Annotated in this window: 59 protein-coding genes (1 of these 59 running past the window's edge); 19 read left to right on the top strand and 40 right to left on the bottom strand. The window is 47.5% G+C overall.

All coding sequences use genetic code 11. The features are described 5' to 3' along the window. Positions 1-309 precede the first annotated feature (309 nt). Positions 310-1,293 (top strand): hypothetical protein, encoded by a 984-nt coding sequence (locus tag KNQ18_RS08945; RefSeq protein WP_149427068.1) that lies wholly within the window; start codon positions 310-312, stop codon positions 1,291-1,293. A 331-nt stretch (positions 1,294-1,624) separates the two neighbouring features. Here KNQ18_RS08945 and KNQ18_RS08950 read toward each other — a convergent pair whose 3' ends face one another. The 5 genes from KNQ18_RS08950 to trhA form a co-directional block, all read right to left on the bottom strand. Further along, positions 1,625-2,383, bottom strand: a complete 759-nt coding sequence (locus KNQ18_RS08950; protein WP_214769267.1) for a hypothetical protein — start codon at positions 2,381-2,383, stop codon at positions 1,625-1,627. 132 nt (positions 2,384-2,515) lie between these two features. Further along, complete coding sequence (locus tag KNQ18_RS08955; protein WP_214769264.1) at positions 2,516-2,776, bottom strand: hypothetical protein; 261 nt, start codon at positions 2,774-2,776, stop codon at positions 2,516-2,518. A 21-nt stretch (positions 2,777-2,797) separates the two neighbouring features. Continuing rightward, positions 2,798-3,496: a ribose-5-phosphate isomerase RpiA gene (gene rpiA / locus KNQ18_RS08960; RefSeq protein WP_214769260.1), complete on the bottom strand. Its 699-nt coding sequence runs from the start codon at positions 3,494-3,496 to the stop codon at positions 2,798-2,800. 42 nt (positions 3,497-3,538) lie between these two features. After that, positions 3,539-5,263 (bottom strand): M3 family oligoendopeptidase, encoded by a 1,725-nt coding sequence (locus tag KNQ18_RS08965; protein WP_214769258.1) that lies wholly within the window; start codon positions 5,261-5,263, stop codon positions 3,539-3,541. A 118-nt stretch (positions 5,264-5,381) separates the two neighbouring features. Next, positions 5,382-6,029 (bottom strand): PAQR family membrane homeostasis protein TrhA, encoded by a 648-nt coding sequence (gene trhA, locus KNQ18_RS08970; RefSeq protein WP_023467814.1) that lies wholly within the window; start codon positions 6,027-6,029, stop codon positions 5,382-5,384. 112 nt (positions 6,030-6,141) lie between these two features. Between trhA and KNQ18_RS08975 the strand changes: the two genes are divergently transcribed. Both KNQ18_RS08975 and KNQ18_RS08980 read left to right on the top strand, forming a co-directional pair. After that, complete coding sequence (locus KNQ18_RS08975) at positions 6,142-6,657, top strand: DUF1836 domain-containing protein (RefSeq protein ID WP_133208058.1); 516 nt, start codon at positions 6,142-6,144, stop codon at positions 6,655-6,657. A 54-nt stretch (positions 6,658-6,711) separates the two neighbouring features. After that, the gene (locus tag KNQ18_RS08980; protein ID WP_214769255.1) at positions 6,712-7,677 is read left to right on the top strand and encodes a DUF4003 family protein; all 966 of its coding nucleotides are present in this window, start codon (positions 6,712-6,714) and stop codon (positions 7,675-7,677) included. 76 nt (positions 7,678-7,753) lie between these two features. Here KNQ18_RS08980 and KNQ18_RS08985 read toward each other — a convergent pair whose 3' ends face one another. The 4 genes from KNQ18_RS08985 to KNQ18_RS09000 form a co-directional block, all read right to left on the bottom strand. Then, positions 7,754-8,020 (bottom strand): hypothetical protein, encoded by a 267-nt coding sequence (locus KNQ18_RS08985; RefSeq protein WP_050678313.1) that lies wholly within the window; start codon positions 8,018-8,020, stop codon positions 7,754-7,756. Positions 8,021-8,081: 61 nt separating this feature from the next. Continuing rightward, entirely contained in the window at positions 8,082-9,836 is a 1,755-nt protein-coding gene (locus tag KNQ18_RS08990) for an EAL domain-containing protein (protein WP_231681778.1), read from the bottom strand. 32 nt (positions 9,837-9,868) lie between these two features. After that, positions 9,869-11,503 (bottom strand): ATP-binding protein, encoded by a 1,635-nt coding sequence (locus KNQ18_RS08995; RefSeq protein WP_251133333.1) that lies wholly within the window; start codon positions 11,501-11,503, stop codon positions 9,869-9,871. A gap of 83 nt (positions 11,504-11,586) precedes the next feature. Beyond that, the gene (locus KNQ18_RS09000) at positions 11,587-12,018 is read right to left on the bottom strand and encodes a YaiI/YqxD family protein (RefSeq protein WP_050678315.1); all 432 of its coding nucleotides are present in this window, start codon (positions 12,016-12,018) and stop codon (positions 11,587-11,589) included. A 124-nt stretch (positions 12,019-12,142) separates the two neighbouring features. On the opposite strand from KNQ18_RS09000, the gene KNQ18_RS09005 reads away from it, so the two are divergent. Both KNQ18_RS09005 and KNQ18_RS09010 read left to right on the top strand, forming a co-directional pair. Next, positions 12,143-13,888 carry an ABC transporter ATP-binding protein gene (locus KNQ18_RS09005; RefSeq protein ID WP_215084596.1) on the top strand — a complete coding sequence of 582 codons (1,746 nt, stop codon included), beginning with the start codon at positions 12,143-12,145 and terminating at the stop codon, positions 13,886-13,888. Continuing rightward, complete coding sequence (locus tag KNQ18_RS09010; protein ID WP_214769249.1) at positions 13,885-14,766, top strand: NAD(P)-dependent oxidoreductase; 882 nt, start codon at positions 13,885-13,887, stop codon at positions 14,764-14,766. The genes KNQ18_RS09005 and KNQ18_RS09010 overlap by 4 nt, the downstream gene beginning before the upstream one ends. 51 nt (positions 14,767-14,817) lie before the next feature. Here the strand turns inward: KNQ18_RS09010 and KNQ18_RS09015 are convergent, their stop codons facing one another. The 10 genes from KNQ18_RS09015 to acnA all read right to left on the bottom strand — a co-directional run bounded on the left by KNQ18_RS09015 (position 14,818) and on the right by acnA (position 26,105). Beyond that, positions 14,818-15,453, bottom strand: coding sequence for a DUF975 family protein (locus tag KNQ18_RS09015; RefSeq protein ID WP_050678317.1), 636 nt, complete (start codon positions 15,451-15,453; stop codon positions 14,818-14,820). Between the two features lie 186 nt (positions 15,454-15,639). After that, positions 15,640-16,302: a copper homeostasis protein CutC gene (locus KNQ18_RS09020; RefSeq protein WP_050678318.1), complete on the bottom strand. Its 663-nt coding sequence runs from the start codon at positions 16,300-16,302 to the stop codon at positions 15,640-15,642. A gap of 25 nt (positions 16,303-16,327) precedes the next feature. Further along, positions 16,328-17,092, bottom strand: coding sequence for a DeoR/GlpR family DNA-binding transcription regulator (locus tag KNQ18_RS09025; RefSeq protein ID WP_047391234.1), 765 nt, complete (start codon positions 17,090-17,092; stop codon positions 16,328-16,330). 191 nt (positions 17,093-17,283) lie between these two features. After that, positions 17,284-17,898 carry a glycerol-3-phosphate 1-O-acyltransferase PlsY gene (gene plsY, locus KNQ18_RS09030; protein ID WP_029341281.1) on the bottom strand — a complete coding sequence of 205 codons (615 nt, stop codon included), beginning with the start codon at positions 17,896-17,898 and terminating at the stop codon, positions 17,284-17,286. A gap of 17 nt (positions 17,899-17,915) precedes the next feature. Next, entirely contained in the window at positions 17,916-18,947 is a 1,032-nt protein-coding gene (locus tag KNQ18_RS09035; RefSeq protein ID WP_149427060.1) for a M15 family metallopeptidase, read from the bottom strand. Between the two features lie 238 nt (positions 18,948-19,185). Then, a complete protein-coding gene (locus KNQ18_RS09040) occupies positions 19,186-19,623 on the bottom strand; it encodes an acyl-CoA thioesterase (protein WP_023467801.1) in 438 nt (145 codons plus the stop codon). A gap of 12 nt (positions 19,624-19,635) precedes the next feature. Further along, a complete protein-coding gene (locus KNQ18_RS09045; RefSeq protein ID WP_215084598.1) occupies positions 19,636-21,879 on the bottom strand; it encodes an AAA family ATPase in 2,244 nt (747 codons plus the stop codon). A gap of 76 nt (positions 21,880-21,955) precedes the next feature. Then, positions 21,956-22,663, bottom strand: coding sequence for a hypothetical protein (locus KNQ18_RS09050; protein WP_029341277.1), 708 nt, complete (start codon positions 22,661-22,663; stop codon positions 21,956-21,958). Positions 22,664-22,853: 190 nt separating this feature from the next. After that, positions 22,854-23,321 carry a DUF3939 domain-containing protein gene (locus KNQ18_RS09055; protein ID WP_133208052.1) on the bottom strand — a complete coding sequence of 156 codons (468 nt, stop codon included), beginning with the start codon at positions 23,319-23,321 and terminating at the stop codon, positions 22,854-22,856. A 57-nt stretch (positions 23,322-23,378) separates the two neighbouring features. Further along, positions 23,379-26,105, bottom strand: a complete 2,727-nt coding sequence (gene acnA, locus KNQ18_RS09060; RefSeq protein WP_023467797.1) for an aconitate hydratase AcnA — start codon at positions 26,103-26,105, stop codon at positions 23,379-23,381. Positions 26,106-26,362: 257 nt separating this feature from the next. Here acnA and KNQ18_RS09065 point away from each other — a divergent pair, with 257 nt between their 5' ends. Continuing rightward, positions 26,363-26,857 (top strand): hypothetical protein, encoded by a 495-nt coding sequence (locus tag KNQ18_RS09065; protein WP_050678322.1) that lies wholly within the window; start codon positions 26,363-26,365, stop codon positions 26,855-26,857. A 33-nt stretch (positions 26,858-26,890) separates the two neighbouring features. Here the strand turns inward: KNQ18_RS09065 and KNQ18_RS09070 are convergent, their stop codons facing one another. Genes KNQ18_RS09070 through KNQ18_RS09080 form a run of 3 tightly spaced genes read right to left on the bottom strand, consistent with a single transcriptional unit; the run spans position 26,891 to position 29,543 of the window. After that, complete coding sequence (locus KNQ18_RS09070; protein WP_149427059.1) at positions 26,891-27,472, bottom strand: hypothetical protein; 582 nt, start codon at positions 27,470-27,472, stop codon at positions 26,891-26,893. 33 nt (positions 27,473-27,505) lie between these two features. Continuing rightward, positions 27,506-28,690 (bottom strand): RtcB family protein, encoded by a 1,185-nt coding sequence (locus KNQ18_RS09075; protein WP_149427058.1) that lies wholly within the window; start codon positions 28,688-28,690, stop codon positions 27,506-27,508. 31 nt (positions 28,691-28,721) lie between these two features. After that, positions 28,722-29,543 (bottom strand): LysR family transcriptional regulator, encoded by an 822-nt coding sequence (locus tag KNQ18_RS09080; RefSeq protein WP_149427057.1) that lies wholly within the window; start codon positions 29,541-29,543, stop codon positions 28,722-28,724. Positions 29,544-29,650: 107 nt separating this feature from the next. Here KNQ18_RS09080 and KNQ18_RS09085 point away from each other — a divergent pair, with 107 nt between their 5' ends. Continuing rightward, positions 29,651-30,889: a purine/pyrimidine permease gene (locus KNQ18_RS09085; protein ID WP_149427056.1), complete on the top strand. Its 1,239-nt coding sequence runs from the start codon at positions 29,651-29,653 to the stop codon at positions 30,887-30,889. Positions 30,890-31,053: 164 nt separating this feature from the next. Here the strand turns inward: KNQ18_RS09085 and KNQ18_RS09090 are convergent, their stop codons facing one another. The 3 genes from KNQ18_RS09090 to KNQ18_RS09100 all read right to left on the bottom strand — a co-directional run bounded on the left by KNQ18_RS09090 (position 31,054) and on the right by KNQ18_RS09100 (position 34,428). Then, complete coding sequence (locus KNQ18_RS09090; protein ID WP_215084600.1) at positions 31,054-32,139, bottom strand: MBL fold metallo-hydrolase; 1,086 nt, start codon at positions 32,137-32,139, stop codon at positions 31,054-31,056. Positions 32,140-32,261: 122 nt separating this feature from the next. After that, complete coding sequence (locus tag KNQ18_RS09095; RefSeq protein WP_215084602.1) at positions 32,262-32,723, bottom strand: YflT domain-containing protein; 462 nt, start codon at positions 32,721-32,723, stop codon at positions 32,262-32,264. Between the two features lie 124 nt (positions 32,724-32,847). Then, positions 32,848-34,428 (bottom strand): peptide chain release factor 3, encoded by a 1,581-nt coding sequence (locus KNQ18_RS09100; RefSeq protein ID WP_215084603.1) that lies wholly within the window; start codon positions 34,426-34,428, stop codon positions 32,848-32,850. A gap of 402 nt (positions 34,429-34,830) precedes the next feature. Between KNQ18_RS09100 and KNQ18_RS09105 the strand changes: the two genes are divergently transcribed. Further along, positions 34,831-36,075, top strand: coding sequence for an MDR family MFS transporter (locus KNQ18_RS09105; RefSeq protein WP_214724580.1), 1,245 nt, complete (start codon positions 34,831-34,833; stop codon positions 36,073-36,075). Positions 36,076-36,134: 59 nt separating this feature from the next. Here KNQ18_RS09105 and KNQ18_RS09110 read toward each other — a convergent pair whose 3' ends face one another. Continuing rightward, positions 36,135-36,932: a hypothetical protein gene (locus tag KNQ18_RS09110; RefSeq protein WP_214724578.1), complete on the bottom strand. Its 798-nt coding sequence runs from the start codon at positions 36,930-36,932 to the stop codon at positions 36,135-36,137. A 140-nt stretch (positions 36,933-37,072) separates the two neighbouring features. On the opposite strand from KNQ18_RS09110, the gene KNQ18_RS09115 reads away from it, so the two are divergent. The 3 genes from KNQ18_RS09115 (at position 37,073) to KNQ18_RS09125 (ending at position 39,950) form a co-directional block, all read left to right on the top strand. After that, positions 37,073-37,513: an RrF2 family transcriptional regulator gene (locus KNQ18_RS09115; protein ID WP_023467786.1), complete on the top strand. Its 441-nt coding sequence runs from the start codon at positions 37,073-37,075 to the stop codon at positions 37,511-37,513. Between the two features lie 92 nt (positions 37,514-37,605). Next, a complete protein-coding gene (locus KNQ18_RS09120) occupies positions 37,606-38,619 on the top strand; it encodes a hypothetical protein (protein ID WP_023467785.1) in 1,014 nt (337 codons plus the stop codon). Between the two features lie 26 nt (positions 38,620-38,645). Continuing rightward, the gene (locus KNQ18_RS09125) at positions 38,646-39,950 is read left to right on the top strand and encodes a VOC family protein (RefSeq protein WP_215084605.1); all 1,305 of its coding nucleotides are present in this window, start codon (positions 38,646-38,648) and stop codon (positions 39,948-39,950) included. A gap of 43 nt (positions 39,951-39,993) precedes the next feature. On the opposite strand, the gene KNQ18_RS09130 is transcribed toward KNQ18_RS09125, so the two are convergent. Next, the gene (locus tag KNQ18_RS09130; protein WP_023467783.1) at positions 39,994-40,317 is read right to left on the bottom strand and encodes a hypothetical protein; all 324 of its coding nucleotides are present in this window, start codon (positions 40,315-40,317) and stop codon (positions 39,994-39,996) included. A 91-nt stretch (positions 40,318-40,408) separates the two neighbouring features. On the opposite strand from KNQ18_RS09130, the gene KNQ18_RS09135 reads away from it, so the two are divergent. Then, positions 40,409-40,834, top strand: coding sequence for a DUF2621 family protein (locus KNQ18_RS09135; RefSeq protein WP_029341260.1), 426 nt, complete (start codon positions 40,409-40,411; stop codon positions 40,832-40,834). A gap of 42 nt (positions 40,835-40,876) precedes the next feature. On the opposite strand, the gene KNQ18_RS09140 is transcribed toward KNQ18_RS09135, so the two are convergent. Both KNQ18_RS09140 and KNQ18_RS09145 read right to left on the bottom strand, forming a co-directional pair. Beyond that, positions 40,877-41,356, bottom strand: coding sequence for a CcdC family protein (locus KNQ18_RS09140; protein ID WP_215084607.1), 480 nt, complete (start codon positions 41,354-41,356; stop codon positions 40,877-40,879). A gap of 16 nt (positions 41,357-41,372) precedes the next feature. Further along, the gene (locus KNQ18_RS09145; RefSeq protein ID WP_023467780.1) at positions 41,373-42,071 is read right to left on the bottom strand and encodes a cytochrome c biogenesis CcdA family protein; all 699 of its coding nucleotides are present in this window, start codon (positions 42,069-42,071) and stop codon (positions 41,373-41,375) included. A gap of 222 nt (positions 42,072-42,293) precedes the next feature. On the opposite strand from KNQ18_RS09145, the gene KNQ18_RS09150 reads away from it, so the two are divergent. The 3 genes from KNQ18_RS09150 to KNQ18_RS09160 all read left to right on the top strand — a co-directional run bounded on the left by KNQ18_RS09150 (position 42,294) and on the right by KNQ18_RS09160 (position 44,182). Next, positions 42,294-42,488 carry an aspartyl-phosphate phosphatase Spo0E family protein gene (locus KNQ18_RS09150; protein ID WP_029341257.1) on the top strand — a complete coding sequence of 65 codons (195 nt, stop codon included), beginning with the start codon at positions 42,294-42,296 and terminating at the stop codon, positions 42,486-42,488. 196 nt (positions 42,489-42,684) lie between these two features. After that, positions 42,685-42,981, top strand: coding sequence for a hypothetical protein (locus tag KNQ18_RS09155; RefSeq protein ID WP_133208041.1), 297 nt, complete (start codon positions 42,685-42,687; stop codon positions 42,979-42,981). A 304-nt stretch (positions 42,982-43,285) separates the two neighbouring features. Then, positions 43,286-44,182 (top strand): SH3 domain-containing protein, encoded by an 897-nt coding sequence (locus KNQ18_RS09160; RefSeq protein WP_029341255.1) that lies wholly within the window; start codon positions 43,286-43,288, stop codon positions 44,180-44,182. A gap of 57 nt (positions 44,183-44,239) precedes the next feature. Here the strand turns inward: KNQ18_RS09160 and KNQ18_RS09165 are convergent, their stop codons facing one another. The 7 genes from KNQ18_RS09165 to yneA all read right to left on the bottom strand — a co-directional run bounded on the left by KNQ18_RS09165 (position 44,240) and on the right by yneA (position 51,806). After that, the gene (locus tag KNQ18_RS09165; RefSeq protein WP_058705250.1) at positions 44,240-46,003 is read right to left on the bottom strand and encodes an ABC transporter ATP-binding protein; all 1,764 of its coding nucleotides are present in this window, start codon (positions 46,001-46,003) and stop codon (positions 44,240-44,242) included. Further along, complete coding sequence (locus KNQ18_RS09170; protein ID WP_050678336.1) at positions 46,000-47,751, bottom strand: ABC transporter transmembrane domain-containing protein; 1,752 nt, start codon at positions 47,749-47,751, stop codon at positions 46,000-46,002. Before KNQ18_RS09170 ends, KNQ18_RS09165 begins: the two co-directional genes overlap by 4 nt. 120 nt (positions 47,752-47,871) lie before the next feature. Further along, on the bottom strand, positions 47,872-48,102 hold the full coding sequence (locus KNQ18_RS09175) for a YneF family protein (protein ID WP_012370001.1): 231 nt from the start codon (positions 48,100-48,102) through the stop codon (positions 47,872-47,874). 123 nt (positions 48,103-48,225) lie between these two features. Next, entirely contained in the window at positions 48,226-50,214 is a 1,989-nt protein-coding gene (gene tkt / locus KNQ18_RS09180; protein WP_058704276.1) for a transketolase, read from the bottom strand. Positions 50,215-50,469: 255 nt separating this feature from the next. Next, positions 50,470-50,706 carry a DUF896 domain-containing protein gene (locus KNQ18_RS09185; RefSeq protein WP_035398122.1) on the bottom strand — a complete coding sequence of 79 codons (237 nt, stop codon included), beginning with the start codon at positions 50,704-50,706 and terminating at the stop codon, positions 50,470-50,472. Between the two features lie 113 nt (positions 50,707-50,819). Beyond that, the gene (locus KNQ18_RS09190; protein ID WP_029341251.1) at positions 50,820-51,473 is read right to left on the bottom strand and encodes a YneB family resolvase-like protein; all 654 of its coding nucleotides are present in this window, start codon (positions 51,471-51,473) and stop codon (positions 50,820-50,822) included. Between the two features lie 45 nt (positions 51,474-51,518). Then, the gene (gene yneA / locus KNQ18_RS09195) at positions 51,519-51,806 is read right to left on the bottom strand and encodes a cell division suppressor protein YneA (RefSeq protein ID WP_023467771.1); all 288 of its coding nucleotides are present in this window, start codon (positions 51,804-51,806) and stop codon (positions 51,519-51,521) included. 211 nt (positions 51,807-52,017) lie between these two features. Between yneA and lexA the strand changes: the two genes are divergently transcribed. The 4 genes from lexA (at position 52,018) to glpK (ending at position 55,568) form a co-directional block, all read left to right on the top strand. After that, on the top strand, positions 52,018-52,632 hold the full coding sequence (lexA, locus tag KNQ18_RS09200; RefSeq protein ID WP_023467770.1) for a transcriptional repressor LexA: 615 nt from the start codon (positions 52,018-52,020) through the stop codon (positions 52,630-52,632). A 31-nt stretch (positions 52,633-52,663) separates the two neighbouring features. Beyond that, positions 52,664-53,134 carry a metal-binding protein gene (locus tag KNQ18_RS09205; protein WP_058704278.1) on the top strand — a complete coding sequence of 157 codons (471 nt, stop codon included), beginning with the start codon at positions 52,664-52,666 and terminating at the stop codon, positions 53,132-53,134. A gap of 186 nt (positions 53,135-53,320) precedes the next feature. Beyond that, entirely contained in the window at positions 53,321-54,022 is a 702-nt protein-coding gene (locus KNQ18_RS09210) for an MIP/aquaporin family protein (protein WP_149427048.1), read from the top strand. A 43-nt stretch (positions 54,023-54,065) separates the two neighbouring features. After that, the gene (gene glpK, locus KNQ18_RS09215; RefSeq protein ID WP_215084609.1) at positions 54,066-55,568 is read left to right on the top strand and encodes a glycerol kinase GlpK; all 1,503 of its coding nucleotides are present in this window, start codon (positions 54,066-54,068) and stop codon (positions 55,566-55,568) included. A 194-nt stretch (positions 55,569-55,762) separates the two neighbouring features. Here the strand turns inward: glpK and KNQ18_RS09220 are convergent, their stop codons facing one another. The 4 genes from KNQ18_RS09220 to dhaK all read right to left on the bottom strand — a co-directional run. Then, positions 55,763-56,227 (bottom strand): GNAT family N-acetyltransferase, encoded by a 465-nt coding sequence (locus KNQ18_RS09220; protein ID WP_215084611.1) that lies wholly within the window; start codon positions 56,225-56,227, stop codon positions 55,763-55,765. 132 nt (positions 56,228-56,359) lie between these two features. After that, complete coding sequence (gene dhaM, locus KNQ18_RS09225; RefSeq protein ID WP_023467765.1) at positions 56,360-56,728, bottom strand: dihydroxyacetone kinase phosphoryl donor subunit DhaM; 369 nt, start codon at positions 56,726-56,728, stop codon at positions 56,360-56,362. Then, complete coding sequence (dhaL, locus tag KNQ18_RS09230) at positions 56,721-57,323, bottom strand: dihydroxyacetone kinase subunit DhaL (protein ID WP_029341247.1); 603 nt, start codon at positions 57,321-57,323, stop codon at positions 56,721-56,723. The genes dhaM and dhaL overlap by 8 nt, the downstream gene beginning before the upstream one ends. Positions 57,324-57,347: 24 nt before the next feature. Next, positions 57,348-57,671, bottom strand: partial view of a dihydroxyacetone kinase subunit DhaK gene (gene dhaK, locus KNQ18_RS09235; RefSeq protein WP_023467763.1) — the 3' end only. The gene runs 645 nt beyond the window's last position; the window shows 324 of its 969 coding nt (coding positions 646-969); its start codon lies beyond the right edge, outside the window — the gene reads right to left on this strand; it ends in the stop codon at positions 57,348-57,350.

Raw genomic sequence — 57,671 nt, forward strand, 5'->3', positions numbered from 1 at the left:
ACGGAAATTTAAGTAATCAAGTCTTTTCATTATGAATCCAATATACTTTATCCCAAAATTAAAAAATATGAAAATTAGGATGTTTATCAAGATCGACTTATTTTTATCATAATCATTTTTAAAGGGATTTTGAATCATTAATACGTAAGAAATGGTTTACCATGAATAATACAAACTTTCTATCTTTTTTCTTAAAAAAACATACTTATCTTTTTTTACAAAAACAGGATATTATTTTCTGTTCTTTCATTTAAAATAATACATGTGAATTTACTATTTATTTATATTTAATTTAAGGAGAAGATGCATTTGAAAAAAATTATACTTTTGCTTTTGACCTTTTGTTCCCTTGCTATACATGTAGATGCTACATCACCTTACTATACAGTTCCAAAGCAACAAAGTATAACCTCTGGAATTTACCAAAATGGTAAATTAGTTTATGCAGCGAAAAATGAATCTCCTACTTATCCGTATACCATCACTAATGTTGTATCCGCTGGTAATAATCTTTTCTATACAGAAAGTGAAAAAAATCATTTTATCGACTCTGTTTGTATGTTAGCTTTTGAAAAATATGAACTTCGATTCCGCTCTAAAAACGGAGTCATTTCCACTGTAAAAGGGGCAAATATCAATGGACGAAGAGGACACATTGGAAGCGATGGAAAATACGTCTACTTTGTCTCGAATAAAAGCAACAGTAAAGGGGATTTGGTCCGTGTTTCTTCAACCGGAAAAGAACGAAAAATTCTCGTAACTGATGTTCAGGACTTTTGGATGTCCGATAAAGAAATCTTTTATGTCAAAAACAGATCTTTCTATAAAATGAACGTTAAAAGTTATCGCTCTACTATCTTGGAAATTGGTAAAGGAAAACTTCTCACGCCTTCAAACTGTGATAAATTAAACTATATCCATTATGATGAAGGAATCGCCTTTTTAAGCGCAGTCACTACTTATCGTCATCGATTTGATCTTTACGACTATGTAACAGGACAAACCAAAGCAATGGTTTACAAAACAAACGATCATGTGTTCAAAAATAAAAATATCACTACCATCACGATAGAGGCTATTGATTTCTTAAACGGTAACTATATAGTCTCAGAGAATAATTCATTGTTTTTACGAGATGTTAATGGAAAGACCTTAAAAAAGATAGTAACTCTGTCTAATAATCTCTATGATCCTTATCTTTTTTTCGAAGAGACTTACTTAAAATCAATTAATTTACAACTAGGTAAGCTCACTTATTTACAGGGTAAAAAGTTATATACTAAATCTTTTTAAATATTTCTACTGTATAAGGCTCCTGTACTTTTAAGATATATCTGAAGGCTTTTACTAAATCGATTTTAGTTCAAAGACAAATCACTATTCCATTCTTTTTAAGTTAAGAGGAGATAAAATTTAACTTTAAGTCAATAAACATATAAATAAAGTGTCTTGTTACGAGCTTGAAACGTTTCGAAGATGATTGTTGTTTTTGACTTTACATATGAAAAGCAACCTATCATTTTCATGGAAGTATACTTATAAAATTTCAACAGCGACTCTATATAAAAAGACCATTCAACTTTCTGAATGGTCTTTTTATATAGATAATGATTTAATCAAATAGTTACGTTGATTCTTGTTCTACAGTCGTAAATGTGTTATCCCATTCCAGTAATTTATTGAACTCAGACATCTTAAAATCCTTTGGAAGATTCGTTACATCAATCCATACCCATGAACGAAATGCTGTAGCCTTCTCGTCATCTGCTCCCATCACAATCACCTTTCCAGCCTTCATCGATCCGCCTTTCATTTTCGTCACTAATTTTGCCAAGTCTTTTTTCACTGTGTGTCGCGCTTCCTTATGTACGTTCACCATGATCTGCACATGCCGCATCGATTCTTCGCTCAATTCGGTATATCGCAATACATTATTTAGCTTTACGTCATCTATGAATAATTCCGGTGGAGAGTTCACCTCGACCCTAATAAAATTGTTTCCGTACACCTCTGTTGCTTCGTTCGTGACTGCTTTACGAATATCACGTGACCAAATTTCTTCCCGATATGTATCGTACAATTCATAATCATTATGATACGTTGCATAGAACGAGACATCGTCCTTCTTATCCGGTTCGTTCGTATGAAAAATTGCCCCATATTCGCTTCTAGTCGCATCGTAACGAGTGTACTCTAGGTCAAATTTCGTTTTATACTCTCGCTCTAAATCTACTTCCAATCGTTTTCCGATTTCTTTTTCTTTGATCGGATTGCCATTCATGATTAAAACGAATGAACCAACGATAACAACGAAACAAGCGATGATCACAATCCAGCCAAACTTCAACCACATACGCCTCACTTTTCTTGACCAACTATACATACATTTGCCTCCTGCTGAACATTTTTAATTTTCTATGGATTGCGTTTATTTTTTACTACGCTCACAACTAAACGGCTAAAGTCCGTTCAAATCCGGACTTTAGCCGTTTTAATTACTCATAGTTGACTGCCACTATTTCTCAAGCTCTTCTAGCTCTGTCCGCGAACGCGGAAAACCATTCGCTTGCCACTCCGACCGATAGATCGAATCCAGTTTCGTCAATCCGACCTCATCCGGGTCTTTCGTAGCATCTGGACTCGGATCCTGATCGAGATGCGCTAAATAATCACGTAACGCATCGGTCTGTGTGCCCTGTTCCCGCTTCCTGAACAACAGTAGACTCGCACCGGCAATGACACCTGCTCCGAATAAATACCGTTTTTTCAAGCCCATATGGTTTCCTTCTTTCTTCCCTTAAACCAATCCACCGCCGTCACGCAGTCGTGGATGCGCGATGCGTTTGACCTTGCCCTCTTCGACCGTCAGGACATGATCTGGCTGTCGCTCGAAGTAACCCGTATCGAGTACACCCGACCAGCTCTTCACTTCTTTTGCAAATACTCGGACGTCCGAGATGGCTGATACATCAACGTCAAGAATCACGTGACATCCATCTGTAACGAAGGGACGATCGTCTTTCACGCGTAGCGTTGCTGAGACATGCTTATCACGTAACCGTTGTCGCACATACGGTAAGGCAAACGGATCCAGTTCGACAGGTAACGGTCCGCTTAAATGATGGACGAACTTCGAGGAATCGGTCAGATAGAGCAATTCCCGACTCATCAGTGCGACGATTTTCTCGCGAAATAGTGCACCGCCACCACCTTTGATCGTTTGAAATCGTCCGTCAATCTGATCGATCCCATCGATCGTCAAATCGATTTCCATTCCCTCTTCCAAGTCGATCAACGGAATGTATAACTGTTCCGCGAGTCGGACCGTCGCAAGTGACGTTGCCACGCCTTGAATCTGTAGTCCCGCCTGCACAAGTGGACCAAGCGCCTCGATGAACCGTTCCGTCGTCGAACCCGTCCCAAGACCCACTATCATCCCATCTTTCACGTAAGTTAGTGCTGCCTCAGCGACTAATTGTTTCTCCTGTTCATACATCCGCATCCCTCCCTACATTTCTGTTCCCGTTTCGATTCGTCTTCAATCGACGGAGAGAGAGGATTCCGTTAACGTCAGGTACTGCTCAATTGCCTGGACGAGCGGTTGTTGAGCTTCCATCCAAAACGCGACAGATGTCGGATCAGCGTCGAGATGACGTGTAACGATCTCATCGATTGTCGCTTGACCGGAATCATGCATGACGGCTTCAAAGACTGTCGAAAAATGTCTCGGATTCGCTTGAACCGTCTGATACAGGCTATTGCTGAGTAGATAACCGATCGTGTAGGGAATGTTGTAGAACGCAAGATTCGGATTGAACAAGTGACTGATGTACATCCATTTATAGCGCGCCGGTTCAGGCAATACCGGACCATAGGCTAACCGTTCTTCCTCTTGCAGGAGTTCACTTAACCGTTCGGCACTGACCGTCCCTTGCTGACGTTCCGCATAAAAACGTTGCTCGAACCGGAACATGCCGGGAACGATGCTGGCATATTTCAGCCCTTCCCGGATCTTGACCTCTAGGAGAGCGAGCACTTCCTCCCGCTCCGTCGTCTCTTTGATGGCAGCATCGAGGACGAGATTCTCCATGAACGTCGAAGCCGTCTCCGCGATGCTCGTTCCTTTGACTTGATTTAAATACGGTTCGTCTTGCAGTAAATAATTATGATAAGCATGACCGAATTCATGAGCGAGCGTCGCGACGTCCGGATAACTATCACGGTACGTCATGAAAATTCGACTCTCTTTTGCAATCGGGAATGCGGCACAGAATCCACCTTCCGCTTTTCCAGGACGATTCTCTGCATCGACCCATCCCTCACTAAACACGTTTTCCGCGAAGGCGCCGAGCTGCGGATTCAATCGTTTGAATTGTGTCGTGACGATTGTCTCTGCCATCTCAAACGGAACGTGACGCGCGGAGCGATAGGTGTTCGTCTCAAAATCATGCCATTCTCCCGTCACCCGCTCCGCCTGGGCAATCTTCCGAGCGTAATAGGCGTGAAAGAGGTCGCGGTGTTGATCGAGTGCTTCCATCATCGCTTTTAGGCTCGCTTCCGAGATCCGGTTCTGCTCAAGCAACTCGGTCAACGGTTGCTCCCAGTTCCGCATCTTGTAGGATTGCAGTCTGAAGCCAGCAATCCGGTTCAGAATCGTCGCAAACAAGTCAGCTTCTTTTGCACAAGCGGTGTCAACTGCTGTCGCTGCCGCTAAACGAGCCGAACGGTCAGGTGCGAACATCGCTTCGTGTAGCCCTTGACCAATCGTGACCTGCTTTTTGTCCAAGTCGACGCGCAATGCCATGAAGCGCTGTTTGTAGAGCTGCCCCCAGCCTTGGAACCCGTCCACACCGAGATCCTGCAACAATTGTTCCTGAACTAGTGGTGCACGACGGGACTGGATGTCACGGCGTTCGTTCAAGAAAAAGGCGTATGGTGAACCCGTGACGAGCTCCTCCCACTCTTCTTGTGACAGTGCGGCGATCTTCGTATCGAGTGCTGCTGCCTCACTGCGCACCATCGCTTGCACGATTTCGATCTCTTCGAGCAATGGATGGACTTCTGAGCGCGTGACATCTTCAGCGTACAGACAATAAATGAAGTCGCTCCATTCCTCGACGTCGCGCGCGACTTGCTGATAACGTTCGACCTGTTCTGCCACATTAGTCGGACGTTTTGTCAACGCCGCTTGTATCGTAGTAATTCCTGCTTTGACGTCATCTATCGTGTAGAGTGTCTCTAACTGCCATCGTGTGTGTTTCATGTTTTTCCCCCTATGCGTGATCTATTCGTTCTTTCATTCGTGAGGACACTCGACTTCTCCTGTATTTTCCATCAGACACAAAAAAACTCCTTCAGCCATTGACTGAAGGAGGACATCCTCACAAGACGAAGAAGTAGACACATAGGAAATGCGCTAGGCTACCCAGTAGTACGAAGATATGGAAGATTTCATGGAATCCAAGATGTTTGAACGATAAAATACGTGGCTTCAGCCCATAGATGATGCCACCGATCGTATAGAAGATACCACCAAGGAACAACAATCCGATGCCGAGCGGTGATAAGACTTGCGCGAGTGGTGTGATCGCAAATACCATGATCCAGCCCATTCCGATGTAGAGCGTCGTTGATAACCAACGCGGACTGTTGAACCAAACCAATTTAAAGGTGATTCCAGAGACTGCAATCAACATGACAATGCTGAACAAGACCCAACCGGTCGGACCGTTCAGACTGACGAGACAAAACGGTGCGTAAGACCCGGCGATCAACAGATAAATCATCGAATGATCCAACCGACGCCAGATCGCGATCGCCCGGTCGCTCGCAAGCACCATATGATACGTTGCCGAAACAGCATAAAGCGCCATCATACTGACACCAAAAATAATCGCTGCAACGATCGCAAGTGATGCCCCCCGTTCTAACGATGCCTTGATGACAAGTGCCAGTAACCCGACAAAAGCAAAGACAGCCCCTCCAAGATGCGTTAATCCATTAATCGGTTCTCTCATATAAGCTTTCACTTTCGTTCCTCCTCTGATATGTAGTTTTGAATACTACATGGCGTTATATACGTATTCTATCATATGATGGAGAAGTAGAAAGTCCTATTTTAGCGATTTTGGAGGTTTTTTTATGACACATTCTGACGACACGAGACACGATCGTCAATTACAGCTCGAAGATATCCCGAATATCGATCTCTATATGGATCAAGTCATCCAACTGTTCGAGCGGACATTCGAGGAAACGACACGAAGTGCAGACGAGACGATTTTGACGAAGACGATGATCAACAATTATGCCAAAAAGAAATTATTCTTTCCGGTCACGAATAAAAAGTATACGAAGGAACACTTGATTCTGATCAGCTTGATTTATCAATTGAAAAGTTCGTTTTCGATTAATGATATCAAGACGATTCTCTCGCCCTTGAACGCAGGGATCGAACAGGACCAACTCGATCTTGAAGGGTTTTATCGTAATTACCTCGAACTGACGGAACGAAATACAGCGCGCTTCGTAACGGAACAAGACGCTCTGACCGCCTCGACGACCGATCCACTGGAACAGATTCTCGCTATGGCTCACATGAGTAACTTGTACCGGCGCGCAGCAGAACAATTGATTGACACCCAACTGAAAAAATAAGAGAACGCTTTCACTGCGTGATACACTAGAAGAAAAGGCAGAGGAGGAACAGTCATGGAGATCGCGACGACTTTCTTGCGACAGCTGGATCACATTGGACCAGAATTCAGAACCTATCAGGATGGCATTCTGATCGAACTGGCATTCGACCGGACGATTGGAACGGAGCAGGTTTCCGCAAGTGTGTTGCTTGAGACAGCAGACGATTTGAAAATACGGTTGCGTACACAAACGACCCAGGCATTATTACTTGCTTCGAAGATTCATGCCTTTGACGCCCACACACCGAGTCGGATTGCTGAGATGATGTCGATTCATGGCTATTTAAAATCGCATCGCTTGTCGCATCCCTTGAATGCCTACTCTACTGCCCTGTTCATCAGCCGTCTAACTCCACAGGACGCGGTACTCGAACGAACGGTACAATTATATACACGCCTCAAAAAACAACATCGGTTCATCGTGTCACCGCTATTGATCTCTTTCGTCTACTTTCACGCTACGACACGCGGTGAGTTAGACGAACTCGCCTCGCGTATCGAGATGGTTTATCAACGACTCAAACGACGATTCGGACGCGCTCAACAGACGTATGTCGTCGCCTTGATATTCGCTTTATTGCCTGAAGACGATTGGGATCGCTATATCGCACAAGTGGAGTCATCCCGTAAGATACATCGTAAACACCATGTTCCGCTGTCGTTCCACGGCATGCTTGCGTTACTCGGTGACCCAAACGTTCACGCTTCGTCACTCGAACGGATGGCAGAGGCGTTACGCTCCGATTTACATTTTAAGTACCGGAAAGACTTAGTCTATTTGACAGCGATCCGATTGTATTTAAGTCAACAAACGATCTTGCAACAACTCTTTCCATCTTCGATTCTCCCACCGGACGGCGCCGACGCGCTTCCGTTCTTACTCTTCCCTGTTGATTTGACCGATACGTCCCATGCGACGGACGGCGGGATCGACGGTGGATTTGATGGTGGTGGTGACGGCGGTGGGGGTGGCGAGTAACATTCGAGAACACTACACTAAAAAGGGCAATCGACGCGTGGCATTACTGCCGAACGTCGATTACCCTTATTTTTAGTCATTCTTTATCTTGTTGGTTGTCTTCATCAGACGGCTGGACATCCCCATCTTCATCTGAAGCATGGGACAAATCGGGAGCCTCTTCACTTGAAGCTTCTTCACTTGATTTGTCTGCTTCTTGATCTGGATGCTTCGATTCTTTTTCATCCTTCGATTTTTCCGGAACCTCCGCATGGTTCTGCGGATCACGCCCCGCAATCTCATCCTTCGTCATTCGGTTACCTGAAGTAATTGGATCCGTTTCTTTATCGTGTTGATCAGCCATTTGGCATCCCCCTTAAAATATACTTGTTCCACCTTTTAAGGTATTCCCGACTGAAGAACGGTTAAACCTCAGCACGTCCTCGCATGATGTCTTCGACGAGCAGTTGATCGATGGGCTGAGGATGATGGACCTCGTATCCTTGCACATACAATAACTCATCTAACGTTTGAATGTGTTGCAGCTGTGACGGTGTTTCGACTTCCTGAATCACGAGCGCGATGTTCAACGTCGACGTCAAGGAGTGGACAGAGCGAATCATCGAGCGCTCCAACTGATTTTGAACGAGTCGACGTGTAAAAATCGGATCGAGTTTGACCGCTTGAACAGGTAAGCGTAACAACGAATTGAGCGACGCATAATGACTGCCGAAATGATCGACGGTCAGACGATAGCCTGCTTGGCGTAACTGTTCCAAGCGTTTGATGGCAAAACGACGACGTGTTTGCAGTACTTCCTCACGAATTTCAAGAATGAGACGCTCATTCGGGAAGTAAGACTCTTCTGTTAGTCGAATTAACTCGGAAAATAGTTGATCCGACTCGAACTGATTTGCCGATAGATTGACGGCGACGGAAATCTTACGACCAAACGTTTCTTCTAACCGGCGTTGATCCAAGATTGCCTGACAGATCGTAAATCGACCAATGTCCGGAAAAATCTCCATCTTCTCAGCAATCGGAATGAAATCCGTCGGACTGACGAAGCCAAGCACTGGGTGGTTCCAGCGCAAAAGTGCTTCAACCGCGACATAATGTTCTTGTTTCGCATCGACGATCCATTGGTAATAAAGTTCGAACTGCCCCCGTTCCAGTGCATGCGACAGCTCTGATTCAAGGACCGATGCAAACGGGTGCTGTTCCGCATGCCGGTTTGGATTGACGAACGAGGTCCGTCGTTTTCCGTCGTGTTTGACTTGTTGCATCAAAGCTTCCGCTGCATAAATCTGCGTCTGACGACTCGCCATGTCACCCGTCAAAAGACTGACACCAGACGATGCCGTCACGTGAATCGGTTCGTCCGCGACACCAACGATTGGTTGCTCGATCGCTTCCGTGACGATGCGGGCATAGTCTATTGCATGCTGTTCGAATTCTTGCTCTTGCTCAAGTTCTGCCAATACGACGAACTCATTACCATCCATCCGTCCGACGACATGATTCGGTAACGGTACATATTTTAGACGACTTGCAATTTCACGCAACACTTCATTCCCTATCCGGTAACCGTGCGTAGCATTGATCGCATGAAAACGGTCGAGGTTCAAGACCATCAAGAAAGCTGGATGAATCGTCACACTCGAAATTAAACGATTCATATAGCGTTCGTTATAGACATCTGTCAAAGCGTCTTTGATGACATACGTTTCAACGTTGATTGATTTACTAATGATGTCAGCGTAATGTTCCACAAGTGCAATATCCTGCTCCTTGAAGTCGAATGGTTGATCGTCGAAGGCACACAACGTCCCGATCTTCTCATTCTCAGCATTCTTGATTGCCACTCCCATGAAACTTCCGTTCCCCAGTGCTTTCGTGACCGGATGATTGACCGTCAATGGATCGTTGAGCAATTCACTGATTGAAACCTTTCCATCCGTTTCATCGACGACCAGCTTACAGAGAACGTGTTGGAAGACATGGGTCGAGCCTTCTTCGATCAACCGTCGCTCTTGATTGATCGCCTTGACGACAAAGTTGCTATATGAATCATTTAATGCAAAAAACAACGTGTTGACGCCAATCCGTTCACTCAGTTTTTCAAGAATCTCTTCGACGAGCGGATGCAATGCTTCATAACGAATGTGTGAATTATTCACCGTGTCTTCCTCCTTTCTCAGTCGATTGTCGGTCATGCGTCGAGCGGGAGTTGAATGATGAAGGTACTGCCCTCTCCTTCCGTTGATTGGACGGAAATCGCTCCACCATGATCAAGCACGATCATGCGACAAATCGCGAGTCCTAAGCCGGTTCCACCGATTTTACGTGTATCCGAGTTATCTGCTCGGTAAAACTTATCAAAGATATAAGGGAGGGCTTTCTCTGGTATACCGAGCCCTTCGTCCGAAATCTCAATCCGTAATTGATCCGACTGGTTTGACCCTTTGATCCGGATTGCGCCACCTTCAGGTGAATATTTAATCGCGTTCATGATCAAGTTCGTGAACAGCTGTTTCATCTTTTCACTGCTTGCTGAAATCGTATAGGTGCCTGGATCGAACTGGACACTGATGCGATGCGCGCGACTCGCGAGATCAAACATCGGTTTCATCTCGAACATCAATTGTTTCACATCAAGCGGTTCTTTTTGCGTCCCATGCGTCGAATCTTCTCCTTTTTGAATTTCCAAGATGTCATTGATCAATTCCGCCAAACGAACGGTTTCTGAATGAATCGTCTGCAAATATCGCTTTTGGCGCTTCGGATCCACTTCTCGTTTCATCAATAATTCCGTGAAGCCCATGATGGAAGAGAGCGGTGTCCGCAACTCGTGCGACACGATCGAGACGAATTCTGCCTGCTTGAGATCAAGTTCCTTATCTTTCGTCACGTCCCGTAAGACGAGCATCATGCCCCACTCGACGTTTGCGATCGCAATCCGCTCGGCGTAAGCACTGAGTAGCAAGTTCCCCCGAAACGCTGATAGTTCGATCGTTTCTCCCGGAATATCTCCATTCATCAGTTGACCGATGTAGTCATGGAGTGCGTCTGGCTGATCGACATGTTCAAACAGCGACGTCGCCCGTTCGTAGGCGTGGCGGAATCCTTGCGCTTGATTGACGAGCTTCGGTGGAAACATGTTCAACAAAGCTTGGTTCGCATAGATCTGTTCCCCACTACTCTCGATGTATAGGACAGCTTCCCGAATCGAGTCCAGTAGCTGATACGTCTTGATCTTTTCATGCTCCATCTGATGGAATAACAGATGGCGCTCAAGCGTCATTCCGAGTTTTCGTGATAGATCAAGTAAGTCCCCGACTTGCTCTAGATTGAACTGAGGAAAAGCATGACGAATATAAAGTAACCCGACGACTTGTCCATTACTTGGAGATTGGACGGGAATCGCCGATTCGAACTGATCGCCAATCGGTAATTGAACCGATTTACGCATGACGAACGCCCGACGTAAGACCGAATATTGATCAAGATCTTTTTCAATCAGCTCCATCTCGTCGATGCCTTGCGCGACGAAATGATTCAACTGTTCACGACGGTACAAGAGGATGGCACCTTCTTTTACATCGAGCAGTTGCAACAGGATCGTCAGGACGGTCTCACAGGCCGCTTCGACATTTTGCGTCGCTAACGCTTCCATGATTTCATTGCGTTGCTTCAATTTCAGTTCGACTTCTAGTAAATTCTGTTGTAATCGATTGATTTCACGTTGATCGAGTGATGTGAGTCGTGCCTCAGCTGATGCTGGAACCGTTCCTTGGCGCAATCGGTAAGGACGGTCCTTCGAGTGGTCGCGTAAGATTCGTTTCAACGTGTATCCTCCTTTCAAAATTCATTCCTGTTACAAATTATAGCATGGTCCCTATTTGATCGACAGTTCGAGTACTGTCTTCCTTATATGCTGCTTTGCAATAATGCACGAAATGCCTCTTCAAAGGCCCGGTCCGCATCGCGCGTCCGTTTTTTCGGTCCTTTCGTCCGTCCACCCGCTCGTCGGATTTGTTGTCCGACATGGCGTGTATGAAGCAATAGATCGATATTCTCGTTCGTAAACTGACGACCATTTTGGTCCATCGCGAAGCCTCCTCGCGCTAAGACGAGTGCTGCTAAACCGTAGTCTTGGGTCACGACGAGATCGCCACGTTTCATCCGATTGACGATCGCGTAATCGACGGCATCTGGTCCTTGTCCGACCGTGATCGTCGTCGCCCCCTCCCGCATCATCTGGTGTGCTGTATCACAAACTAAAAAGACGTCACGTCCCTGTCGGTGTCGAACGACGAGATCGACAACGGGACATCCGTCTGCATCTACGAAAATAGACATCTGAATCCTCCCTTGTTGTTTCCACTATCAGTGTCACAAACCAAAAGATTTCTTGTCAAGTCGCGTTTCCCATTTGACCGTTTCTTCGTTCTTTCGGACAATGGAAAAGAGAGGATGTGTTGAAATGAACGCTGCGACGTTCCAATCTTTTTACCTGTTATTGAAAAAAACGAAACCCCCGGTCGGATTATTATCCGCTGCCGTTTCCGTCTCCGTCATCCAAGCGCTGGCTGCACTCGCCATTCCTTGGTTCTTAAAGACGTTGATTGATGGTTTTACAGTCGATCGACTGACTCCGCAGCTGATCAGTTTGTTCGTGATTGTCTTCGTCGTCCAAGTCGTCGCGAACGCCTTGTCCATCTATTGGTTACAGATCGTCGGTCAACGAATCGTCGCTAATTTGCGGACGCTCTTATGGAAACACCTGTTGACCTTATCGATTCCGTTCTATGATGAGACGAAATCTGGTGAGCTCGTCTCTCGGCTCAATAGTGACGCTACGACACTCCAGCAATTGCTGTCGGAGCAACTCGTCCGCCTGCTGACATCGCTCGTCTCGATCATCGGAGCAATCACGATCCTGTTCTTCCTCGACTGGCAGATGACACTCGTCATGGTCATCGCTGTACCCGTGACGTTACTAATCATCATTCCACTCGTGCGGAAGCTTCATAAGATATCCCGTGAGACTCAGAAGGAACTCGCAGGATTATCCGGTTTTTTTGCCGAGATGCTCGGCGAAGTCCGACTCGTCAAATCGCAAGCGACAGAACCCTATGAGTTGGACCGTGGGAAAACTCGCATTGAGAATCTTTATGGCTATGGCGTCAAGGAAGGACGAATTCAAGCCCTCTTGTTGCCAATATTCAACGTCACCTTAACGACGATGTTGATCTTGATCATTGGCTTTGGTGCCTACCGCGTCGCGACGAACCAGATTACGGCGGGTGAACTCGTCGCCTTCTCACTCTATTTGTTCCAAATCATGACGCCACTCGTGACGATGACTGAATTCATCACGAAGTTACAGAAGGCTCGCGGGGCGACAGAGCGAATCATCGAGCTTCTCGATGAGACACCGGAAGCACCTGGAGCGCTTGTTGCGCCGCATCCGTTTACGGATGTCACGGTCGATCACCTGTCATTCGGATACAATGAGACGCCCATCCTCCAGGATGTCAGCTTTACGTTACCACGCGGCAAGACGACAGCGATCGTTGGTCCGAGTGGATCCGGGAAGACGACATTATTCGCGATACTTGAGCGATTCTATCAACCGACGTCCGGTCAGATCCGACTCGGAGATCAATCTATCGCTGATTTGACGTTATCGTCTTGGCGCCAAGCGATCGGTTATGTTGCGCAAGACTCACCTGTTTTATCGGGAACGATCCGTGACAATCTCATCTACGGTCTTGCAGAAGACGTCAGTGAAGACAAAATCCGTGAGGCTGCACGAATGGCGAATGCCGATACGTTCATTGAACGTTTTCCGGAGGGGTATGCAACTGAAATCGGAGAACGGGGTGTCAAGTTGTCCGGTGGTCAACGCCAACGGATCGCGATCGCACGTGCACTCCTCCGAGATCCGGAAATTCTATTACTGGATGAAGCCACGTCAAGCCTCGACTCCGAGTCCGAGCGGGTCGTTCAGGAAGCACTCGAGCGATTGATGGTCGGACGGACGACGTTCGTCATCGCCCATCGTCTCGCGACGGTCCGTCATGCCGATCAAATCATCGTCCTTGAAGATGGTCGGATTTCCGGCATCGGGACACATGATCGTCTTGTCGTCGACAATCCATTGTATAATAAGCTCGTAACGCAACAATTCATCGGCACGGAACGTGCAAGGGGGAATCACGTATGAAGACAGTCGGTTTCATCGGATTAGGTGTCATGGGACAAGGCATGGTCCGCAATCTGCGCAAGGCAGGTTTTACAGTCAAAGGATATAATCGCACGAAAGAAAAAGGAATTGTCCTTGAAGCAGATGGTGTCGAGATCGTCGATACGATTCAAGACGTCGTCACGGATGTCGACGTCGTCATCTCGATCGTCGGTTATCCGCAAGACGTTGAGCAGATCTACTTTGAAGACGGAATCCTCGATCATGCGGCACCAGGAACGATTCTGATTGACATGACGACATCCAGTCCGGCTCTTGCAGAACGAATCGCGAAGGAAGCGGCAGCACGCGGTCTTCAGGCACTTGACGCACCTGTCACAGGCGGTGACCTCGGCGCGAAGAACGGAACACTCGCCATTCTCGTCGGTGGGGAAGAAGCGGCTTTCGCACAAGCGAAGCCCTTATTCGAAGCGATGGGAAAATCGATTTCACTCTTCGGTGGTCCTGGTAAAGGACAATCGGCGAAACTCGCGAACCAAATCGCGATTGCCGGCTCGATGATCGGAACAGCGGAGATGCTGTTGTTCGTCACGCGGTCCGGGATTGACCCGACGCAATTCATCGAGACGATCAAATCTGGTTCTGCCGGTAGCTGGAGTCTTGAGAACTTGATTCCGCGCGTCATCGCTGAAAACTACTCACCTGGTTTCTTCGTCAAACACTTCATAAAGGATATGCGCCTTGCCCTTGAGCGAGGAGCTGAGATGGGCATCGCGACACCTGGTCTCGCACTGACGAAGGATTTATATGAACAACTTGCTGAGCTGGGTCACGCCGATTCCGGTACACAAGCGCTTTATCTGTTGCTCGCCGAACGTTCACGCGCTTCGGTAGAATAAGCAAAAGCCTGTACGCTACGTCTACTGACGTAATGTACAGGCTTTTTTCGTTCATCCCTCGACGGATGATTGACGTGTTGGTTTCAAGCGTTCATAGAAGTGTGCCATCGTCGTATCGAAATATGGCGTCAAGAAGATGACACCCACAGTACTAAGTAGTGCGAGGATACCCCAGCCGATGAAACTCAAGTAAAGCATGATCAATTCACGCTTATGCCCTTTCATCATCCGACGGCTCTCGCCAAGTACTTGCCAAAACGACAATTCTGGTCGGTCGACCAAAATGTACGGGACGAGGCGATACGCTAGATAAAAGTACAATGCCGGTAAAATCAAAAATGATCCGACATACACCAATACCGTCACGATTGCATACGCAGCAATCGTCCGGAAAGCACGTCGAAACGAAGAAAACCCTTCGAATAACGTTCCGATACCGGCAGACTCCCCGCGTGTGAAGCGTAAGTAAGCAATCGTTCGTCCAACCGTCACCGGAGCAAGCACGATCGTTACGACCATGTTCAGTCCGATGAAACGGACCATGCTGTCGATGTCATCTTGGTCAAAGGACATCCGGCTTGCTGCAAGCGCAAAGATAAGGAAGTAGATGATCGAGATGCTTAGCCCGACCAACCAACGTCCTTTTAGTGTACCAAGGGCGTCTTGTTTTAATTGTTTAGGGTTCATGTCGTACTCCTTCATTTCCACTATTTCCATCTTTGATTCTAGCGTAGTCCCGTTGAAAAACCTAGTTATCCCGCTCTGCTTTTCAAACGCGTCACGGAATCGTCGAAAATCCGTCACGAACACATACAAAAAAATCCATTTCTCTCATCTCATAAGATTTGAAAAATGGATTCGTGCGGTATAGGATTAGCGCAGAAGTCGCGTCAATGCCTCAACACGTTCTTTTTGAATGATACCGTCTTGTAAGACAGCGGAACCCACATGTAGTTCCGATGCCTTCGTCGCCTCAAGAAGTGCTTCCGCATTCTCAAGCGTAATCCCGGAACCTGGTAAGATAATCAAGTCCGGATGGTCCTCGATCAAGCGAGCGATTGTCTCTTTTCCTTCTAACGCCGTCGCTTGACCACCCGACGTCAAGATCCGGTCGACTTCTGGAAAATCAGCGAGCACTTCTGCCGCTTCGAGAATATCGCGACTACTGTCGATTGCTCGGTGGAACGTCAATGACAGTTCCCCTTTATGTTTGATGATGCGACCAAGGAAGCCTTCGTCGACGCGACCGTCTGCGGTCAATGAGCCGACGACGATCCCGGCAGCACCGAGTTCTCGGATCAAGTCGATATCCGTGATGATCGTTTCTTCGTCTGATTTCGAATAGACGAACGACTTACTATGTGGTCGAACGAGGACGTGAACTGGAATCTCGACCGTCGAGACGACTTGACGAATCAGTCCATAGCTCGGCGTCAACCCACCTTCGGATAATGCGGAAACGAGCTCGATTCGGTCCGCTCCGGCTTGTTCTGCTGCGACCGCTTCTTCTACGGTCGATGCGATGATTTCTAACATGATACATCCCTCCCGCATCAGTGTATCATGAGACGACCATCCAGTTCACGCGTTCGTTGAACAGTTTCATCTCCCACGATGGTGGATAGGAGGCTGGACTGAGGACGATCTTCGCACGTCGGAACTCTGCCACCTTATATTTACGATTGCCCTGGAATTCATCATTCGCCAAAAAGGCATAAACGTCTTTCGTACAACTGATGACGGCTTTTTGAATCAGCGAGGATTCAATATCATCGCTGACAAAGCCACGCTCGATTTCGGCACCGTCAAACGATAGAAAACAGGCATCAAAAGCGTAGGCATCGAGCGCCTGCAAGACTTCGACTCCGACCGTCTGCCCATAGGCATCGACCGTCCCACCAAGTAACCGAATTTCACCTTTGAACGGTCCCGTCTTGCGGCACTGCTCCAAGTGACTAGCGACCACTAGTGAGTTCGTGACGATCGTCGCGTTCCCCGTTAAATACGGCAACAGATGCTCGACCGGCTCGCCTCGACCAAGAAAGATACAGGAATAATCGCTGAGCCATCCTTTCGCATAACGCGCTAAACGGCGAGACAACTGATCCGTCCGACGCGAGATCGGTGTTTCTCGTTTTCCTCCTTGATAGATGGCACCGCCATAGACGCGCTTCAACTGCCGTTCCCGTTCGAGCTCCTCTAAGTAGCGTCGTACCGTTTCTCCCGAGACATCGAGACGTTCGATCAAATCCTTCGTCATGACTTTCCCTTCCTCTTCCAGCCATTCCATGATGCGTGATTTCCGCTCTTCTCCTAACAACGACACGTGCGCTTCCCCCTTCACAGACAAGTTCTAGTTCTAGTGTATCGAACATCTGTAAAGGTCTTGTAAATCCGATGTAAATAAACGTGTAGTTCCTATGAAATGTCGTTGAATTCGTCCGTTATCCGACTTTTTCCACAAACAAAAGACGCATCCGCATCTCAATGAACGAGATGTAGATGCGTCTTAATGACTCATTCAGACGGTTTCTTTGCAAAGAGTGGAATCTTAGACTCTGTTCCTTGGCGAATCCGTTGGATGTTCTCACGGTGCTTGAAGATGACGAACAAGGCAAGAACCGTAAAGAACGTCGGAACGATCCAGTCGTTCGTCAAGACTCCAATCGTGATGGAAACAACGATTCCAACACTTGCCGCCACGATTGAACTAAGCGACACCATCCGGCTCAGACGGAGTGTCGTCAAAAAGGAGACGAGCAGGAAGATGAACAGAACAGGGCTCGTCACGAGCAACATCCCTCCGGACGTCGCAACTGCCTTTCCGCCTTTGAACTTCGCGAAGATCGGATAGATATGACCGATGACAGCTGCTAGTCCAGCAAACAACGGATGTATGTCTGCTCCCATCAAAATGGGAACGAGGCTTGCGACGGCTCCTTTTCCGAAATCACCGATCAAGACGATGATTCCCGCCTTTTTTCCCAAGACACGGAACGTATTCGTCGTTCCGAGATTCCCGCTACCATGTTGGCGAATATCCATCCCGTGTCCCCACTTCCCGACGAGAAGTGCGAACGGTATCGAACCAAGCAGATAGCCAAGAACTAAAATCCCTATGATTTCAATCATAGTCAACCTCCAACCTCTTAGTGACCGACTTTCATATATTCCTCAAGAGTCTGTCCGTTATTTTTAATTTGTGTCGCGGCATCGACACCGACATAACGAATGTGCCATGGCTCATACGTATAGCCTGTCCGTGATTGGAAGCCACGATCGTAGCGCACGATGAAACCATATTTAGCTGCGTTATTCGCAATCCATTTTCCTTCTTTCGTATCACCAAGGGCAGCCGTCAACCCGTTACCAACGCTTGGTGCCGAAATATCAAAAGCAAGACCTGTTTGGTGTTCACTGTTACCAGGGCGCGCTGAATATTGATCAGCAGCTGCCTTGCCATCACGTGCGACATAATTATTATACAATACTTTTTGACGTTCGCCTGAACGGAATCCACTAACTGCGTTCAATGTCACGCCTTCTTTTTTAGCAGCGGCAAACATCTTCTCCATCTGTTTCGCAGCTGGCGCCCGCATGTAGCTCTGCTCAAGTACACCTGAGTATGAGAAGCTGACGTCTGGGACGACGAGATCCGATGGTTTGTAGTCGATTGGCAAGCTGTATTTCTTATTGACGACGACGAGATTACCAAGTGATAGATCTGCTTTGGCATCTGCTGATTTATCGACGTCTGGTGTCTCATCTTCTGGTTTCGACGGTTTCTCTTGTTCTGGATCCTGAGATGAACTATCCGGTTTATCCGTCGATTCGTCTTTTTTGTCCTCTGTTTTGTTCTCTGAAGCTGGTGTATCGTCTTTTTGTTCTTCTTCTTTTTTCGTCTCATCTGAAGATTCTTGATCTTCTTGCGTTGCCGCATCAGACGAATTGTCTTCTTGTTTTGCTTCTTCTGACGTATCGTCTTTTGCTGTTTCGTCTGTTTTGTTTGTTTCTTCTTTGTTCGTGTCTTTTGCTGTGTCTTCTTTTTTCGTTTCGTCGTTTGATTGTTTTGTCTCATCTGATTTCTGTTCCGTTTTCGTTGTATCATCCGCTTGTTGATCCCCAGGATTACATCCTGCAAGGAGAAGCGCTAACGTACTGACGGTTACGATTTTTTTCATGAGTAAGACCCCTCTTCTTTTTATGCTTCTCTATGTTACCGCTAATCGTTCCATCCGTCGAGTCTACTTCCGACAGATGGAGTAAGTCCCTACCTTACTTCAGCTTCTTTATTTTCGCAAATGATCCTGACTTTGTCATCGGTCGTTAGTACCAAGTGCTAATTTTTACTGTTCAGACTGAAAAAAAGAAAAAAAGCGGAATCGATTCAAAAATCGATCCCGCTTTTGATGTATCTCTTCACGCTTCCGTTAAGAGTGCTGCGTCCGTCTCGCTCATCTTCTCATAAATTTCGTGCCAGTTCGGGAACACCTTCGGCAAGCGAATCGGTCGGAAGTTTTCCTTCTTGACGACGACATGTGTCGTCTTCGCAGATACCGCAAGCTTCCCGTCCGGATGTTTGACCGTATAGCCATAAATCGTCCGTAGTCCATCGTAATGATCAATCCAGACTGTGACGACCGCTGTATCACCGTACGTCAACGAGCGTTTGTAATCGAGATTGACATTCGTGACCGGGGAGACATACCCCGCATCTTCCATTTCCTTATAGTCAAGACCTAAGGACTGGATCAATTCCGTCCGTGCGAGTTCCAAATAGACGAGATAATTCGAATGATAGACGATGCCCATCATGTCCGTCTCGGCGTAGCGGACAGGTATTTCAATCGTGTGCATGTAGCTTCCCCCTTAAAAATCCTCTTTTTCAAGATAGGACCATTCTGAACCGGATAAGCTAACTTTGTCAATTAATCGCATCGACTGCTTCGCGATCGCCTGTTCGACGATCGTGATCGCCGCCCGTGCGTTTCCGTTTGGAACGACATCAATCTTCTCGGTAAGCGTCAATCGTGCGTCCTCCGTCAGCTCGTATCCGAACCGCGCTGCGTATCCTTCAATGATTTGAATCAACTCGTCTGGCGAGTAATTCGGGAAGTGGAATGACCGTTTGAAGCGTGATTTCAATCCTGGGTTACTCGCAAGCAAAGCGTTCATCTGTTGCTCGTAACCCGCAAGGACGACGACGAGATTATCTTGATGTTTCGTCATCTCATCCACGAGCGTATCAATCGCTTCCTTCCCGAAGTCGTTCGCTCCACCGTTTAACGCATACGCTTCATCGATGAATAAGACACCACCCAGCGCATCGCGAATTGCGTCTCGCGTCTTTTGCGCCGTTTGTCCGACGTAACCAGAGACAAGATCCGCCCGGCTGACGACTTTCAAGTGTCCCCGTTTTAAATAACCGCATTGTCGTAAGACATCGGCATAGAGCTGCGCGACGGTCGTCTTTCCGGTTCCGCTATTGCCGCTAAAGACCGCATGTAGTTCGACCGGTAAGACTTTATAACCAGCTTCCCGGCGACGTTTTTGCATCGACAACAGAGCTTCAATCTGTTTGAGTTCATCTTTAAGATCAGACAATCCGACGAGCGAAGCGATCCGCTCCTCAACGGTTGCATCCGGTTCTTGCACCATCTCGAAGTCTTCTTGTTCAAGTAAGGCAAAGTCTTCGTGACTGGCACTCTCTCCAAGGCTTGATCCCTTCTTGAAGATCGCATCAAGCACGATATTACGGACGGCGCGTCCATTTCCGAAACTGGCGTCAACCCGTTCTCGTTCCAGACGACCGAGCAACGCCCGCTCTGCTTGTTCCGTCAAGACGTAATCGTTCGCAGTCGCGATCGACCGTCCGATGGCGAGCAGCTCCTGATCCGTATAGTCGGCGAGTAGATAATGATTTGATTCCGGGAAACGGCTCCGGAGTCCAGGATTCGCCTTCAGGAAATCACGCATCTCTTCTGGGTATCCAGCAAGCACGACCGCAAATCGCCCTGCATATTCCCCACTCGTCATCGCTGCGACGAGCGTATCAATCGCGGCCTGACCATAATCGTTCCCACTTTGTCCGGCACGTTTTAAGGCATAGGCTTCATCGATGAAGAGCACCCCTCCGACGGATTCGCGGACTTTACTCATGACCTGTTCTTCCGTCTGACCGACGAACGCACCGACGAGTGACGAACGATCCGTCTCGACGACTTCCGGTCGTTCGAGAAGTCCGAGCTCGTGATAGATCTTTGCCATCAGACGGGCAAGGGTTGTTTTCCCGGTTCCGGGATTACCCATGAAGATCATGTGTAGCGATGGTTGATCGCTTGAACGGTAGCCATCTTCCGATCGCTTCTGTTGATACTTCAAGAAGCGATACATATGATGGACCCGTTGTTTGATGTCTTCGAGACCAATCATCGCGTCAAGTTCCTCGAGTGCTGAGCGTTCGACTTGTTTGCTTTCGACGGGGAGCAAAGCGACGACACGTTTGAGATCCTGGATCGTCGTCGCTTTCAGTTCCGTCATCTCGCGAAACGCTTCCCGGGAATAGAAACGCTCTTGCAAGCTATCGACGAATGTCTGCGCTGTCTGTTCAAGCGTGGCACTCGAACGCAGTAATGCCGTTCCAGCTTCGAACAGTTCCGTCCAGCGTCCGGCATCCAACCGACGCAGTCGTTCCGTCAGTTCGACGATTTGTTCCGTCTCCTCGACGATTTGACTTGCTTGGAGAATCAGTTCTTTCGTCGCTGATCGTTTGGCGTTCGCATTGTCCGTCTCGCGAATCGTCGGAAACGTATGCGCGACAAGGCGCTGATACGTACTTTGTAATTGTTGTTCCGTCAACAATTGCTCAAGACGAGCTGGCAATCGACCATGCTGACGGATTTCTTGCATCCAACTCTCAGCTAAGGCATCCAGTCGTCCCGTCATGATATAGCGATGTTCGACGAGTAACGCCAAGATGCGGACGAGTGCTTCCGTTTCTCCAAGCAACCGGCTACTTTGAGCATACCGTAAGGCGAGCACCTCCTCGACCTTCGCGCCCTCTTCCCACGCTTTGATTTGATTGAACATCTCCTCTTTCGAGAATGCTTCCATGTTGAACCTCCTGCGTCTCGAAAAAACCGACTTTGTCCGCTACCGTTTCGTAGCGTCATCGCCGGTCGTTTCTTGTTTATTTTGCTTTTAACCAATCCGGATCGAACGTATCGATCGTTTCAAAACTCTTCATCTTGACAGAGTAGAACAATTTACCGTTATTGCGTGACTCCGCACCGAGTACTTTCGAACGGTCGGAAGCGACATAATATGTTGCTTGTTCTTGGTTATTTTCTTTATCGAAAATCGATGGATATTGTTTGATCCATTCTTCTGGTACCGTGCTGGACGGTTCTTTTTTCACATACACGTCCGCTGCCATTCCGGCGATGTCCGCTTCTCCCTCGACTTGTCCAAAGTCACCTTTGTTGATGAAAGCGAGGATCTGTTCGTTGAAGCCACGTGAGAGGAATGGGCGCGGCGCACTGACACTCTTGCCCGCTTTCGTCTCATTGACTAACTTCCCTGTCGCATCATACTCACGGAACATCGTCCCGTTCCAGATCGCAAGCGATCCTTTTGACGGACCATCTACGACTTCTGTCCGAAAATGACCTTTGTCATTAAAGACGACTTCATACGTGCGTGATTCAAGTTCATCTTTTTTCGTCGCGAGCTTCTTCTCAACATATTGGATGCGTGTCATCGTATAAAACGGTTTGACCGTCGCGGCTTTTTCATCGCTTGCGGTCTGCGTCTTGTTCAAGAGATAAAAATTGTAGGCAAGGAGGATCGCCATTGCCACGATTGCTACTGCAATCCACGTGCTCGTTCGTTTCGTCATGCCATGTACACCTTCCTAGCTCAAGTCTCTATTCCTTATCATCGTATCGGTTTTATAAGGAGAATACAAAGGGTTTGTCCGAGATTTCACGATTTCTGACTAAATTCGTCAGACTTTTGAACAAATCAGAAAAACGGTCAGGACGACAAAAAAGGCGAACCAAATGAATTCGGTCCACCCTTGATTACGTTTATGCTTCCTTCGGCGTCAGCGAGACGATCATCGACTCATCGACCAAGTAATAGCTATGATGCGGCATTTCACGCAAATAGCCATCCTGAAACAACATCGCACAGTCGACTTGGAACGTTTTGCTATACGGTTTCAACGGGAGTTTCTTCACCCGATCAAAATAGCGATCAACGGCAACTTGGACATGATCCATCTCATAGACGAGTTCCCGGTCTTTTGCCTCCATGATGGTGAATGTCTCACGCGACATGTAAAACACTTGTGTCGAACGAACCTTTAAATACGGCTCCAACTGCTTTAAGTCGATGCGTTGCTCATTATCTAGCAGCACTGTACGATTCGTCCCTTTCGGTAGTTCGGATTCAAAGGCATGCGTCGCTTGTTTGACTTCATCAAGCGTCACGTCACGCATCGGCAACGGCTGGTCGTCCTCCTTCGGTTGAAACCACTTCTTGAATCGGTTCACCTTTTTCCTCCTCTCGTCAAAAAAAGGTGGGGTTTCCCCCACCTTTGATTAGACAACTTATGCTTGTTGGAGACGCTCACGAAGGACCATTGGAAGGATCCCGCCGTGACGGTAGTAATCGATGTCGACTTCTGAATCGAAACGAGCAATCGCTTCGAATTCAGTGACTTTTCCATCTGCCGCTGTCGCTGTGACTTTAACGATGTCACGTGGACGAACAGACTCATCAATTGCGATGCTGATCGCTTCTTCACCTGTTAAACCAAGTGTTTCAGCTGTCGTGCCTGCCACGTATTGTAGTGGAAGAACACCCATCATGACGAGGTTTGAACGGTGAATCCGCTCGAAGCTTTCCGCGATGACGGCTTTGACGCCGAGCAAGTTCGTTCCTTTTGCTGCCCAGTCACGTGAAGAACCCATACCATAGTCTTTACCAGCAAGGATGACGAGACCCGTGCCATCTTCTTTGTACTTCATCGCAGCATCGTACATCGCCATCGTTTCGCCTGTTGGCCAGTACGTCGTGAAGCCACCTTCTGTACCTGGTGCGACTTGGTTACGGATGCGGATGTTCGCGAACGTTCCGCGCATCATGATTTCGTGGTTACCACGACGTGAACCGTATGAGTTGAAGTCTTTTGGTGCAACCCCTTTGTTGACGAGGTATTGACCGGCTGGTGTCGTTTTCGAGAATGAACCAGCTGGTGAGATGTGGTCCGTCGTGACCGAATCAGCGAACTTACCGAAGACACGGAGTCCGTTGAGTGCTTCGACTTGACCAGCTTCCTTCGCCAAGTTCTCGAAGAACGGTGGGTTTTGGATGTACGTCGACTCACCGTCGAAGTCGTACTGATCCCCTGTTGGCACGTCAAGATTGTTCCAACGTTCGTTTCCTGTGAAGACTGAATCGTATTCTGCACGGAAGCTTTCTGGTGTGACGACCGTATTGATGATCGTTTGGATCTCATCACGTGATGGCCAGATGTCAGCGAAGAAGACTTCTTGTCCGTCTTTGCCTGTTCCGAGTGACGCGTTCATGATATCGACGTCGACTGTTCCTGCAAGGGCATACGCGACGACGAGTGGCGGTGAAGCCAAGTAGTTCGCTTTGACGAGCGGGTGGACACGACCTTCGAAGTTACGGTTACCGGAGAGGACAGACGAAACGAGTAAGTCTGAACCGAGGATCGCGTCTTCGACAGCGCGGTCGAGTGGACCGGAGTTCCCGATACATGTCGTACAGCCGTAACCGACCGTGTTGAAGCCGAGTTCATCAAGGTACGTTTGGAGTCCTGATTTCTCGAGGTAATCCGTAACGACCTTCGATCCTGGCGCAAGTGATGTCTTGACGTATTTTGGAACCGAAAGACCGAGTTCGATCGCTTTTTTCGCGACGAGTCCCGCACCGATCATGACGTATGGGTTTGATGTGTTCGTACAGCTCGTGATCGCAGCGATTGCCACGTCACCCGTACGCATTTCAACTGCTTCGTCTTCGAACTGAACGACAGCGACTTTGTTCGCTTCTTCTTCGGCTAAGCCGAATCCAGCGTTTCCTTGTGGAGCCGTCAACGCTTTTTTGAATGATGTATGAACATCCGTCAAATCGATCCGGTCTTGTGGACGTTTTGGTCCAGCAAGGGCAGGAACGATCGTCGAAAGATCGAGTTCGACTGTTTTCGTGAATGTTGGATCTTCGTTTTGTGGCGTGTAGAACAAACCGTTTGCTTTCGAGTAGTTCTCGACTTTTTCGATCAATTCTTCATCGCGACCTGTCAGACGAAGGTACGTCAATGTTTCTGTGTCGACTGGGAAGAATCCACATGTTGCACCATATTCTGGCGCCATGTTCGCGATTGTTGCCCGGTCAGATAATGACATCAAGTGGAGTGATGGACCGAAGAACTCGACGAATTTACCGACGACGTTCTCTTGACGGAGCATTTCCGTTACACGAAGGGCAACGTCTGTTGCTGTCGTTCCTGGGTGCATCTCACCTGTAATGCGTACACCGATGACTTCTGGTACTGGGAAGAACGATGGCTGTCCGAGCATGCCCGCTTCCGCTTCGATCCCACCGACTCCCCAACCGAGGACGCCAAGACCGTTGATCATCGTCGTGTGTGAGTCCGTTCCGACGAGTGTATCCGGGTACACATCAACTGTACCGTCTGCTGTTTCCTTTTCAAGGACGACAGATGCCAAGTACTCGAGGTTAACTTGGTGGACGATCCCTGTTGCTGGTGGTACGGCACGGTAGTTATCGAATGCCGATGTCGCCCAGCGAAGTAATTTGTAACGCTCTTCGTTACGTTCGAATTCGAGATCCATGTTTTCTGCAAGTGCTCCAGCAAAACCGTAAGCATCGACTTGAACCGAGTGGTCAACGACGAGGTCGACTGGTACTTCTGGGTTGATGACCGATGGGTCTCCACCGAGATCTTGCATGGCTTTACGAAGTGACGCGAGGTCAACGACCGTTGGAACACCTGTGAAATCCTGAAGGATAACGCGTGACGGTTTGAACGGAACATCGACATCGTTCGAAACTTGAGCTGTTCCCCATTTCGCCAAGTTCTCGACGTGTTCACGTGTGATCGAACGACCATCTTGTTGACGAAGTACTGACTCGAGTAGGACACGAATCGAGTATGGAAGACGTTTGACTTCCGTCAATCCGAGTTCTTCCAATTTTTCAAGACTATAGTACTGATAATTCTTACCGTTTGCTTCAAACGAACGGCGTGCGCCAAAGACATCTTGCGACACATCTGTTTGCTTCATGGTGATTCCCCCTTTAAGTGTTCACGACATCAAGCCCCTGATACCGCTTACTTGTACAGTTCTATCATAGTATAATATGGATTCCGTTACAATTTGAAAGAACAAAAGACTTTCGATAAGTTTTACTTATTGCCGATATTAGAAAATTATTCTGTTGTCCTGTTTTTCTCATATTTCCAGTCTCGCGTTTCCATTTAGAATGTTCAGGGTACTTAAAAAGTGTAGTACGATATCCGATTCTTGTGGAGGCGTTTATTATGGCGAAATATAAAAGCGATGCAACGCACGTCATTACGACAATCATTTTCAGTGATTTAGAAAAAGCAAAAACAGGCTTTGCGATGATTAAGGATCTCGAGGCAATCAAGGAAATCGAGATGGATCAGATGGTTCTCGCAAAACGTGACGAAGCAGAGGGCTTCTCTTTCATCGATGCCATCGACTTCACGCAACAGGACCAATCCTTCAAAGGCTCATTGATCGGCATGGCAATCGGTGTCGTCGGTGGCCCGTTCGGTATGCTCGTCGGCTCCGTTGCTGGTTACTTGATCGGTGCGAACCGGGATGAGAAGAACGAGCGGGAATCGTTTGATTTATTCAACCGGACGCTGAATCAGATCAATCCTGACCATTACGGTGTCATCTTGATCAGTGAAGTCAACGAAGATTCAGAAGCCGTCAATGCGATCGCCGCTGAACTCGGAGCGACGATTCGCCGGACAGGTGAGACATTACCGGATGGTGCAGTCTAATCAAATCAGAGTTGTCTTCTTTACGTTCTCGTTTTAGGCGGGAACGTTTTTTAATTCCTGGATCACCTGTTTTGCTGCTTCCTGTGTCGTGTCAGAATCTACTTTGTTTAATGAATTTTGTTGTACGGATATGAGGATGTTTTTGTAGCTAATGATAATGAGCTCGCCGTAACCACCGTTTGATTGATACTGAACCAGATCATTGCCTATGTATCGATCCGTATACGCAAAATGAATCGCTAACTGCGTATCTTGTTTCTGGTTTTCAAAATAAAGTGTCTCCTGTGTCGACGGTGTGTCAATCGTTCCGTCAACCGTTAACCAACGTCTCTTACCAAAACTCAATGATTGGTCGACAGCCGTGAAGTCTGCACCGATCGTACTTCCCTTCAACTGAAACTGATCCATCTTCAAGTGTTCATTCATATGCTTGAACAGCTTTTCATACTGAACTGGATTTAAGATGGGGTGTTTCGTCTGATTCGTCTTCTGATTCGTATGCGTAGTAGTTTTGACTTCTACTTTTTTCTGTTCCGTCATAACCGCCTCATCCGTGCATCCAGCGATTAAAAACACACTTGAAAACAGAATCAGCATAGTCCCCTTATAGTTCATAGAACATCCTCCCCCATTGTTGATACCCTTCCATCATTTCGCCTTAAAGTTGTACAGCGGTTTAATGATCTCGACGACATCGACCGTTTCTTTCGTGTTACGGATGATTTCGTCCATCGGTTTATAGACGAACGGCGACTCGTCACGTGTCGATGCGACGACTGAACTTGACCAGACATCGGTCATCGTCTTTTCGAACGCATCCAGTTCCACTGTTTTGAATGCTTTTGACCGCGACATGATACGACCTGCTCCATGTGGCGCGGAATAGTTCCAATCGGGATTGCCTTTTCCGACGACGATTAAGGAGCCGTCACGCATGTTCATCGGAATGATTGCCCGCTCGCCGGCTTTTGCAGAGATGGCACCTTTTCTTAGAATCATTGCGTCAAGATCGATATAGTTGTGGATCGTATCGAATTGATCCGCTACCGTCCATCCCATCGCCTCGAAAATGACCTCGGTCATCGCCTGACGGTTCAATGCTGCGTATCGTTGGGCAATCTTAAGATCATGGAGGTAACGCTCCATCGCTTCGCCGGAAACAGATGCTAAATCTTTGTTAAACGTAGACCGTTTTTCCTTCAATTGCTGTAAGGTGGCTTGAATCTCCGACTCGCGCCCTTGTTGCTTCAATTCGGCGATGACTCGGTCCGCGTCAAATTGGAAGCGTGCCGTTTCCGCTTCTGCTTGATAATGTTCGGCAATCGTCTTCCCAAGATTGCGACTACCAGAATGAATGACGAGATAGCGCTGTCCTGCTGCATCCTGGTTCAGTTCGATGAAATGATTCCCTCCACCAAGCGTACCGATTGATAATCGTGCCCGTGTCTCGTTAAACGGTGCAAGCACTTGATCAAACGGTACCTGTTCGGACAATGGATGAGCTTGCTGACGTACCGACATGCCACTTGGAACAAGACGCTGAATCGTCGCGTCAAGTTTCGCATAATCGATTGGTTCTTGTTCAGCAAGTCGTGTACATAACATGCCGCAACCGATATCGACACCGACGAGGTTCGGTACGACCTCGTCCGTCACATGCATCGTCGTTCCGATGACAGATCCTTTTCCAGCATGACAATCCGGCATGATCCGGACGCGACTGTCTGTCGCAAATTGTTCCTCTAACATAGCTGTGACTTGCTTAATCGTCAGGTCGTCGACGTTATCCGTGAAAATCTTTGCTTCCCCATACGTGCCTTGAATTGTTTTCATACGATCGTTCCTTTCTTTCCTATCCATTTAATTATTCTGCTGTTTCTTTCATGATTTCAATGAATTGTTTTGTCAGTGTCGTCGGTCCCGTCTCTGTCAACCAGACGAAGGCTGTCGTACTCGCGGCACCGGATAGGTATGTCTGGTGCAGCCCTGTCATATCCAGTTCCCGCAACGTACTCTCCGGCAAAACGGTCACCGCCTGTCCACTGCGTACGAGTCCAATCAGCGTCAAGACATCGGAACACGTCTCTTGCGATACGACACCGAGCCGTTGACTTAACGTCTGAAAGACACCGAGTCCTTCCTGACTCGGAATGATGAGATCCGCAGTCGGATGATCGGGGTGCCAGACTTGATGAAACGGTTCTTCTTCCATCCATTCAATCGAAATCCCTTGCGCATCAATCGGCAGACGGACGAACGCCGCATCAAGCGACCGCTCTTTCAACCGTTCGATGAGCGCACTCGATTCTCCTTGGTGAACTTGTAAGATGATGCCGGGATGTCGTCGTTTCATCTGCTCGATCCAGTCGACAAGCCGACTAGCTGATAACGTGTTGACACCAATCCGCAAAATCCCTGTTCGCCCGGCTTCGATGTCGCTCACTTCCATCCGTGTCTCCTGCTCGAACTGCAGCAACGAAACCGCTCGTTCATATAAGCGGTTGCCGCTCGATGTAATCCGGATCCCGCGTCCTGCCCGCTCAATCAGACGAACGCCTAGCTCTTCTTCCATCCGCCGGATTTGCTGCGTCAATGCAGGTTGTGCCATCCGTAAGCGCTCCGCTGCTCGCGTGACGGATTGTTCCTCGACGACCGCACAAAAATAGCGGTACTGGCGTAAATCCATATTCATCATCTCTTTCATATGTTTTCATGTATAAAGATATATGAATCATAACATCAATCATATGCTATGATGCAGGAATATCTGAAGTTTAAGAAAGGAGCTTTTTCATGAAACAAACGACTTCTACCTTCCAGTGGATCGTCTTTTTACTCGCGAACACGATCGCCTTACCAATCGTCGTCGCCAGTCTGTTCGACCTCTCTTCAGTCGAGACAGCTGCCCTTGTCCAACGGTCGTTCTTTGTAGGCGGGATTGCCTGTTTCCTACACGGAGCCTTCGGCCACCGGCTTCCGATCGTATCGGGACCTGCCGGATCATGGGTCAGCATCTTCGTCGTCATCGCCGCACTACCAGTCGATTCAAAAACAGCATTTACGATCGCGATGGCAGCCGTCGTCATTGCCGGCGTCGTTCTCATCATCCTCGGTTTGACAGGATGGACGAAATACTTATTACCCGTCTTCACACCGCTCGTCAGCGGAACGTTTTTGCTCTTATTATGTATTCAATTAACAGGCGTCATGCTCGGTGCCGTTCTTGCCGTCGAGGCAACACGTCTCGCCGGAATCATCACGTTCTTGCTCGTACTCGGACTCAGCCAATTCGGACCGAGTCGCTTACGCCCGTTTGCCTTGATGATCGGAATCATCGTCGGTTGGCTCGTCAGCCGTCCGTCGCTTCCTGCGTCGTCTAGTTTGTTCGCACCACCACAAGCGTTACCGTTCGGATGGCCGCAGTTTGACGGCAGTGCATTCCTTGTCGCGATTCCGTTCGCGATCTTGCTTGTCGTCAATTTGATTGCCGCTTTAAGCGCCGTCGAAGCGACGCTTCAAAAACAAGGACGTCTGCACCAAGGGTTATCCATCGAAGGCGTCATTCATTTACTCGCTGCTACATTCTCGACGCTGGTGCCGGTGCCGTTACCGATCACGAGCGGGTTCATCGCGCAAACGGGAAGCCGAAAACGTCGCCCGTTCTTGATTGCCTCACTCGTCATCGCGTTGATCGGTTTCTTCCCAAGTTTGATCGGGATCATCGCGACATTACCGCGTAGCGTTGCGAGTGCCGCGTTGCTTGCGACATTGCCGCACATGTTCCTGATTGCCTGGCAGTCTGCTGAAAGTAACATGGAGAATAGCCGTCGCCGCCATGCGTTTGCGATCAGTGCTGTCATCGGCATCAGTATCTTGTTGCAATCAACCGTCATCGCGGAAGTCCTGCCTTTGACGCTTCGTCCGTTCCTCAGTAACGGATTACTCGTCGGAACGATGCTTGTGCTCGGTTTCGAAATCATCGAAAAAGTGCGTTCTCGTCGCGCAAAACAAGCGGATCGATTGGCGAGCTAAATTGTATTGTACGACCGGACGATGTCATCATCCTCGCTTTCCTGTAAGAGTCAAGGATGAACATCTCGTCTGTTTATTCACCTAAAAAAGTAGCCTTTTCGATGTGATTCGAAAAGGCTACTTTTTTCTCATTTCATTCAATTAAAATCAAAAAGCTATCTTACTCAACGCACTTCCCGCCACCATTTTCGTGTCGTACTCTCGGGTGTCACACTTTCCCCGATCATTGGTGTCAGAACCGGAATCTCATCGTGTTTCGCTTCCTTGAGCAACCGTTCGACCGGCTCGAACCATGCATGAAACGCGAGGATGAAGGCAGACCAGTGAATTGGCATCAGGACGCGACCTTTGACGTCACGATGTGCTTGAACCGTTTGTTCCGGTAACATGTGCGAATTGGACCACCGGACATCATACTGCCCACATTCCATCATAGTCAGGTCAAACGGACCATATTGTTCGCCGATTGCTTTAAAGTGTGGACCATATCCACTATCGCCACTAAAGAAGACCTTTTGCGAGCCTTCGATGACCCATGACGCCCATAGCGTTGAAAATTGATCAAGACCATTTCGCCCTGAATAATGGCGCGAAGGAGCCGCTGTCAGTTTGATGCCACCGACTTGCGTCGATTCATGCCAGTCGAGTTCCGTGATTCGCTCAGCCGAGACACCCCATCCACGGAGACGACTACCGACCCCGAGTGGCACGATGAAGCGACCGACTCGATTTTTCAAGGCGAGGACGGATGGATAATCGAGATGATCATAATGATCATGCGAATAGACGACGACATCAATCAACGGTAGACGTTCGAGATCAACCTTCTGCGTCGTTTGAAAACGTCCTCCGCCCAGTTTCGGGAACGGTGATGGTGCGCGCCCGAGCATCGGGTCAAAGAAAATCGTTTGCCCATCGAGTTCGAGTAAAAATGCCGAATGTCCGAACCATGTGACACGTGGTGCTTCATCGTCTTGTCGCCGCTGATACGGAAGCGTCGGTAACGCTTTGACAGGACGCAGATTCGGAATGTTTCGTCCGTAATCCTTTAAAATGCTTTTCATCGAGTCCCATTCCATCTTCAACTGGAAATCCATCTCATTTTTGAACTTCCCGTCGACAAAACGATCTGATCGTTCGAAACTCCGCCGCTCTGCACGGCTTGGTCGTTTCCCGAACACCGGGTATCGGTTGATGAACCAAGCACTTGCAAGACCAATTCCTGCTAAAGCTGTCACTATTTTTTTCATGTCATATCACCTCTTCGATGCTCTCAGTATAGCACCTCGATTCCCCACACATCTCGCTTTGCGACTCCGGATGCGAGAAAAAAAGTGAAGTCCACCGCAAGCGGCGCCTTCACTTCTAGGTATTAGTCGAGATCGTCTGCTTTCCACTTCGCCCGGTCGCTCTTCTCACCGTCCCCGCGGTGATTGGATTCATAGGCGTTGTTCCCTGGATTTTCGACCTTGTTATCATCGTGCCGATGGTCATGATCATGATCGTGGTCATGGTGATGATGGTGCTCATGGTCATGGTCGTGATCTCGATTCTTGACGAACAATGCAAGACCGCCACGCTCGACTTCTGCGTAATGCCGTTCTGCCTCATCGTCCGAATGTCCGACACGTTTTAATGTCTCGCGGAGCGGTGGTTCTTTAGAAAATTTTGATTTGACCTGATCAATCCAACTCGCACCCGATGCTTCGTCTGCCGCGTCATCTCGACCGACGACAGAAAAATCCGAATCATGATGCCCCTGTTGTTTCAATTCCTCGATTTTTCGTTCCAGACTCGATTGATCCTGATAGATTCCAACAAACCGTTTCGCCATCACATGACACCTTCCTTTTTCATATGAATTCAAACTCGCTCTGTTTTTACCCTTGTTCGCTTGCCATCAAACGAGATTTCAGGAACGAAAAAACGGACCACTTCGAAAAGTAGTCCGTCAAAGCTTAGAGTTGTTGCGGTGAATCGACCAATGTGATCGTTCCTTCGTTTTTCTGAACGAACCGCTCGTAGACGAAATCATTCGCGAATAACAACACGGCATTCTCCCAACGGTCGTAGACGAGAACCGTCCGAGAATCCGTCAATTGTTTGACGGCAGCGACTTCTGCTGGCTTGATCCATTTTGCGACTTGGAAGTTCGCGGCATCCTTCAAGATGTCAACGCCATATTCACCTTTGAGCCGGTGCTCGAAGACTTCGAATTGGAGTTGTCCGATCGCTCCAAGGATGATTTCGTTGTATTCCGTTTTGTAGACCTGGATCGCACCTTCTTGCGCGAGCTGTTCGACACCTTTTTGGAACTGTTTCGACTTTAAGGCGTTTTTCGTGTAGACCTTCAAGAAGAGTTCTGGTGCGAACGTTGGTAGTGCCTCATATTGTAATGATGGATCACCGTTCGTGATCGTATCACCGATTTGATAGTTGCCTGAATCGTACAACCCGATGACGTCTCCTGCGAACGCTTCATTGACTGTTTCCCGCTCATCCGCCATGAATTGTGTCGATTGAGATAACTTCATCTTCTTGCCTGTCCGTGTCAAGACGACGTCCATTCCACGATCAAATTTACCCGTACAAATACGGACGAACGCAATCCGGTCACGGTGATTCGGGTTCATGTTCGCTTGAATCTTGAAGACGAAACCGCTGAAGAAGTCTTGTGCCGGTTCGACTTTCCCTTTGTTCGACTCACGAGGTGTCGGTGAAGGGGACAGGTTCAAGTAATGTTCAAGAAGTGGTGTGACACCAAAATCGACGAGGGCTGATCCGAAGAAGACCGGAGTCAGTTCACCTTTTGCGATCAATTCTTCATCGTATTCGTTACCTGCGCCGTCGAGTAAGTCAACTTCATCCATCAACGTCTCGTACATTTCCGAGTTGATCGTCGTCGCGAGTTCTTCGTTCGCGAGACCTTTCTCACCGAGTTCGATCGACTTACGATCGTTCTTGAAACAATGGAATTGTCCTTTGACACGGTCATAGACTCCTTCGAACTGTTGCCCTGAACCAGCTGGCCACGTCACAGCTACAGACGGGATGCCGAGGACTTCTTCGAGTTCTTCCATCAATTCGAGTGGGTCACGCGCTTGACGGTCCATCTTGTTGATGAACGTAAAGATCGGAATCCCGCGCATCCGACAGACTTGGAACAGTTTCTTCGTTTGTGACTCGATCCCTTTCGCCGCATCGATGACCATGATCGCTGAGTCAACCGCTGTCAGGATTCGGTACGTATCTTCACCGAAGTCCGAGTGACCTGGTGTATCCATGATCGAGACGATCTTTTTGTTGTATTCGAATTGCATGACCGAAGACGTAACAGAGATTCCGCGTTGTTTTTCGATTTCCATCCAGTCCGATTTCGCAAATTTCGAGTTTTTCCGTGCCTTGACAGAACCTGCCTCACGGATTGCCCCTCCGTGCAGGAGGAATTTTTCAGTTAATGTCGTCTTACCCGCATCCGGGTGGGAGATGATGCCGAAAATCCGACGCTTTTCGACTTCCGTTTGTAGAATGTTTGTCATGTATGGTAGTTCCTTTCAACGATATATTCAAAAGTCCGATCAATCTTTTTCGCAACTAGTCTATCATACCGAATTTTCAAGGTCTCGTCCATTTCACTTCATTGACTCAATTTTCAGATTTAAAGTTGACAATTCATCACGATCTTCTTTACGATGACTAGGAAGTTTACTATTACAGAAGGAGGAGACGTACAATGGTATTCCATCAAGCCCGGACATCTGTCCACACTGTCTTTGTATCGGCTACAACTGTACGTCACCCAATCGTTTAATTTTTAATTAAGCAGGGTGTGCGTATGCGTATACGTACATGCTGCCCTCTTATATTAGGACGGGTATGCCCATATTTGTGCGTATCCGTCTTTTCTATTGTCTAAAAACGGAATATAAGGGGTTTTCACTATGTTTAACGCACTCAAACAGCTTGATCGCAACATCTGGATCCGGTTCGTCGGGGAAACGATCACGGGGATCATGATGTTCATGATTGCACCATTTTTAGTTCTTTATTATGCGGATCGACTCGATTCCTACTTTTTGGTCGGTGTCATCATGGCGACCGGACCGATCATGTCGCTCGTCGGCGCCGTTCTCGGTGGTCACTTCGCCGATAAATTCGGTCGAAAACCACTGATGGTCCTCTCGATCATCGGTGACGTCATTGCTTTAATCGGTTTTTCGTTCGCTGATTCATTCGGACCGCTTCTCGCGTTGAACGCGTTGCTCGGTTTATCCAGTTCACTGTTCCATCCAGCGGCAAGCGCGATGGTCGCTGACGTCACGCCACCAGAACGCCTGAACGAATCGTTCGGTCTGCTGCGGATGGGACATAACGTCGGGGCCGCATTCGGTCCACTTCTCGGAAGTGCCGTCTTGTTCGTCGACCGTTCACTCATCTTCTACTCTGCCGCTTTCGTCTTTTTCCTGTACGGAATCGTTCTCTACTTCTTCATCGAAGAGACGAAGCCAGACTATATCGAAAAGACGGACGAAGTCAAAGTATCACCGCTCACTGTATTGCGGAAGGATCATGTCTTTTTAATCTTCATCGGGGCGGGTGTCTTCATCTCGATGGGATTTGCCCTCGTCGAGAGTATGTTACCGGTCTTCTTGAAGGAAGCACTACCGGGATTACCGACAAAACAAAATCCGTTCCCTTATCTGATGGCTCTGAACGGAATCATGGTCGTCTTGTTCCAGTTCCCGATCGCTGCTCGCTTGTCTGGCAAAGCATTCGGAAAAGTCATGTTGCTCGGGGCCTCGATTTTCGGAATCGGCATGATTTTCCTCGCATTCGTGCCGTCTTACCTGTTCTCACTCGGAACGAGTTATGTCGTGCTCGTGACGGTATTGCTTGCGATTTATGCGTTCTATACGCTCGGTGAGATGATCATGTCCCCTGTGCAGATGACGTTCATCGCTTTGATTGCACCAGAACATCTCCGCGGAACGTACAACGGTGCTGCGAGTCTCCAGTGGTTGATTGGCGGCGTCACCGCACCGCTTCTCGGATCGTTATTCCTTGATACTGGAAAAGGTGACTTTGCGCTCGGATTCGTCGGACTGCTCTGCTGTGTATCAGGTGGGGTCTATCTCGCACTAGACCGGTCGATCCAACGCGCGAAACGCTTAACGAAATCCGCCTAAAAAAAAAGCGATGTGTCATGCTCCGACTTTTGTCAGAGCGTTACACATCGCTTTTCTCGTTAAGAAGGTAATTGATTTGCCGCTACGAACGGACCGAACAGGACCGGTAACGGATCAAGTCGTTGCTGGATTTCTTCAATGAAATTCGTCGATCCACTGACGAAGACGATCGGATCATTTACCGTGATCATCGTCAAGAATTCGTGCATCTGTTGTTCCCATCCTTCTTGACGAATGTGATGAACGACCATCCCTTTCGTCGTCAAGGATACGACATTCGCTAACATTCGTTCTGCCAGTTCCTCAGCTGAGACATGTAACAATGTCGTTTTTCGACCGGTCAGGAGTGCATGCCGAGCTTCGTCGATGACGGCTCCAAGATGATGCTCTTCTGCAATCAACAAGATATCTTGTTGGCGCCAGTTTTCAGCACGGCGGTATTTACAAAAATGCCGACACGTATCGACGAGTTGATGGTGAACAATTGCCCATGCTTGAAGTAAAGGTGCATCTTCTTTAAGGTCATATTCGATTTGAATAGCTTGAAGAATTTCACGACTGATGATGTCAGGGTACGTCAACAGAAACGATTTCGTCTGATCGATTTCATTCAGTAAAATCAATTTAAACAGTTCACTCGATTCATGCTGGTTTGTAATCTGATTCAATAATTGACTCAGGCGTAAAATCCGTAATGCGCGAGTTCCGTCCTGAGCTCCCGCTTCTCGAAGCGCGCGCAATTCTTCTTCGTACGTCGCCTCGAGCGAGTCATAGAAGCGCGTCGCGATCCGCAATCCCTTTTGCTCCATCGATGGACCGAGCTGTTGCAAAAGGTGTAATGCCTGATCGAAATGCATAATTTAACCTACCTTTCACCGTCCATTATGCGTGAATCCACTCTCAAAAACAATCTCTAAAATGCATCTTATTTTTTGCACATTGAAAGTTGTAAATGCTTGCGTCCCCCCCTAGTATGTGTGGTAAGTAGGTGATGAAAATGCGCATGACACGTTATACGGATTACGCGATTCGGTCTCTGCTGTTCGCAGCAGCTCATCCCGATCGTTTAGTCCGAATCCAGGAAGTAGCGGATTGTTACGACATTTCTAAGAATCATTTGATGAAAGTAGTCTATCGTTTAGGACAGAGTGGTCTGATTGAATCTGTCCGTGGTCGTGGAGGTGGTTTTCGATTAGCGAGCCCTCCGGATGCAATTCATATCGGTGACGTCGTACAACTTTTTGAACCAACCGTTCATTTTCTCGATCCGCAAGAAGGCATTCACGAGATTCCTTCGCTCAATCCAGCACGTGATGCTTTCGATGATGCCATTGCGGCGTTCCATCAAGTACTCAATGGTTACACAGTACATGATTTGCTACATCCGACAGCTGAAACTCATCCACAAATACTTGAAATGATTCCGAACCGCGATTGAGCGGGTTCGGAATCTTTTTTTATTCCGTCCTCGCTCAATTGCGATTTCTCAAAACGCTCGTGGTATACTTATATAAGAAAGGAGGGGTACAGATGAACCCTCAAGAAGAACTCCATCTCTTATATCTTCGCTTAAAGGAAGAAGAACCCTCCGTTGCACGCGGTGAGGCCTTATGGGCCATCTTTGAGGAAACAGCTGATGATTCACTCCGCTTCCTCTCCTTATGGACATTTTCACAAAATCAATTTGATTTAGGACACTTCCGATCGTTTCTTGTGTCCTTCACGCTCTTGATGGAATGGATCCGAAAAGATGAGATGACACTAACTCCAAAACAAGAACTTGATTTGTACTGGAACTACAAGTCCTACTTGATCTATATGGCAGAACAAGAAGACGTGACGGTCTCGCTTCTCGAAGAAGATCTTGATCGCTTCATCGATTTCTGTGACGCGCATGGCTTTATTCGGACGCGCGACTATATCAGCTTCATGGTCTATAGCAAACTCGGTGACGAGGAACAAGCCGATCATTATCTCTCGGAATGGGTTGACGCGCCAAGTGACGAACTTAGTGATTGCCCATCCTGTGAAGCATTTAGCCGGATGACGTATGCGATTGAACGTGGCTTCGAAGATCGTGCCTTGCTACTTTATGCAGCACTTCGGCATGAACGCGGTTGTTCACGGATGCCGGATCAGGCACATCCATATATCCTACCGTTGTTCCTTAGTCGCAAAAAAGAACGCTTTGACTGGAGTGAACGCTTAATCGAAGAAGTTAAGCGTGGCGAAACCTTGTTCACAGGTGGCGACGAGCCGTACCACCTATATGCGAAGATGTATTACGATACGAACTATACCTGGTCGATGGAAGAGAAAAAACAATTGATTCCATTCTTGACCGACCGTGGATATCTCCAGTTCCTACTCGCTCACTATGCGTTCGCCCATCGTCAATCTCTTGGTGAGGAAGCGTCGTATCTCGCAGCGCTTCGGACGAATCTATACGAGATCGCACAATCTCTCGATCGCCGGATTGAAGGTGTCTTCTACTTGAACCTCGTCGAACGTGAACTGAAACGGATCACCCAGTTCGTTGCCTGAATTTAATTCGTAAAGGAAGTGTCTTCATGTTAGATCATGTCCAGCTCGCTATGCCAAAAAACGAAGAAGATCGCGCCCGTGCATTTTATGCCGGGCTTTTACATATGAAGGAAGTCGAAAAACCGGCTGGTGTTCAAGCCAGTGGTGGTGTCTGGTTCGAAGATCATGGTGCAGCACTTCATCTCGGCATCGAGGAGCCATTCTCCCCTGCTAAAAAAGCGCATCCTGGATTAACCGTCGCTGCGTTCGAAGCTTTGAGCGATGTTCTTCAAGCTGCCGGTTATCCGGTTGAGCATGACACACGCCTTGCGCCACGTCGTCGTTTCTTCACAGCCGATCCCTTCGGTAACCGTTTAGAGATCATCGCTGCCCACCTGCCGACGTTAACGCCAAAGAAGTTGGTAGATGGTTCTCATGTCCGTTTAGTCGCACCCGCTTCAAGTCTCTCAACGGTCGAGATGAAGATCATCGATGGTGCGATCCAAACCCTCGAATCACTCGGATTACGTGTCTCGATCAGTCAACATGCGCGTGCTGTCAATCCGTTTGGTTCCAGTGATCCTGAGTTACGGGTTGCAGACCTCCATGCCGCGTTCGCTGATCCGAACGTTGATGCGATTCTGTGTGTTCGCGGTGGATTCAGTACGAATGAACTCGTCGACTTACTCGACTACGAATTGATTCGGACACATCCGAAAATCCTTTGTGGCTTCTCCGATATCACAGCACTCAGTCACGCCATTCTAACGAATACCGGCTTAGTGACGTACTCGGGACCAATGTTACGGGCTTTCCGTGATCGCGACGCCTATACGATCGATTACTTCAAGCAAGTGTTGTTTGGAACGGATCCCGTTACGATCAAGCCTTCGGTCCATTGGCGTGATACCGATCGCGGACATGTCATTACGTTACCGAACAAAGGACCGATTCTTTTATCCTCTGGGCAAGCAAGTGGTCGTCTGCTCGGTGGGAATCTTTGTACGTTGAATCTCCTGCAAGGCACACCGCACTTCCCTGATTTACGGGATACGATTTTATTCCTTGAAGACGATTACGAAGTCCATCCAGCGACGTTCGCCCGTGATTTCGCCTCTTTGATGGCGCAACCGGGTGCCGAAACGATTCGCGGGATCGTCTTCGGACGCTTCCAACTCGCAACGAAGATGACGGAAGAGCATCTGCGGTATCTGATTTCGCTCTATCCAGTCTTAGAGCACGTACCAGTTCTTGCGAATGTCGATTTTGGACATACGAGTCCTTTGTTCACGTTCCCGATCGGTGGACAGGTTGAATTACATGACGAGGTCATCCGACTATATATTTCTTGAATATCAAAAGAAGGAGACGCGGCAATCCGCATCTCCTTCTTTTTTAATAGTCGAGCAATCTCGAAGCGTCGATTTGACGTTTCGACCCATCCGCGAACATCTCAAGTGTTGCGAAAATCTGGTCATTTGCCCATTCATAGTGAAGTAACGTGAAGTCTTCGAGTGTCGAGACCGTTTTGAACGTTTTCCCGACCGTAAACGCACGCTTCCGGCTCGCATCTTCTGCCGGAACGGTGACGAAGATAACCGTGATCTCTTCGCCCTTCGTATCATAATAGAATTCAACGATCCGACCGTCCGCTGTTTCAGGTAAAACACCTTTACGGGGCTGTCCGGTCTCGTCCAATTGTACGTATGGTTGCAGCATTCTTTCGCCTCACTTTCTCCGTCATTCATCATAGCACGTCCACCTGATTTATGCTAATCTATATTTGATGTGAAAGGGGGATGAGTCGCGCATGGAATGGTTCATGAACGGGATTCTGCTCTGGGGCTTTATCATGATCACACTCATGGCAATTGGCGGGTTTTTCATGTTCCGGAAGTTCCTCAAGAAGTTACCGAAAGAAGACGGTAAATCGATGATGGACTGGGAAGATGAGTACATCGACCAAACACGACATCTTTGGACGGATGAGACGATGGAATTATTGAACGCTCTCGTCATGCCGGTTCCATCGGCATTTCGTGATGTCGCACGCCGCAAGATTGCCGGGCGGATCGGACAGTTCGCACTGGAGGAACAAGCGACAGAGATGACATCTGAACTGGTCGTCAAAGGATATATTTCCGCTACGCCAAAACGCGATCATAAATTCTTGAAAAAAGCACTGACGGAGCACGCCATCGACTGGCGAGACTACGCATTATACTTCCAAAATTGAAGGATGCACGAAAAACCGCCGAAGTCGCCTTCAGCGGTTTTTTTAGTGAGGTAAGTGCGCAACCGGCACGGTGCCCGACTTGACTCGTTTGTATTTCATATACATCGCGAAGCGCCACGGTGCAATCATTCCGAAGGCAACGAGATAAAAAATCCCACCCGTTTCGAAGATATCGATCTGCCCGCCGATGAAGAACTTCGCAACCGTCCGAATGAATAAGATACCGAATAAGACGATGAAAAAAGCTTTCGAACGTTGCAAATAAATCTGCCCTTCTGCTTCATAAAAATTGGATGTCTTGATCAAAAAGATGCTGAAGATGGCTCCAATGAGCAATGCTTCTGCCACTTCCGTCCATGTCAGACGGGATGCTGGGTATAAAAACTGTAGCATCCCCGTCGACATCGCAAAGGGCGGGATCAAGATTTTTTTAGCATTCGTCGGTTTTGCTGATGCCTTCACACGAATGAAGCTGATCAGCAATCCCATGACGAGCGCTACCCCAGTTGATATCCAAATCATCCGATCACTTCCTTGATTAAAATCCAGTGAATCCGACGATGTCACTCATCCATGCTGCGAATTTACTTAAGCCATCAAAATACAGCATGACTCCGAACACCATCATCAAGGCTCCCCCGAATTTCGTTAATTTCAGACTATACTGCACGAACAAGCGCGAACGACCGACGAAGAACGCCATCAATAAGAACGGAATCGAGAAGCCAAGGACATACGCGAGCATGTAGAACATGCCTTGACTCGGATTGGTCGCAGCTAATCCGATGACGCCTGCGAGAATCGGACCTGTACACGGTGTCCAACCGGCTGCAAACCCGATTCCGACGAGTACCGTCCCGACGTACCCCCCTTTTCGTTCCCCGAGATTCAGTTTCTTTTCACGCATCAAGAATGTTGGTTGCCATAATCCGACGAGAACAATCCCAAATACGAAGATGACGAGTGCCCCAACCATCCGTAACGTATCCCGATATGTGATAAAGACATCTGCGAATAACGATGTCGATAACCCGAGCACAACGAATACCATCGCAAAACCAACGAGGAACGCTAACGTATGAAACAAGGATCGCTTTTCTCGTACGCCCCGTTCTTTTAAATCCGTTACCGACACGCCTGTGATGTATGAGAGAAACACAGGATACAGTGGTAGCGTACACGGAGAGACGAAAGATAATAATCCTGCTCCAAACGCTAACCATAACGAGAGCTCCATCATGAGCATCCCCTTTCCTTTACTACTATAGAAGAAGTTCCTCCTCTATTTTGCCAAACTCATCTGCATTTAGCACCTATTATCTCACAGAAAGTTGCAAAAGATTCGTGTCCGCCAAAATTACAAAAAAATTACATTTCGTCGATTTTACTGAAATCTCGTTGCGCCTCGTAAATGGACTTGCTAGAATATGGATACGACACCAATGTAAGGGAGACTGCTATGACGACACAACAACTATTGACGTTAGCCATCGAAGCCAAACGTAGCGAACTATATCATCAAGCTGACCAGTCCAGCTTCACCTCCCCGCGTGTTCTACAACTTAGTCATGAACTCGATGTCCTGCTTTTAGAATATTCACGCATCGTCCAAAACTATACCATTCACGGTTCGAATGAACCGCTTTTATCTTAATGCACGATCTGGTCAGCATTCGAGTGCGAATGCTGACTTTTTTATGGTTTCTTATTTCTGATGGAGGTGCTTTATGTCCGCTCTTACATTCATTGCTAGTTCTCGTCCTCTCTATATACCTGACGATCTCCCCCAATTATACGTACATGAAGTCGAAGCGATTGAATACGTATCATTGAAGCGAGGAAGGTTCACGATGCCTTACCTGTACACGATCGAAGGTGCTGATCAGTGGGAGTTCATGATTTACTTACAGCGTTATATGGAAGAAGGAGATGTCCTCGAGTTGCTTTATATTGAAAATCAAAATGACAGCATGCATGACCATCTACCATCCGCCCCCTTACTAGAGCCGATTGAAATCAATATTCGACAGCGAACGTACCAAACGATTCACGGCACGTTTCAGCTTTCCGCTAACGATTGGATGCAGGAATTGTTCCATCGTTCTTACCTGACAGCGTTCGGCGTGACGACGATCGTCAAGTATTGATCTGCGTATCCTCCATTTCACTTTTTCATCACTAGACGATAGAAGGATGACATAGTTTCTATTTTTAAGACTTTTTTCTGTTGAATTGTGCGAATCTTTCAGCAAAAGTAATCCAAAAGACCTACAAACATCCGTTTTTCATAATCAGTATGTCCTATCGATGACAAAAACCGACCTTTTGCAATCTCGTTGTCACAATAGCCCGGTTTGTAACTCGAATGACATTGACCTGTAAACGCACAGGTCAGTTTTGCCGTGTAAAGTAGGAACAGTAAACACAGCATATGTCAGGAGGACATCAATAATGAAAAAAGCAGTTTTCGCTGCCGGTCTTGCAGCAACAGCTCTATCAGTAGGATTTGCCCAAGAGACAGAGGCTGCCTCAGAAACGGTAACAGTAAATACACCAGTACTCAACGTACGCACAGCACCTACAACTGCATCAGCAGACGTAGGCAATGTATATAAAGGTCAAACATTAAATGTCGAAGGACGTTCTGGCGCATGGATCCAAACACACATTAACGGTCAAAAACGTTATGTCCATGGCGCGTATACGTCTGCAGCAGGCTCATTCGACTTTAAAAAAGCGACAGTTACTACGGCAGTACTAAACGTCCGCACACAACCAACGACAAGCTCGAAAGATGTCGGTAACCTCTACAAAGGCGAAAAAGTCAACGTAGAAGGTAAAGTCGGTGCATGGATCAAAACAACAATCGATGGTAAAACACGCTACGTACACAGCGACTATACTTCACTCGCTGGCGTATCGAAAGCACCAGCAGCACAAGCACAACCAGCTGCTAAACCAGCTGCGAAGCCAGCACCAAAAGCAGCTGCTAAACCAGCAACTGCAACAAAACAATCGACACCTGCAAAATCAGGTACGAAAGTGACAATGAACGTCACTGCTTACACGAACGACCCGTCTAACAACGGTAGCCAACTCTACAACGGTCGTGCGTTGACAGCAAGCGGTTATGACGTTACAAATACGATCACGTACAATGGTATGCGTATCGTAGCAGCTTCTTCACAATACCCAATCGGTACACGTATGCACATCGAAGGCATTGGTGAAGCAATCGTACTCGACCGTGGTGGCGCAATCCAAGGTAACAAACTTGACCTTCTCGTTGGTTCACAACAAGAAGCACTTAACTGGGGACGCCAAAACGTCACAGTCACAGTCTACTAATCCGAACAAACAACCTGCCGGGCGAGGCCGCCTGGCAGGCTTTTTTTATATCTTTTTTTAAGAGACCGTGACATGACCGGATTGCAACTGATACATCTTCTTATACAGACCATCTTGTGCGATTAATTCTTGGTGATTTCCTTGCTCGATTACTTCCCCTTGATGCAACACAAGAATCAAATCTGCATCTTGAATCGTCGATAGACGGTGGGCAATGGCAATCGTCGTCCGCCCTTGACGCATCCGTTCAAGTGCGACTTGAACTTTCTCCTCTGTCTCCGTATCAATCGAACTTGTCGCTTCATCGAGGATCAGGATTTTCGGATCCCGCGCCATCGTGCGTGCGAAGGAAATCAACTGACGTTCCCCAGCTGAGAACGTCGCCCCCCGTTCCGCAACGGGACTGTCATATTGCTGGTCCAGTTGATTGATGAATCCGTCTGCTTGTACGAATTTGGCAGCCGCTTCGACTCGATCAAAGGAAATCGAACTATCGAATAATCGAATGTTATCAGCGACCGTTCCCGTGAACAAGAATGAATCCTGCAACACGAGTCCGACGTGTTGCCGTAGTTCTTCTTCCGATAACTGCTCAAGCGGTTGACCATCAATCAAGATCCGACCCGATTGGTACGCGTAAAAGCGCATCAAGATATTGATGATCGAACTTTTTCCACTTCCCGTATGACCAACGAGGGCAATCGTCTGTCCTTTTTTCGCCTCGAACGAAATCCCTTTCAAGACATCTTTCTCTCCGTCATAACTAAAGCGCACGTCTTCAAAGACGATATGTCCTTCCGATACTCGTGCATCCCCTTCGAGTTGTTTCGTTGGTTCTGGCTCATCCGTATCGAGGACCTTGAATACACGGTCTGCTGAGACGACAGCTTGTTGGAACTCGGACAACCGTTGCATGATTTGCTGAACCGGTTGGAAAATCCGCTCCATGTAGCTGATGAAGGCATATACGACACCAACTTGGACCGTTTGTGAGAACGATAGGACACCGAAATACGTTACGAGTGTCGCAATTGAAATGGCGAGTAACAATTCAATGATTGGTCGCAGTAACCAACTATCAAGCTTCAAGTTCTTATAACGTCCATTCTGGTGGGCAACGTTCGTCTCCTCGAATTCTGCCATCAAGCGTTTTTCTTGGCGGAATTGTTGAATGATCGCCATCCCGTTAATGGATTCGTTCAGTTGGGCATTGATTTTCGATAGTAAATCGCGGACTTCCGCGTAATACTTCGTCGAATACTTTCGGTAAATCCAAATGATGAAATAAAACAATGGTAACAACAGTAATGCAATCGTCGCGAGTCGCGGCTCTAGTAGATAGAGGAAGATATATGTTCCAATCAACTGGACACCACTTTGTACGAATGTCGACAAGACACCGATGTAGAGCTCCTTGATTGCTTCCGTATCGTTCGTGATCCGGGACACGAGCACTCCGGCAGGCGTCCGGTCAAAATAGGCAAGCCGTAGGTGCATGACATGACGGAACACATCAATGCGTAAGCGTTGAATGACTTGCAAGGCAATCTTTTGGAATTCGAACGCCTGTAAGTAATCGACGATGATCCCTGTCGTATGCAGTAACAAGTACGCTGTAAATAAGAGTGCGACTTCCTGTACTGGATACGTACCCGGTGCGACGTATTCATCAATGAAAATCTTGACGAGATACGGTCCCCCGAGTTTTGCTGCTGTCGTAATGAACAGCAGGATGAAGGCAATGCTGACCTGCTTTTTGAACGGTTTGACGAAATCAAGCAATCGCTTCAGGACGGCTTTTTCATTGATATCATGATTCATTCGGAACGCCCTCCTTGTTCGACAAGTGATTCTAGTTGCTGGCGATCGTACGTCTCTTTATACCAACCGTCATGAGCGAGTAATTGCTCATGTGTGCCTCGTTCGATGATCCGACCGTCTTCAAGGACGATGATCTCATCGGTATGCGACACAGCCGATAACCGGTGGGCGACGATGATTTGCGCTTGATCGTGATCCGCCGTCCGGAAGTGGTGGATGATCGCTTCCTCGGTCTTGGCATCGACCGCAGACAAGGCATCATCGAGCACTAAAATCGGACAGTCCGCTAGTAACGCCCGTGCAATCGAAATCCGTTGTTTTTGACCGCCGGATAACGTCACCCCACGCTCCCCGACCATCGTCGCGTACCCTTCCTTAAAGCCGAGAATGTCCTCATGGACTGCTGCAATACGTGCCGCTTCCATGATGTCTTCCATTGATGCATCCGGTTTTGCAAAGGCAATATTATCAGCAATCGACGCCGAGAATAAGAAATGATCCTGTGGAACGATCGCTACTTGACGACGGACGGTGTCACGCGTCAATTGTTTGATGTCTCGTCCACCAATCGTGATGGCGCCTTGTTTGACGTCGTATTCGCGAGACAATAAGCGAACGAACGTCGATTTCCCGGCACCAGTCTTTCCGACGATTCCGAGCGATTTACCGGGCTTCAATGTCACATCGATGTCTTGTAAGACCGGTTGCGTATCATAAATAAAACGCTCAATCCCAACGTGGAGTTCTGGTGATGAAACACGCGTCGCTGCTTCCTTCGCGTCTTTAATTTCCGGTTCGATCGCAAGCATCCGCTCGATCCGATCGTAAGAAGCACGACCACGTTCGACGATGTTGAACAACCAACCGAATGCGAGCATCGGCCACGTCAATAAACCAAGATATGTAGTGAATGAGACGATGTCACCGATTCGGATCTCACCTTGTTGTAACAGGTACGCACCGTATCCGACAGCGATGATGTACGATAGACCAACTAATCCAAAAATCGTCGGGTCAAACAGCGCGTCGATTTTTGCGACACGACGGTTTTTTTGGACGACGTCATCCGATAGATCCGTGAACGTCTGCACATCAGATTCAACTTCCCCTGTTGCTTTTAAGACGCGGACACCACTAATGCTTTCCGCGACCTTATCATTCAAATCGGAGAAGGCTTCCTGCGCGTCATGAAAACGCGAATGTAACATTTTCCCGTAGCGTGACGTCAAGTAGACCATCAGCGGCATCGGTAGAAGTGATACAAGCGTCAATTTCCAACTGATCGTCGTGACCATCGTGATGATGACGAAGCTCCCCATCGTCACCGAGTCGACGAGCGTTAGAATACCGGCACCCGCTGTCATCGATACCGCTTGTACGTCGTTTGTCGCATGCGCCATCAAATCTCCGCTCCGATATTTCTTATAGAACGATTGATCCAAATCTGAAAAATGACCATACAGTTGACTGCGTAACAATCGACCGAGACGAATCGATGCCCCAAAGATATGAAAACGCCAAAAATATCGAATGAAATACGTCGCGACCCCGATGAGCAACAATGTACCTGCGAGACGAATCAAATCATTCTTCGTCAAGCTCCCCTCACTTAGACCATTGACTGTCGTCCCGATGATCTTCGGTGGAATGAGTTCTAATGCTGCTACAAAAATCAAGCAGACGACCCCAAGACTATATGCTTTCCATTCTCGTCGGAAAAACCAACTGAGTTTCCTGAAGACTCCCATTCAAGTCTCCCCCCTTTTTTAAATCCTATGATTATTTGAAATAGTCTCACATTTTAGATTAGTTCTCTTTCTAAAAAATAGCAAATAAAAAGGAGACCATTTGGTCCCCTTTCGTACAGCTTATTTTTTAGGTGATTTCATTGAACCACTCATTGAACGCATCACTTGGTTGACTTTCTTTTGTGATGGCTTTTGACCCATTTGCATCATCAATGTCTTAATCATATCTTCGTTGATTGGTGGGTTTTGCTCCAAGTAGTTCATCATGTATCGACGAGCGATATAGAAACCAAGGGCGACACCTGCTACCAAGCAAAGAAGGGCAATTAAAATCCAAATCCATGTAGCCAAGTTGCTTCCTCCTCTAACTTAAAACGTCGCTTTTTACTATACTATAATTCCAATTGTTTGCATAGATGATAATAGATGAAAAACGAGCCCGACGTAAGATCGGACCCGTTTTTCCGGAAATGATTATCCGAGTTGCTTGACTGTCGCTAAAACGTTCTCAACAGACATGCCGTATTCTTTCAAGAGGAAGTCTCCAGGAGCAGATGCGCCGAAACGATCGATTCCGATGACTTGTCCTTCTGTTCCTACATATTTGTACCAACCGAGTGAAGCCCCTGCTTCGATTGCTACACGTTTCGTGATGTGTTTCGGAAGAACTGATTCTTTGTACTCTGCTGACTGTGCTTCGAATACTTCCCATGATGGAAGCGAAACGACAGCTACTGATTCACCAAGTTCTTTTTGTGCTTCAACAAGAAGGTGCACTTCTGAACCCGTACCGAGCAAGAGTGTATCAGCTTTCGTGACGTCACCAGCGATGACATAACCACCTTTTTCAGCGCCTTCCGTCGTCGTGCCTTCAAGTTCAGGAAGACCTTGACGTGTCAAGACGAGAAGTGTTGGTTTGTCTTTTGCTTGTACCGCTGTTTTCCATGCTGCGATTGTCTCTTTTCCGTCTGCTGGGCGGTAGATCGTGACGTTCGGCATTGCACGGAAGCTCATCAAGTGTTCGACTGGCTCGTGTGTTGGACCATCTTCACCGACAGCAATCGAGTCGTGTGTCAGAACGAAGATTGATGGAAGTCCCATTAATGCTGCTAAACGAACAGCTGGACGGAGGTAATCCGAGAAGACGAAGAATGTCGCACCGTAAGGAATGACGCCGCCGTGAAGTGCCATACCGTTGACAGCTGCTGCCATTGCGAATTCACGTACACCGAACCAGATGTTACGACCGCTTGGGTCGATATCGAAGTCTGCTTCGCCTTTGAGCATCGTGTTGTTCGATCCTGCAAGGTCAGCTGAACCACCGAACAATGTCGGAACGTTCTTCGCAAGACCGTTCAAGACTTCACCACTCGTTTGACGTGTCGCTTTTTTCGATGACAAGTCGTACGTCGGAAGATCTGCTTCCCAGTTGCTTGGCAATTCGTTTGCGATTGCGCGAACGAGTTCAGCATGCAATTCTGGGTGCGCTGCTTCGTATTGTTTCATCGTCTCGTTCCAAGCGTCTTCTGCAGAAGCACCGCGTTGGACGATCCGCTCGTCAAACAATGATTTGACTTCTTCAGGAACGTAGAACTCTTCGTGATCCCAAATGTAGCTAGCTTTCGTCAACTTGATTTCTGCTTCACCGAGTGGTGCACCGTGAGAAGCCGACTTCCCTGATTTGTTCGGTGAACCGAAACCGATGACTGTCTTGACTTCGATCAATGTCGGTTTTGTCGTCTCTGCTTGTGCCGCCGCGATTGCTTTCGAAATCGAATCGATATCCGTTCCGTCTTCTACGCGAATGACTTGCCAGTTGTACGCTTCGAAGCGCTTCTGGACGTTTTCAGAGAATGATTTATCAAGATCGCCGTCAAGTGAGATATCGTTTGAATCGTACAATACGACCAATTTACCAAGACCAAGGTGACCTGCGAGTGAAGCCGCCTCAGCTGAGACACCTTCCATTAAGTCTCCATCTCCACAAATTCCGTATGTGAAGTGATCGACGACGTTGAGATCGTCACGGTTGTATTTTGCTTCAAGATGACGTTCTGCCATCGCCATACCAACTGCCATTGCGATCCCTTGACCAAGTGGACCTGTTGTCGCATCTACACCAGCCGTGTGACGGTATTCCGGGTGACCTGGTGTTTTTGATCCCCATTGACGGAATGATTTAAGATCATCCATTGATAGATCATATCCCGATAGGTGGAGGAGTGAGTAGAGAAGCATCGAACCGTGTCCGGCTGAAAGTACAAAACGGTCGCGGTTGAACCATTCTGGATTTTTAGGGTTGTGGTTCATATGATCCGCCCAAAGCGAGAATGCCATCGGCGCTGCTCCCATTGGCATACCTGGGTGACCCGAGTTCGCCTTTTGTACGGCATCAATCGATAAGGTACGAATCGTATTAATTGCTAATTGTTCTACTGTCGTCATGTTCGTCAAAACAATCATCCTCTCTCTTTTTCACAAATTCCTACTCATTTTAGCACACTCTTAAATGTGATACAACTTTTCTAAATAGTATGTCACATTAAAATGAATGCGCTATCTATAGCCGTTCTATCGACTCATACAGGATGCATGAATTGATGAAAGATCGTTATTAAGATGTATTGCTATCGTACAATGTTTCCTATCTAACCAATCTAACAAAAAAAGAGATCCACCGATTGGGGACCTCTTCCTTACTATAGAAGAAATAAACGATTATTGTTTATTCCGTTCTTCTTCTTGTGCTTGTTTCAATTTCTCTGGTGTTACGTCCGTTCCTTCTTCATCGACGATTTTCATGCCCATGAGTTGGTTTTTGAACGATCCACGGAATGCTGCGAGATACGCTGCACGTAACTCTTTTTGCTCTGCGGTTTCGGCTTCTGATAACGGCTCGACTTTTGATTTATTCGCTAATGCATTGATTCGATCTAATTGCTCTTGTGATAACATGGAATCCCTCTTTCTGTACGACTCAAACTTGAGTTATTCAATTGTATCCTTACTTTAAAATAGGCTATAAAAAAAAGCAAGTTAACCGCGTCAGTCGACGGGTAACTTGCTTTTCATTCCGGGCTAGGTGTCAGTTCGCGGTATTCAAGATATCGACGATTGACCGTTGCCTTTGAAATATCATGTCCCATCCCGCGAAGCGTAATGGCGATATCTGAAAACGTCAGTCCGAGTTCACGGAGGCGTACGATTTCTTCGATCGGTACGTCCTTTCGACTACGCCCAGCGTTCTCTCCTTGGCGATTCAGATTTCGTTCCGGACGAAAGCCTTGTTCGACAGCTCGCCGCATGCCGCGCGCGATTTTTGCATTATGCAGTTTCCGTTGATATTCTTCCACCAGTGAGACGATCTCAAGGACCATCGCTTCTGCATCAGCAAGCTGGTATTCTCCATCAGAATCAAGTGTCATCAACCGAACACCGTGCTTCTTAAACGTGTGCAAAATAGCGATTTTCGCATTCCCTCGACCAATCCGTGTGTCATCCGTCACGAGTACCGCATCTACCGCATCACGTGTCACATGGTCAAGAACCGTCAGCATCCCTTCCCGATCGACGTCATATCCACTCTCTTTTTCAGAGACGACATCCACGACATCAAAACCCTTTTGAGACGCGACCTTCGAAAGCTCCATCCGTTGGCGTTCGATCGAACTATCTTGTGCTTCTTTTTCGGTCGACACCCGACAATAAATCACGACCTTCATCGTACCTCACATCCCTGTTCGTTCTTTCACAACTTTTCCATTTTGTCATTGTTGTGCGATTGGTACAACGATTTTGCTTTTTGAGATGACGTGTTTTGTCTCGACATCATTATTTTTAATCAACCAGTTGACGTATTCTTCATCTGACATCGAACCGTCATTGTAGACTTCAGCAATTTGTTCGACTGTGGCGTTCTCATCGACAGTAACGGAAGCAGTCATTAGTTGCGCCACTTTTTCATCCGGGCGCGGTGTGAGTAAAAAGATCACGAAGGCAATACTTAAGGCATAGAAGAGAATTGAAAAAGCATGAGTACGAATCGTATGAATCATCATGAATCCCTCCAAATATGAAATGAATGAGTTAGAATAAATGTTCGCGGAACAATTGTTCGCATAACTCATAATAAACACAGAACCCGTGTTCGGTCAACACAAAATGTCGAACAATTGTTTGTACGCTCATTTGTTCTATGTTATAGTGAATCTAGAAACATATATTCTTACATTTCAAACTTCAATCCAGAAAGAGGTGGCAATTCGTATGCGGAAAATGTCTAAGCGCCAACAAGAGATTCTCGACTACATCGTCTCTGAAGTGAAACTGAAGGGGTATCCACCATCAGTTCGTGAAATCGGAGAAGCAGTCGGACTCGCGTCTAGCTCGACGGTACACGGTCATTTGGATCGACTCGAGAAACGGGGAATGATTCGCCGTGACCCGACGAAACCACGTGCGATTGAGATATTGCTTGATAAGCCTGAAGAAATCACGGAAGCCATCGTCCATGTTCCCGTCATCGGGAAAGTCACAGCGGGTCTTCCGATTACAGCGATTGAAAATATCGAAGAACAGTTCCCGCTCCCTGCACATTATGTAGGAAACGAAACGGTCTTCATGTTGACGATCGATGGTGAATCGATGATTAATGCAGGTATTCTTGACGGCGATCGTGTCATCGTGCGCCAACAAAACACAGCAGAAAACGGAGAAATCGTCGTAGCTATGACCGAAGATAGCGAAGCGACGGTGAAACGGTTCTTCTTAGAAGATCAACAGGTACGTTTACAACCAGAAAATGACTCGATGGATCCGATGTATTTCGATAATGTCTCCATTCTTGGTAAGGTAATCGGCGTGTATCGGACGATTCATTGACGGAGGGACCAGTTACGACTGGTCTTTTTTCATGCCTTCAGGAAATGTACATGATACCGTCAATACCGTCGCACTGACGGGTTACGTTGCGTATTCGGTCGCAACGCAACAAACCGATTGGTTACCAACCGCCATCGGTATCGCTGTCGGTACCCTTTGGTTGTCACCCGACCTCGATTTAAAGTCAGAACCTTATTATCGCTTTGGACCATTTCGAGTCTTGTGGATGCCGTATGTCAAGATCATGCCTCACCGATCGATCTGGTCGCATGGACTGATCATCGGAGACATCATTCGGCTTCTTTATAGTGCTGCGATTCTGATTCCGCTACTATTTTTAAGTCTATATTTTCAGGTTCTTGATTCTGCTACGATTGATTCGTGGTTCGCTTCCCTGCCAGCTTTTGTTATTGGCATCATCGTAGCCAGCACGATTCATATCCTACTAGATTATTCCAGCAGTTGGTTTCGACCTAAAAAAAGAAAAAAACGTCGTCGGTAACACCTCTTTTGCTTGCTTGCAGGCAGTAAGAGGTGTTTTCTTATCCACTTTTACGTATCTTTAAACATCAAAATAAAAAATTTCCATTCCTATATTTCAATTATATGTATTGAAAACGTTCTCAAATCGGAGTAATTTAAAGTAGAAAGGCCATTATCTGCTTTAATCCAAAGGGAGGGTTTTTGCATGAATAACTTTGTATTGGAAATGATCGGTACGATGATCCTCATCCTGCTCGGGGATGGAGTCGTCGCCGGTGTCGTCTTGAAAAAGACGAAATCGGAAAACAGCGGATGGATCGTCATCACGTTCGCTTGGGGTCTTGCCGTCATGACAGGAGCATTCGTAGCTGCTGAAAGTGGAGCACACTTGAACCCCGCATTGACGATCGCACTTGCTTTGAACTCTGACCTACCGTGGGCAGACGTTCCGATCTACATTGCCGGACAACTTGTCGGAGCTTTCATCGGCGCCATTCTCGTTTGGCTTCATTACATGAAACATTTTGAAGCGACTGATGATCAAGCTGCAAAACTCGGTGTGTTCGCAACAGGTCCAGCGATTCGTCATACGCCGTCGAACTTGATTTCTGAGATCATCGGGACATTCGTTCTCGTCTTCGGTATCTTGGCACTCGGTTTAACGACGTTCGGAGACGGCTTAAAACCACTCATCGTCGGTTTACTCGTCGTCGTCATCGGTCTATCGCTCGGTGGTACAACAGGGTATGCCATCAACCCGGCTCGTGACCTTGGACCGCGTATTGCGCACGCTATCCTACCAATTCCGAATAAAGGTTCATCTGACTGGGGCTATTCATGGATTCCTGTCGTTGGTCCAATCATCGGTGGAGCGATTGCCGTGTTCATCTATCAATTAATCTACTAAGATCACGTCTCACTAACACATACCGCTCAAGGGGGATTTCGAAATGGAAAACAAGTATATCCTAGCACTCGACCAAGGTACGACAAGCTCACGTGCGATCATCTTCGATCACGATGGGAAAATCGTCAACTCGGCACAACGGGAATTCAAACAGTACTTCCCGCAACCAGGCTGGGTCGAACATGATGCAAACGAAATCTGGGGTTCGATTCTTGCTGTCATGGCTGAAGCACTCGGTACAGCAGATATCAAACCTGAGCAAATCGCTGGAATCGGCATCACGAACCAACGTGAAACGACAGTCGTCTGGAACAAAGAAACAGGCAGACCCGTCTATCACGCACTCGTTTGGCAATCGCGTCAAACGTCTGGTATCTGTGATGACTTAAAAGAACAAGGATTGAACCAGAAATTCCGCGATAAGACAGGACTTTTGATTGATGCCTACTTCTCTGGGACGAAAGTCAAATGGATCCTCGATAATGTCGAAGGTGCGCGTGAACAGGCGGAAAACGGTGAATTGCTCTTCGGTACGATCGATACGTGGCTCGTTTGGAAACTGTCTGGTGGAAAAACGCACATCACGGACTACACGAACGCTTCACGGACGTTGATGTACAATATCTACGAACAAAAATGGGATGAAGAGTTACTCGATATCCTCAGTGTTCCTGCTTCCATGTTGCCAGAAGTTCGTCAGTCGAGTGAAGTCTACGACAAAACGGTACCGTATCATTTCTTCGGTTACGAAGTGCCCATCGCTGGTATTGCGGGTGACCAACAAGCCGCACTCTTCGGTCAAACGTGCTTTGAAGCAGGTGAAGGGAAAAACACATACGGAACAGGTTGCTTCATGCTCATGAATACGGGTGAGAAAGCTGTTTCTTCTGATCACGGTCTTTTGACAACGATCGCTTGGGGCGTCGATGGAAAAGTGGAATATGCGCTGGAAGGTTCAATCTTCGTCGCTGGTTCTGCGATCCAGTGGCTCCGTGATGGACTCCGGATGCTGAAAAATGCGAAAGATTCAGAAGGTTACGCAACGAAAGTCGACTCAACAGACGGTGTTTATGTCGTTCCTGCCTTCGTTGGTCTCGGTGCGCCATACTGGGATTCAGATGTTCGTGGCGCAATCTTCGGGTTAACACGAGGAACAGATAAAGAGCATTTCGTTCGGGCAACGCTTGAATCACTCGCTTATCAAACACGCGATGTATTGACAGCGATGGAACAAGATTCTGGTATCGAACTGAAGACACTTCGTGTCGACGGTGGTGCAGTAGCGAATAACTTCTTGATGCAGTTCCAATCGGACATCCTCGGCGTTCCTGTCGATCGTCCAGAAATTAACGAAACGACAGCACTCGGTGCAGCCTACCTGGCTGGATTAGCTGTTGGTTACTGGAAAGATAAAGCGGAGATCAAAAAACAATGGAAACTGGATCACCAGTTCAAACCAGAGATGAAAGAAGACGATCGTGAACAACGCTATGCTGGATGGCAAAAAGCGGTGGAAGCGACTATGGTCTTCAAACCATCGAAATAAAACAATTAACCCGGTCCCTTTTGCAGAGGGACCGGGTTTTCACTGTCTTATAAAAACTACAATAAAGTCATTTTAAAAGTCATTTTTCTAACACCAAACTCAAAAGTGTCGCCTCAGCACATACATCATAATTCTTTGTGCTACTCTTTCGCATAGAGGAGTTCACATGTATTCCTTTCCATATATAATGTGGATCACTCATTTTTCTCTAGCATGATCATGTCGATCGCCTGTATTCCGTTCTCCCAGATTTCCTCTGGATACGACCGAAAAAAATCTTTTTTTATATCATATAGCCGGAAACCAAGCTTTTGGTAGAAAGCTAAATTATCAATACTCGAATTAGCCGTTCCTACGATGAAATGATGATACTCTTGTTCCATATATTGTTCGAGCGTTAATGAGATGATCCTCTTTCCTAACCCTTGACCCTGTTGTTCTTTTTTGATGGCGACGTTTTTTATTTCCATTGTATCTTGATTAATTTTGGTCATAGCAATAACACCCACTACATGCCCAGATGAATCTTCGAGATAATACAGGTCACCGTTAGGTAAATATTCATAAATCTTATCGATAGATTCATCAGCCAGTAATAATAAGGGGATGAATGTCTGCTTTTTGGTTTCAGTGTCTGCTTTCCTTAACGTATAACTCAAGAACTCACCTCATTCTTTACATTCTTTTACTGTCCTATTTATGTACATGCATTATGATAACAATTTTCATAGCACCATTTCATTCAGATATGAAAGAATCCCCATTGCATTGAAGCAAAGGGGATTTGATCCTTATTTGCTAAACTCTTTTTTCAATCCGTCTTCAATCTCATCAACGGATTTCGACTGTCCGCTAAGAACAGCTGCTAAAAACGCGCCTTCGACGAGTGGTGCGTCGATAAACCGAACCGTCCGTTCGCCACTGTATAGTTCAAGGGCCAGTTCCGTGTTCATCGTCGCAGAACCGATATCCGTTAAAACGACTCCATCATCGTCCAGTGTATTCAGTGTTTCTTCGATTCGCGTCGCGTCCGTTCCAATGCTACCGTCCTCAAGACCTGCTGCTATTAAGACTGGCGTATCCGGTGCCATCTCTGCTAACAGTTCCTTTAGTCCAGTCGCAAGCTTTTCACTATGGGAAACGAGTACAAGATTAACCATGAAGCACCTCCGCGATTTCGCCGAGTAACAACGCACTCGATAGACTACCTGGGTCCTGGACGCCTTCCGTCGCTTCACCGAAGTAAGACGCACGCCCTTTCGTTGCGATGCGCGCTTTCGTATCAGCAAGCGCTTGATCGATTGCCGCTTTCAAATCCCCTTCTTGCGAGAGCGCCTCTTGAAACGGTGTCCAAATATCGACCATCGTCTTTTGACCGAATTCCGATTTCCCACGCGATTTGATGCCTTCCGTCGCTTCATGGAAAGCATCCGCGAGTTCTGCACCTTCAACTTCTGTTTTCCCTTTGAACGCACCAGCGAACTTAACGAATGCCGTGCCGTACAAAGGACCGGATGCCCCACCGACCGTCTTGATCAGCGTCATCCCGACCTCTTTCGATAAAGCTCCTAAGTCCTCATACTCGCCGTGTTCTTCTAACGTCTTTTGGACTGCTTGGAAGCCACGTGACATATTGATCCCGTGGTCCCCGTCCCCGATTTCCCGGTCAAGGTCCGTCAATTCATCCTTGTGCTGTTCAATCTGTTCCGCTGCTTTGATGAGCGCGCTTCGTAACTGTTCCGTCGTCAACTTCATCTTTGTACACCCCGTTTATCTAAATTAGAATCCAATCGCTTTCGTTTCTGCATCGAGATACCCAAGCAGTTCATCATCCACTGGTAAGAGCGTGATTGAGAATCCGTGCATCTCGAGCGACGTCATATAGTTTCCAACGAACGAACGGGCAATCTCGTAACCGTGTGCCTGAAGTTCTTCCGCGACGTATTTATACGTGATATACAGTTCGGATTCTGGCGTTCCACCCATCCCATTCACCATGACGGCGACTTTTTTGTCTGGTACCTCTTTCGTCAGACGATCGAGCAACTCTTTGACGATCGCATCAACGGAAGCGACCGCTTTTCGTTCAAGTCCTTTTTCACC

It is taken from the genome of Exiguobacterium sp. s78 (assembly GCF_018618985.1).
In the GTDB taxonomy this organism is placed as follows: domain Bacteria; phylum Bacillota; class Bacilli; order Exiguobacteriales; family Exiguobacteriaceae; genus Exiguobacterium_A; species Exiguobacterium_A abrahamii.

Bases quoted from the DNA above. Each gene is read 5' to 3' on its own strand.
- KNQ18_RS09035 (WP_149427060.1), bottom strand. From the start codon at position 18,947: ATGAAAAAAATCGTAACCGTCAGTACGTTAGCGCTTCTCCTTGCAGGA.
- plsY (WP_029341281.1), bottom strand. From the start codon at position 17,898: ATGATTGAAATCATAGGGATTTTAGTTCTTGGCTATCTGCTTGGTTCG.
- KNQ18_RS09135 (WP_029341260.1), top strand. From the start codon at position 40,409: ATGGAATGGTTCATGAACGGGATTCTGCTCTGGGGCTTTATCATGATC.
- KNQ18_RS09090 (WP_215084600.1), bottom strand. From the start codon at position 32,139: ATGAAAAAAATAGTGACAGCTTTAGCAGGAATTGGTCTTGCAAGTGCT.
- KNQ18_RS09095 (WP_215084602.1), bottom strand. From the start codon at position 32,723: ATGGCGAAACGGTTTGTTGGAATCTATCAGGATCAATCGAGTCTGGAA.
- KNQ18_RS09070 (WP_149427059.1), bottom strand. From the start codon at position 27,472: ATGAACTATAAGGGGACTATGCTGATTCTGTTTTCAAGTGTGTTTTTA.
- KNQ18_RS09040 (WP_023467801.1), bottom strand. From the start codon at position 19,623: ATGCACACGATTGAAATACCTGTCCGCTACGCCGAGACGGACATGATG.
- KNQ18_RS09105 (WP_214724580.1), top strand. From the start codon at position 34,831: ATGTTTAACGCACTCAAACAGCTTGATCGCAACATCTGGATCCGGTTC.
- KNQ18_RS09205 (WP_058704278.1), top strand. From the start codon at position 52,664: ATGCCTTCAGGAAATGTACATGATACCGTCAATACCGTCGCACTGACG.
- KNQ18_RS09080 (WP_149427057.1), bottom strand. From the start codon at position 29,543: ATGGATTTACGCCAGTACCGCTATTTTTGTGCGGTCGTCGAGGAACAA.
- KNQ18_RS09160 (WP_029341255.1), top strand. From the start codon at position 43,286: ATGAAAAAAGCAGTTTTCGCTGCCGGTCTTGCAGCAACAGCTCTATCA.
- dhaL (WP_029341247.1), bottom strand. From the start codon at position 57,323: ATGAAGTTGACGACGGAACAGTTACGAAGCGCGCTCATCAAAGCAGCG.
- KNQ18_RS09140 (WP_215084607.1), bottom strand. From the start codon at position 41,356: ATGATTTGGATATCAACTGGGGTAGCGCTCGTCATGGGATTGCTGATC.
- KNQ18_RS09075 (WP_149427058.1), bottom strand. From the start codon at position 28,690: ATGAAAACAATTCAAGGCACGTATGGGGAAGCAAAGATTTTCACGGAT.
- lexA (WP_023467770.1), top strand. From the start codon at position 52,018: ATGCGGAAAATGTCTAAGCGCCAACAAGAGATTCTCGACTACATCGTC.
- KNQ18_RS09065 (WP_050678322.1), top strand. From the start codon at position 26,363: ATGGCGAAATATAAAAGCGATGCAACGCACGTCATTACGACAATCATT.
- KNQ18_RS08955 (WP_214769264.1), bottom strand. From the start codon at position 2,776: ATGGGCTTGAAAAAACGGTATTTATTCGGAGCAGGTGTCATTGCCGGT.
- KNQ18_RS09000 (WP_050678315.1), bottom strand. From the start codon at position 12,018: ATGTCTATTTTCGTAGATGCAGACGGATGTCCCGTTGTCGATCTCGTC.
- KNQ18_RS09085 (WP_149427056.1), top strand. From the start codon at position 29,651: ATGAAACAAACGACTTCTACCTTCCAGTGGATCGTCTTTTTACTCGCG.
- KNQ18_RS09210 (WP_149427048.1), top strand. From the start codon at position 53,321: ATGAATAACTTTGTATTGGAAATGATCGGTACGATGATCCTCATCCTG.
- KNQ18_RS09165 (WP_058705250.1), bottom strand. From the start codon at position 46,003: ATGAATCATGATATCAATGAAAAAGCCGTCCTGAAGCGATTGCTTGAT.
- KNQ18_RS09125 (WP_215084605.1), top strand. From the start codon at position 38,646: ATGTTAGATCATGTCCAGCTCGCTATGCCAAAAAACGAAGAAGATCGC.
- KNQ18_RS09045 (WP_215084598.1), bottom strand. From the start codon at position 21,879: ATGGAAGCATTCTCGAAAGAGGAGATGTTCAATCAAATCAAAGCGTGG.
- rpiA (WP_214769260.1), bottom strand. From the start codon at position 3,496: ATGTATGAACAGGAGAAACAATTAGTCGCTGAGGCAGCACTAACTTAC.
- KNQ18_RS09185 (WP_035398122.1), bottom strand. From the start codon at position 50,706: ATGTTATCACAAGAGCAATTAGATCGAATCAATGCATTAGCGAATAAA.
- KNQ18_RS09130 (WP_023467783.1), bottom strand. From the start codon at position 40,317: ATGCTGCAACCATACGTACAATTGGACGAGACCGGACAGCCCCGTAAA.
- KNQ18_RS09100 (WP_215084603.1), bottom strand. From the start codon at position 34,428: ATGACAAACATTCTACAAACGGAAGTCGAAAAGCGTCGGATTTTCGGC.
- KNQ18_RS09145 (WP_023467780.1), bottom strand. From the start codon at position 42,071: ATGGAGCTCTCGTTATGGTTAGCGTTTGGAGCAGGATTATTATCTTTC.
- KNQ18_RS08965 (WP_214769258.1), bottom strand. From the start codon at position 5,263: ATGAAACACACACGATGGCAGTTAGAGACACTCTACACGATAGATGAC.
- KNQ18_RS09020 (WP_050678318.1), bottom strand. From the start codon at position 16,302: ATGTTAGAAATCATCGCATCGACCGTAGAAGAAGCGGTCGCAGCAGAA.
- KNQ18_RS09050 (WP_029341277.1), bottom strand. From the start codon at position 22,663: ATGACGAAACGAACGAGCACGTGGATTGCAGTAGCAATCGTGGCAATG.
- acnA (WP_023467797.1), bottom strand. From the start codon at position 26,105: ATGAAGCAAACAGATGTGTCGCAAGATGTCTTTGGCGCACGCCGTTCG.
- tkt (WP_058704276.1), bottom strand. From the start codon at position 50,214: ATGATTGTTTTGACGAACATGACGACAGTAGAACAATTAGCAATTAAT.
- KNQ18_RS09010 (WP_214769249.1), top strand. From the start codon at position 13,885: ATGAAGACAGTCGGTTTCATCGGATTAGGTGTCATGGGACAAGGCATG.
- KNQ18_RS09150 (WP_029341257.1), top strand. From the start codon at position 42,294: ATGACGACACAACAACTATTGACGTTAGCCATCGAAGCCAAACGTAGC.
- KNQ18_RS09190 (WP_029341251.1), bottom strand. From the start codon at position 51,473: ATGAAGGTCGTGATTTATTGTCGGGTGTCGACCGAAAAAGAAGCACAA.
- KNQ18_RS09170 (WP_050678336.1), bottom strand. From the start codon at position 47,751: ATGGGAGTCTTCAGGAAACTCAGTTGGTTTTTCCGACGAGAATGGAAA.
- KNQ18_RS09155 (WP_133208041.1), top strand. From the start codon at position 42,685: ATGCCTTACCTGTACACGATCGAAGGTGCTGATCAGTGGGAGTTCATG.
- KNQ18_RS08985 (WP_050678313.1), bottom strand. From the start codon at position 8,020: ATGGCTGATCAACACGATAAAGAAACGGATCCAATTACTTCAGGTAAC.
- KNQ18_RS09015 (WP_050678317.1), bottom strand. From the start codon at position 15,453: ATGAACCCTAAACAATTAAAACAAGACGCCCTTGGTACACTAAAAGGA.
- KNQ18_RS09115 (WP_023467786.1), top strand. From the start codon at position 37,073: ATGCGCATGACACGTTATACGGATTACGCGATTCGGTCTCTGCTGTTC.
- glpK (WP_215084609.1), top strand. From the start codon at position 54,066: ATGGAAAACAAGTATATCCTAGCACTCGACCAAGGTACGACAAGCTCA.
- KNQ18_RS09120 (WP_023467785.1), top strand. From the start codon at position 37,606: ATGAACCCTCAAGAAGAACTCCATCTCTTATATCTTCGCTTAAAGGAA.
- KNQ18_RS08975 (WP_133208058.1), top strand. From the start codon at position 6,142: ATGACACATTCTGACGACACGAGACACGATCGTCAATTACAGCTCGAA.
- KNQ18_RS08950 (WP_214769267.1), bottom strand. From the start codon at position 2,383: ATGTATAGTTGGTCAAGAAAAGTGAGGCGTATGTGGTTGAAGTTTGGC.
- dhaM (WP_023467765.1), bottom strand. From the start codon at position 56,728: ATGGTTAATCTTGTACTCGTTTCCCATAGTGAAAAGCTTGCGACTGGA.
- KNQ18_RS09005 (WP_215084596.1), top strand. From the start codon at position 12,143: ATGAACGCTGCGACGTTCCAATCTTTTTACCTGTTATTGAAAAAAACG.
- yneA (WP_023467771.1), bottom strand. From the start codon at position 51,806: ATGATTCATACGATTCGTACTCATGCTTTTTCAATTCTCTTCTATGCC.
- KNQ18_RS09110 (WP_214724578.1), bottom strand. From the start codon at position 36,932: ATGCATTTCGATCAGGCATTACACCTTTTGCAACAGCTCGGTCCATCG.
- KNQ18_RS08980 (WP_214769255.1), top strand. From the start codon at position 6,712: ATGGAGATCGCGACGACTTTCTTGCGACAGCTGGATCACATTGGACCA.